The sequence below is a fragment of the Roseobacter sp. genome (genome assembly GCF_045106495.1).
Taxonomy (GTDB): Bacteria; Pseudomonadota; Alphaproteobacteria; order Rhodobacterales; family Rhodobacteraceae; genus Roseobacter.
Genome location: NZ_JBGCEQ010000057.1, coordinates 1 through 57462, shown reverse-complemented (window position 1 = coordinate 57462; position 57462 = coordinate 1). Strand labels below are relative to the sequence as shown.

Below are 57462 nucleotides of genomic sequence, written 5' to 3'. Positions count from 1 at the left end.
TATCCGGCAGCTGAGGTGTCGGAACCCGGTACAATCCGTCACATTGAAGGCAACCGCTTTTCCCTGGGCGAGCCCAATGGCGAAAAATCAGACCGCGCCGTGGCGCTATCCAAAGCGTTGATGGCGGCGGGTTTGAAAGCGCCCGTCAGGCCCCGTCTGCGCGAAGAGATCTGGGTCAAGCTTTGGGGCAACCTCTCGTTCAATCCAATTTCTGCTCTGACTCACGCAACACTGGATGTGCTCTGTACGGATGTCGAAACACGTGCGGTCGCCCGTGGCATGATGGTGGAGGCGCAGGAAATTGCCGAGAAACTCGGTGTCAAATTCCCCATCGATGTTGAGCGTCGGATTGATGGCGGAGCAGCAGTCGGCGCGCACCGCACGTCCATGTTACAGGATCTGGACGCCGGACGGCCCATGGAAATTGATGCGTTGGTGGGCTCTGTACAAGAGCTGGGCCGGATCACGAAAACGGCGACGCCAACGATCGATACCGTGCTGGCGCTTGTCAAATTGCGCGGACGTTCCGCCGGGCTTTATGGCGGCTGATATCTAATCCGGCAGTGAACAACGGTGCGACAGGTCGGCACAGGCGATCATGCGCACTGCCCGTGCCTCGCCCCGTCGGGTACAACCCGAGCGTCAGGATAGAAAATGCTTTTGAAAATCTCCAATTTGGCGAAACGCTATGATACCGGCACGGATCACGTGTCGGTCTTGCGTGACGTGTCTTTCGAGATGGCCAAAAGTGAGACGCTTGCCCTCGAAGGTGAATCCGGCAGCGGCAAAAGCACTCTGTTGCACCTGGTGGCGGGTCTCGATGGCGTCAGTAGCGGCAGCATAGTGGTGGCCAGTGCCGAGATCACACAGTTTTCGGATCGCCAGTCAGCGGAGTTGCGACGTAAGACGGTCGGTTTGATCTTTCAGCAATTCAACCTGATCCCGAGCCTGACCGTACAAAGTAACATCGCTTTTCATGCGCGTGTTGCCGAACAGTACGATGCCGAATGGGCGGAATATTTGGCCGAGAAAATTGGTCTGAGGGATCACTTGGCGAAATATCCCGAAGCCTTGTCGGGGGGGCAGCAACAACGTGTCGCTATCGCGCGGTCCCTTGCGGCACGTCCAAAGCTGCTCTTGGCGGATGAGCCGACGGGTAATCTGGATGAAACCACGGCAGATGCGGTGTTGGGTCTGATGTTGGAGAGTGCTGCTGAAACCGGTACCGCCTTGCTCATGGTCACGCATTCACCCCGACTGGCTGCCCGCATGCAACGTCGCCTGACACTATCGCAAGGGGCAGTAACCGAGGGCAGCACCGCCTCATGACGCGGCTTGTCATCACCACCTTGCTGTCCCACTGGCGCGCAAATCCCTGGCAGATGGTGACACTTATTGCCGGGCTGGCGCTGGCAACAGCGCTTTGGTCCGGGGTGCAAGCCATCAACGCCGAAGCCCGCGCGAGCTACGACACAGCAACAGATGTTGTCGCCAGTGCGGGCCTTCAACAGGTGCGGCGCGTTGATGGTGCCCCAATCACCACCGCAGAATATGTGGCTTTGCGCCGGCTTGGCTGGCAAGTGAGCCCTGTTACCGAGGGCGAGATCCGCGCAAATGGACGCATTCTGCGCTTGGTTGGTTTGGAACCGATGACGTTGCCGCAATCCGTTCAGGAACAAGGCGGTGCCTTCGGTGCAACCTTCACTCAGGAAACGCCTGCTTTTGACAGCAACACGGTCGTATTGCATCCCAACGACGCCGCGTTTTTCGAGGGCGTGTCCGTCACTCTGCGTATTGATGAAACGCAACAAGAGGGCAGCGCTTTTGCTGACATTTCAACGGTTCAAAACCTGTTGGCAAAGCCGGATCAGATTACACGACTGATTGTGGCGCCTCAGCAACCCCTTGGGCTGCCGCCCCTTCCGGATGCCTACCAAGTCTCGCAGAGCGCACCGCAGAACGATTTGGCGCGGTTGACGGAGAGCTTCCACCTTAATCTTACAGCCTTTGGGCTATTGTCCTTCGCCGTAGGCATTTTCATTGTCTATGGCGCGGTTGGACTGGCCTTCGAGCAGCGTCGCGCGGTCTTTCGCACGCTGCGCGCACTGGGGGTGCCTCTGCACCGTCTGATGGCATTGCTGGCGGTGGAATTGGGTGGTTTTGCCCTGATTGCCGGTGCGGTTGGCGTGGCACTGGGATACCTCATCGCAGCTGCACTTTTGCCAGATGTCGCAGCCACTCTGCGAGGGCTTTACGGCGCAGAGATTACCGGGCAGCTGCAATTGCGGCCGTCATGGTGGTTATCAGGGCTGGGCATGGCCTTTGGGGGAACAGCACTGGCCGCTGTGGCAGCTTTGGTCAAACTTGCCAGATTACCGCTGTTGTCTTTCAACCACCCACGCGCCATGAGCATGCATGCAGCAGGCGCAGCGCGCTTGCTGGCAATGGGATCGGTTGCGCTCTTTGCCATCGGCTTGGCGGCCAATCTGTGGGCAGAGGGGCTTTTTGCCGGTTTCACACTTCTGGCCTGCTTGCTGCTTGGAGCCGCCTTTTTGCTCCCCTTGCTGCTGAGCGCTGTTTTGCAAGTTGCAAGCCGCACACAGTCCGGCGTCTTGGTGGAATGGTTCTGGGCCGACAGTCGACAGCAACTGCCCGGGCTCTCCATGGCTTTGATGGCCCTGTTGCTCGCGATGGCCGCCAACATCGGGGTCTCGACCATGGTATCGAGCTTTCGATTGACCTTCACCGGCTATCTGGATCAACGGCTGGCCTCCGAGCTCTACATCAATGCCACAACTCCCGAACAGGCGGCAAAAATCACATCCTTTCTCGCGGCAAAACAGATTACCGTGTTGCCCATCATTTCGCAGGAAACGCGCATCGGCGGTCTGCCCGCAGAGATTTTTGGCATACGCGATCACGCAACCTATCGCGAAAACTGGCCCATACTGGAGGCCTTGCCAGAGGTTTGGGACCGGTTGGCCGCCCGCGAAGGCGTTTTGATCAACGAACAACTGGCGCGACGCAATGATCTGCGACCTGGACACGCCTTGCCGGAGGGCGATCTGATCCTCGGTATCTACAGCGACTATGGCAACTCTGCCGGGCAAGTCGTGCTTTCCGAGCATACCTTTGCCGAGCGCTATCCCGACAAAAAGGCGGTGCGCTTTGGGGTACGGACCGAAACGCCCGATCTATTGGCTGAACAGCTCCGCAAAAACTTTGATCTGCCGGATGACGCCTTGATCAATCAAGAAGACCTCAAGGCCTTTTCGCTTGCTGTCTTTGAACGTACTTTTTCCGTGACCACCGCACTCAACCTGTTGACGCTGTCTGTTGCGGGTCTGGCGATCCTGATCAGCCTGCTGACGCTTGCAAACCTGCGCTTGCCACAACTGGCACCGGTTTGGGCATTGGGTTTGACGCGGCGACATCTGGCGGCGTTGGAACTGGCGCGCGCCGTATGCCTTGCGAGTGTAACAGGGCTCATGGCCATCCCCTTAGGGTTGGCATTGGCATGGGTTCTGCTTGCAGTCGTGAATGTAGAAGCTTTTGGCTGGAGATTGCCCATGTTTCTTTTTCCCTTGGACTATCTGAAACTCGGCATTCTCACCTTGCTGGCCGCACTTCTGGCCGCCCTGTGGCCCGCCATCCAACTGGCGCGCACGCCTCCGGACAAACTGCTGCGGGTGTTTAGCAATGAACGGTAAGTCTTTGATAGCGATGGCATTGATCTGGCTGGCGTCGACGACGCTTGCTTTGCCTCAGAGCTTTGCCGGGTTGGGCGATGACGTAGAGGGTTTCGACCTACCGGTGCGCGGTAACGAACTTGTTTTCCCCTCTGACCATGGTCCGCATCCGACATATCGGATCGAATGGTGGTATCTGACCGCCAACTTGCAGGATGCAGCAGGCACCGATTATGGCCTGCAATGGACCTTGTTTCGCAGCGCTCTGGCACCGGAAGAGCGCCCAGGGTGGGAAAGCCCACAACTCTGGTTGGCGCATGCCGCGGTCACGACACCAACCGCGCATTACGTTGCAGAGCGGCGCGCTCGCGGCGGTATTGGTCAAGCCGGTGTGGTGGCCGACCCATTCACTGCCTGGATTGACGATTGGGAAATGACGGGCGCGGACATGCAGCAGATGTCGCTGCGCGCAACGGGGTCTGATTTTGCCTATAGCATGACCCTCGATGCGCAAGGGCCGCTAATTTTTCACGGCGACAAAGGCTATTCGCAAAAATCGGCCTCGGGCCGCGCAAGCTATTATTATTCACAGCCGTTTTTTAAAATCTCAGGCACTTTGACGCTGCCCGAGGGTCGGGTGGAGGTCAGCGGCCAGGCGTGGTTGGACCGGGAATGGGCGTCACAACCGTTGGGCGCGTCACAGGTGAGCTGGGATTGGTTTTCCATGGCATTTGACAACGGCGCACGTCTTATGGGATTCACACTGCGCGATATGGCAGGTGATGATTACACCGCCGCAACATGGGTTGAGCCCGATGGATCGACCATCGCCTTTCCGGATGGATCATTCTCCGCTGAACCGCTGGTTCAAAGCAGTGTTTCGGGGCGTTCGCTTCCGACAAGTTGGCAGGCTTACTTGCCAGAAAAGGGTGTGGATGTGACCATCGAAGCGCTGAACCCACAGGCTTGGATGGCGACGTCGATCCCCTACTGGGAAGGTCCGGTGCGCATTTCTGGCAGCCATAAGGGGCGCGGCTACCTGGAAATGACCGGATACTGAGATCCATCATGAGGTGCGACATGATGCGGGAAAGCCCTAGGATGCTCTTCTGCCCGTAGCGTCCGCTCTAATCTTGAAAGCACCAATCCAAGCAACCACGCTTGACCGACTTTAGATCCATGTAGAAACGTATTTTCATCGAAAGTGCGGCAACCGACTGGCCAAAGTGAATTTTTACAAAAGGCAACACTCCGATCTCATTTCTGACGGCGCGTGCGGCTCGGTCTGTTTCTAAGATTGGCGGTTATAATGTATATCGTTTGTCCAGCAAATTGGCTTCATGGAATCATGGGGCGGTCTGCATCACCTTGGGCAATTATTGCTATTCCATGGAACAAAGCTTCACTCATGCCGCCACGTTCAATGATGTGGGCACCACAAAAAATACGCGCATGGATCTAAAGTCAACGAACAACAGGTCGCCGTTTTTGCGATGGCATAGTGATTTTGACATGAACACATCGCGGCCTTCGTGCTGCCTTGGAAAACCCAAGGTACAATGCGCGAAAATCTGTGGCTCATAGCAGCCGAACTGGGTTTGGGCGTGGTGACCTGCGCAAAGAACAAGGCGGTTCAGTTCCCAGCCGGTTGCAAGCAACTCCAGTGTTCGAAAAGCTGTATACGCCTGCTGGTCGGCTGCGTCTACTTAGTCGATCTACACCATGTAAAACGGCATGATCGCCACGTGTCGCACTTGCGACACCACAGACAAATGGCAGCTTCAGTTGCGTTCTCTAGAAAGGCTTTCCTCATTTTTAAAGACGGATCCAGGTTCCGGCTCAACCGCTGCCGCACCTTGGACGCGCCCTGCACGCACAAATGTGGGGTGTCCAGCGCAGCCTACAAACAGATTCCGTTTTGATGGCTTTAAGATTTTGGCAAATCATCTGATTGGCAAAGTAGGGCGGGGATTGTCATATGCGATGGTAGGGTGGGATGGTGGTCGCCTGGACATGGTCGCATCTGCTTTGAGCAGTGCGCAATCCCCGTTCAACACCGCGTTGGCTTGTTGACGCTCGCGAAAAGTTTTTGGCGAAGCGACCAACTTTTTTCAAGCGTTACGCTTCAAACAAGCCGAAATGGAACTGAAATTGCGGGCCGCTCGTGTTTTTCTAAGCGACACCAAGTGGAAACCGGACCAACAGCATTCGATGCTTAGAGGTTTTGTACGCGATATTTTCGAGGAGATTTACAGCAGAACATGCGACCCAAAAAAACACTTTCAAAGCTGAAAAATTGTGCGGAGTTAAGTCTCGCTTCATAACTTCTTGCCATACCGTTGGGGAAGAATTCAAGCCCGGCGCATTTCCGTTTCAGGGCTCCTTGGAACAGGAATCACTCGTGACAGCGACCTTTTTGAATAACGCACAAGTTGGCGCAAAAACGTCAAAGAGAGTACTCATTGTGGACGATTCGCGCGTGATGCGCGCATGGCTACGCGCGGTTTTTTCGTCTGATGACCGGTTGGAAGTCGTGGGTGAAGCCTGTGATGCAATCGAGGCAAGGGACTTTCTGAAAGCCAATCCAGCCGACGTGTTGACGCTCGACATCGAAATGCCTGGCATGAGTGGGTTGGACTTTCTGACACGTCTCATGCGCGCCCGTCCAATGCCCGTTGTCATGATGTCCAGTCTGACCGCAGCTGGCAGCGATGCGGCCATTCAAGCGCTGTCACGTGGTGCAATCGATTGCATGGTCAAACCGTCCAAGGCTTATGGCGAAGAGCTGACAAACGACATTTGCGAAAGAGTCTATCACGCAGCTTGCACCCGTCCATCTCAGTTTAATACACGGATCCACGCGAGTTCATCTGATCCTACTGCCTCTGTGTCGCAAACGGCTCCTCCGGCAGCACCATTCAATAACGCCGAGCCCTGCCATTTGGGGCCGATCATTTTGTTGGGCGCATCAACAGGTGGGGTAACCGCATTGGAAACAGTGATACCATCGCTGGATCCAAACGGGCCGCCAGTCGTCATCGTTCAACACATGCCGGGCAATTTCCTCGTAAGTTTTTCGGAACGTTTGAACAGACAGTTCAAACAACGGGTGTTTCTTGCAACCGAAGGACGGGCTCTATGTCGGGGTGACGTTGTTCTGGCACCGGGAAACCAACAACACACCGAAGTCGAACGCCGCGGCGGTCATTGGTATTGCCGCTTTGTCCCAAATGATCCGCCAGCGCTGCATTGTCCGGCTGTCGATGTCATGTTTATGTCCGCTGTGGACAACGCCCGACTTGCCACGGTTGGGCTGTTGACAGGTCTCGGTCGCGACGGCGCAGATGGCCTTTTGCAACTATCGCAAGCAGGCGCTTCAACCTTTGGTCAAGATGAAGACACGTGCGTGGTTTACGGAATGCCGCGTGCGGCCAAGGCGATTGGCGCTGTTCAACAAGAACTGCCTTTGGACAAAATTGGACACGCGATGCGTGAAAGCGCGGCTCAAAACCGCCGGGCCACAAAATACAAAGACAGGGTTTAAGCTTATGAGACAGGCGCGCCATCATATCACCCAAGGCGAACAGGCAGTTGGATCTGATCCGGAATTCGTTATCAGCACCCTGTTGGGCTCCTGCGTTTCATGCTGCTTGTGGGATCCTGTATCTGGCGTCGGCGGGATGAACCATATGCTGTTGACCTCAAGTGCCGGAGACAGCGGTGTCAGCAATTTACCTGGCATCAACGCCATGGAGTTGCTCATCAACGAGATTCTCAAAAACGGCGGCAAAAGAGACAGGTTACGTGCAAAAGCATTCGGCGGCGCTCAAATGGTTGCAGGACTGAGCGAAATTGGCAAACAGAACAGCGCGTTTATTCTTCAGTTTCTCGAGCAAGAGGGGATCGTTTGCGAAGGTCATTCGTTGGGTGGAGAAACCGCGCGACACCTTATGTTCTGGCCAGCAACAGGGCGCGTCATGCAAAAGATCCGTGGCGATGCGCCTGTGGAAACAGTCTCTCAAGTAAAAGCACCGGTAGACACAGGAAACGACCTCGAACTTTTTTGAAGCTGGGCCGCGCTGCTGGCAGAGAAGCCCTTTTTTCGCAAGAGGCATGTTGGTAATAGACAAGTCGTGCATTGTGGCGCGGTCTGAGGACAGAGTTCAGTTTTAACCAAACCTCTTGGAGCATTCAATTGTCCTGTCGGCGCGGCGGTGCCGTCACCATTGGACGGTAAAAACTATCTAACCAACGACTTTCTCAAAGAACGTAATTGCGATGAGCGCACATCCTAATGCCTTACACTTCGCCGCTAGGACGTTGATCGGGTGGCTTGAAAAAAGTTTATTTCAGCTGGAACCCTAACACCGGATTGCGTGTCAAAAGACTGGAAGACTTCTTGGACGCGGTTCGCAATCGCTTGGCTGTCTGCAAAATTGCCTTGAAAGATTTCAACCGTTCTGGCGGCAGGGCCCACACTCGTCGCCATTTGGGCAACCTCGGATGGTGTCCCCGCTGGCTCTAGAAAAACGTCACTGACATCCGCTTGGATCTCCACAAATCCGGCGCTGGACAAAATTTGCACCACGCGGTCCACGTCTCTAAAGGCAAATGGACCAGGAGCATCAGGGTCTACGCTGGGTGGCGCGCCGAGGCGTTCCTTTGCCGCCTGCGCCGCGACCGTAAACCACGGATTTTTGGATATTTGCCCCCAACAGGCCATCGTCAAGTGTGCGCCGGGTTTCAAGGATTTGAAAATATTCGAGAATGCAGCAATTGGATCTGCAAAAAACATCACGCCGAAACGCGAAATCAAGTGATCAAATTCGCCCAGTCGAAACCCGTAATCTGCAGCATCGGCAACTTCAAAACGAACGTTTTCAAGACTGTGGGCCCTTTCCTTCGCACAAGCCAACATGGTGGGCGAAATGTCCACGCCAAAAACGGATCCAGTCGCACCGACGGTATTCGCCGCCTGGATCGTGCTAGCCCCCGTGCCACAGCCGATATCAAGCACATGATCCCCGTTTTTCAAATCACAACGCGTGAAAAGACTGTCCAGAACAGGTTGCATAAAGGCATCCAGCTGTACTTGTTGCTCGACCCATTTCTCGCCAGCAGCCTTGGTCCAAAACTCCGCTTGTTCTTCGTTTTCGCGCCTCATGCCCGTCGCCTTCCACGGCGTCTGCTGCCGGGTTTATCCGTCGCACTGCCGCCTGTGTTGAAAACCACATCGGGCAAGGTCACGATAGAATTCAGGATTGGGAAAGGTTCAACGGCGTTTGGGATCGCTGATGCATTGACGAAATGCTCTTGGAAGCGCGGTTCAATTGCGGTCTCGATCTTGTGGATGGCCCGCACAGTTGCCTCGATTTCTGCTCTTGCGCCAGTGTTCAACAGGGCGATCCGGGCACCTGTACCCGCAGCGTTTCCAGCAGACGTGACCTTGTCCAAGGGCGCGTCGGGAATCATCCCCAGCACCATTGCGTGTTTGGTGGAAATATGGGCGCCAAATGCCCCCGCTAAAACCACCCTGTCCACCTTGTCAACGCCGAATTTATCCATCAAAAGCCGCGCGCCAGAATACAGAGCTGCCTTAGCCATCTGAATTTCACGAATGTCCCGGTTGGTGATCGTGATCCGCGGACCTCCCGTTTCCGTGCCGTCGTATACAAAATATGAATAAGTGCGACCGTCCAGAAAGCACCGATCGGACCCGGTTTGCTCTGGCGATCCGATCAAACCTGGCGCGTCAACAATACCATTGATGCGCATCTCGGCGACCATTTCGATGATGCCCGAGCCGCAAATGCCCGTGATGCCCGTCGTTGCCACCACATCGTCGAAACCCGCTTCGTCGGACCACAGGTCAGATCCGATCACCTTGAAACGCGGGGATTTGGTGACAGGATCAATTTCCACGCGCTCAATCGCACCAGGGGCTGCGCGCTGGCCAGAACTGATTTGTGCGCCTTCAAAAGCCGGACCAGTAGGCGACGAACAGGCCAATACTTTTTCACTATTGCCCAATAGAATTTCGGCATTGGTACCGACGTCGACCACCAGGACCAGATCGTCTGACTTATCCGGCGCCTCGGACAGTGCAACAGCGGCGGCGTCCGCGCCGACATGCCCGGCGATACAAGGTAGCAGGTAAATCCGTGCAGAGGGGTGGATGTTCAGTTCCAGATCGTCTGCTCGCAACCGCAAGGCATTGTTCGTCGCCAGAGCGAATGGCGCCTGGCCGAGTTCAAAAGGATCAATACCCAACAGCAAGTGATGCATTACGGGATTACACACAAAAACCGCGTCCACGATCAACTCTTTGTCGATTTCCGCCTCGGTTGCAATCTGGGTGAAAAGCCCGCACATGCCTTCCCGCACGGCGTGGGTCATTTCCTCGGCACCCTTCGCATTCATCATTGAATAAGACACCCGGCTCATCAGGTCTTCGCCAAACCGGATTTGCGGGTTCATCACCCCAGAAGAGGCCAGCACCTCACCGGTTTGCAGATCACAGAGGTGCGCCGCAATGGTGGTCGAGCCGAGGTCGACAGCGAGCCCGTAAACCGTCCCTTCGTAGTAACCCGGCCAGATGTTCATGATACGCGGTCGGTTTTCCTGATCGCCCAGATGGATGGCAACCGTCACCTTCCAATTGCCCTTGCGCAGGATGGGTTGCATGATTTGAAGAATATGCAAGTCGGCTGTTGCATCTTGCACGTCCCATTGCTCCTGCAATGCTGCACGCAGGCGTTCGAGATCCCCGGAAGGATCATGCATGTCCGGCTCTTCAACCTCGACATAAAAAATCTTAGTCGATGGATCGAGCACAATTTCTCGCGCCTCCGCGCGTTTGCGTACAACCTGTTTGTGCACCTGGCTTTCCGGTGGCACGTCGATGACAACATCGCCCTGAACAGCAGCTTGACATCCCAAACGGCGGCCTTCCTTCAACCCCCGTTTGTCCTGATAGCGTTGCTCGACCTTGTTCCATTCCGACAGAGCATTGTCGTGCACAGTGACCCCATGTTTGGAAAACTCACCGTAACTCGGGGTGATTTGGCATTTTGAGCATATGCCGCGCCCACCGCAGACTGAATCCAAATCTACTCCCAACTGGCGCGCTGCTGTCAGGATCGGCGTGCCAACTGGGAAACGTCCACGTTTGCCTGAAGGGGTAAACACCACAAGAGGGTCATTGGTCATCGTTGAATGTCACCTAAAATATGTTTGGCCCAAGGTTAGTGGTGCTGCAAAATGAAACACGCCGATGAACGTCACATAATGTGCTTTGGGCGGCATTGCGCGTCTGAAATTAGCATAGTCTTTATGAGGTTCAGTTGAAATCGCGATTTATCTCGCGATTTCGGAGCTTTGATCGAGGACGTGAAAGACAATTCTCCGCACGTTCGACAGCAGTTGCGCAGCAAGAGTGGAGGTCGAGCCGGTAGAATCGTAATTCGGCGCGATCTCGACCAGTTCAATGCAAACGACCCGGTAGCTTTGGCAACGATTTGCAATAATTCCAAAACCTCGTTTTATTGAGACCCACTATAGTTTGGCTTACCCGTGCCGGGTTCGATCGAGGGGCGAAACGCGTTGATGCAAACGGTGATTTAGCCATCCATGCTCCGAAGCAGCGCGCGCCGCTAAGTGACACATTCAAACGAGGCAACCGAGGTTCCACGTCAGCATTGATACCCAACCCTTCTGCAAAACAGAGTCTCTTTTTGAACTTCGAATTGCCGGCAAATGGCAAATCGAGTCTACAGCTCTCAAATCAATGCGAACTCATGAGCCAATTTCTTACTTGCTAATTTCGCGAGCTTTGACCGCCAAGGTCAGATTTGCAATTTCAAACCAGCAAACAGCATCCGTTTTTGCCCTTTTCATTTTTGGCGCACCGTGAAATAGGAAACTGCCAAATGAGACACTCCCAAAGCGAGGTTGCTATGGAGATTCGTGAGGCTTTAACCTTTGACGATGTGCTATTGGTGCCGGGGGCGTCATCGGTATTACCGTCGACCGCTGATACCCGCACCCGGGTAACACGCGCCATCTCAATGAACATTCCACTGTTGAGTTCTGCGATGGATACCGTGACTGAAGGGCGCATGGCAATTGCAATGGCGCAAGCCGGTGGCATCGGCGTCATACATCGCAACCTGACTATTGAAGAACAGGCACGCGAAGTACGCAGAGTGAAACGTTTTGAGAGCGGAATCGTATATAATCCGATCACGTTGCGGGCCAACCAAACATTGTCCGATGCCAAAGCCTTGCAGGACAGGTATCGCGTCACTGGCTTTCCAGTGGTTGATGATCAGGACCGTGTCGTCGGTATCGTGACCAATCGAGACATGCGTTTTGCGAGCGATGATGCAACACCTGTTTCCGTAATGATGAGTTCCGAAAATCTGGCTATTTTGCACGAGCCGGCAGACCGCGAAGAAGCGATCAGCCTGATGAAAGCACGACGAATCGAAAAGCTGCTGATCACAGACAAAACAGGCAAGTTGACCGGCCTTTTGACGTTGAAAGACACAGAACAAGCCGTGTTGAACCCAACCGCTTGTAAGGACGCTCTGGGGCGTTTGCGCGTCGCCGCTGCGACAACTGTTGGCGATGCCGGTTTCGAGCGATCCGAAGCTTTGGTAGACGCCGGAGCGGACTTGATCGTGATCGACACGGCGCATGGGCACTCCGAAGGCGTGGCCGCAGCGGTGCGTCGTGCAAAAGCATTGTCGAATGAGGTGCAGATCGTGGCTGGCAATGTTGCAACCAGCGAAGCAACCAGGGCGTTGATTGATGCAGGCGCAGATGCGGTCAAAGTCGGCATCGGCCCAGGCTCCATTTGCACGACCCGGATGGTCGCCGGCGTGGGTGTTCCACAATTGACGGCCATTATGGATTGTGCATCGGCTGCAGGTGATACGCCTGTCATCGCAGACGGCGGGATCAAATTTTCCGGTGATTTCGCCAAGGCAATAGCTGCTGGCGCGTCCTGTGCCATGGTTGGCAGCATGATCGCTGGAACGGATGAAAGCCCGGGAGAGGTGATCCTTTATCAGGGGCGTAGTTTCAAGAGCTATCGCGGCATGGGTAGCCTCGGTGCAATGGCCAGCGGGTCCGCTGACAGGTACTTTCAGAAGGATGCCGCCAGCGACAAACTCGTGCCAGAAGGGATCGAAGGGCAGGTGGCTTATAAGGGCAGTGCGGGTGCTGTGTTGCACCAACTAGTCGGCGGGTTGCGCGCCGCCATGGGCTATACAGGTTGCGGGACGGTCGAGGAAATGCGAACGAAATGCAAGTTTGTCAAAATCACCGGTGCAGGTTTAAAGGAAAGTCACGTGCACGATGTTCAGATCACGCGCGAGAGCCCAAATTACCGAGTTGGTTGATAGTTTTTTCACCATTAAGTACGGGTGCTAAATGGACAAATTGTCGACGCAAATTTAATCAATCTGATTTTCTTGCCTGCAACGACGCCGATTTTTTCAGAGTGTTCGCCTTTGGACATCTTGCACCATGAAAGTCGAAAAGTTAAGCGCTTGCTTCTCTGTGAATTCTCTTATTCCAATGCGGAGACTGCTCAACCTCTTGAAGGCGCAAGAGACTACGAAAGAGCCGTTTCACTAAGGCGCAAATTACCCGGATGAATTTCCGGCAGGACGCCGACGGTCGATGTATGATGCAAGTATGGCGAGAGCCAAGGCACGTTCTACAATTTCAAATACGGCGGGAAAGAAATGCTAGATGCAAACAGGTTGAAAACGCTGGAAGATGAGAACGCCAAGCTAAAAAAGCTACTTTCGGTACAGATGCTGTATAATGCTATGCTGAAGGATGTGAAATAAAAAATCGGTGACGCCTGCGGCTAGGCACGCGCCGCCCTATGGTCGTGCCGGACACCATCAACGAGCGCTGGAGCTTGGACTTCGTTTCGGACACATTCACAGACGGGCGCAGGTTCCGCGTCCTGTCGGTCGTAGATGATTTTAGCAGAGAATGTTTGGCGCTTGTCTAAGACACATCGCTGTCCGGCACGAGGCTTTAACGAGAGTTAGGCCCGATCGTTCGAGTACGCGGAATGCCAGAGACAATTTTCAGCGACAATGGCACTGAGATGGCCAGTTGGGCGGTACTTAAGTGGCGCAAAAAAAGGAAAGTCGATTGGCACTACATCGCCCACGGAAAGCCAACACAGAAAGCCTTCATCGAAAGCTTTAACGGCGGCTTTCGAGACGAGTGCTTGAACGAGACCTTGTTCTCATCCCTCCATGAGGTGAAATCCGAGATCCCAAAATGGAAGGAGGACTGCAACCAAGACCGACCGCATTCGTCACTAGGAGATCTTACACCCAACGAGTTCGCGGCAAATTGAAGTTCCCAAAGTAGGCCGCACGAGGCCAGAAATCCGACAACGGATTCATTAAAAAAAACTGTTTAAAGCTTAGGTCTCGGGCACGCGGAAAGCAAACACCTCCGGAATCGCGCCATTGGAAAACCTCGGATCTCGATGGTAAATCATTCTGATCGTTAGTCAGCACGCCGACTTTCCCACTCCAGAAAAACTCCAGCCAAAAAGCGACCATTGAGAACAAACATGAAGAAAACTTAGAACAAGTCTATGTCGCCTGTGTTTTCTTGAAGTGTATCAACTCTTTCGGATTGAATATCGCACAAAACCAAACGAGTGCTTTTAAGCCTCAGTTTGCTGCTGGCTGCCTTTACGGTTTCCTCATCCAATGGCCTTGTTTTCGGGTCGCTTAATATGATCGCCATTAGAGCCAAATCTTCCATAGACTGCCTCAAAAAATCCAACACTTGAAGATTTTTTATTGTTTCTTCGTCACTAGCTTCCTTGGCTGCGATGGAATTCCCAACAGTTTCTTCGATATCGAAGACATGTCCGGCCAATTTGTCCAGGTAAAGAGCCGTACGTTTCAGTATTTCTTGGGCAAGTTCCGCCTCGGATTTTGCAGACATATTTACAATCGTCCGACCACGGCTTCGATACAATTGCGAAGATTGTCCTGTTCGAACGGCTTTTTTAAGTAGTTGTTCATCCCCAGTTTTTTTCCATGATCCACAATTTGCTGTTCAGCGCGGCCGGTTATTAGAATAAAACCCACACCCTTAGTTTTTGGCGATGCGCGCAATTGATGCAACAGTTGTAGTCCATCCATTTGTGGCATGTTATAGTCAGATATAACCAAATGGACCGGGCTAGTTGCCAACGCTTTTAGTGCGTCCACACCGTTCTCTGCAGTAGAAACGTTTCGGATTCCAAACGCATCCAATGCTTGGGTGATTAGACCTCGGCTCGTTGACATATCGTCTACGACCATTATGCGCAGTTGATCACGCAGGGACATATGTTTTTCCTTCAGTTTGGATAGGACGCACCCTATTTATTTGACCGGTTTGTATGTAGTCGGACCATGAGTTTCAAAGCCGGCTTTCTCGGGATCTGCAATTCGCTCCGAGTGCCCCAAAAAAAGATAACCGTTTGGAACCAAAATGTTTCGAAACCTCGGCCAAAGTTCGTTTTGCGTCTTTTGGTCAAAGTAAATTACGACATTTCTACAAAAAACGACGTCCATTTTGCCACGCATTGGCCAATCTGCCAGTAAGTTTAAGTGCTTAAAGGAGATTAGGTTCCTAACCGAGTCTTTGGCTTCCAGTATCGTTTCGTTGTTTACTGTTGTTTTCTCAAAGTACTTTTGAACCAGCGGGGTAGGAATACCCGCTGTCAAGCGTTCTGGGTAGCACGCTTTGGTTGCAAAATTCACGACTTGCATGTCAATGTCAGTCGCCAGAATCTTTACGTTCCGATTGCTTACATCCGGTTCGCTTTCCAACAACGTCAAAGCAATTGAAGTCGCTTCTTGGCCATTGGAACAACCTGCCGACCATATTCGCACTTGCTCGCCAGCTCTAATCTTAGTCAATAAATGACTTTTAAGATGATCTTCTAGTATGTCGAAGTGATGTTTTTCCCGAAAGAATTGGGACACGTTCGTGGTCAATGCAGAAATCATGTGACTTCGTTCGTCAACACCACTCTCAGAACATACAAATGCTGTATACTTTGCAAAGTCCGTCAAGTTTAGAGCTTTTAACCTATGCCTCAACCTAGATTGAATCATGGATGTCTTTTCCACGGCCAAGATCAATCCGCTTTCACGGTAAGCGAGCTTTGCTATGGCATCGAAGCTTTCAGGATCGATTCCTATATCTGAAGCCACTTCGTTCATTATGCAGCACTGCTTTGTACAGACAGCACTATCGAACTCAAGTCCAATACACGGATCATACGTTCGTCAATTAGAGTGAGGGAACTCACGACGTTTGGCGTAGCGCCAGCCTGCATTTCTGGCGGCGGCTGTAAATCATCAGCAGTCAAAGCTATGATATCGGAAACTGCGTCGACCAATAGTCCCGTCATTACGTCATCGTGATTTACGACGATGATGACGTTCCGGTCAGTCTGCTTTTGTGGGTTCAAACCCAATCGCTCGGAAAGATCCATCACCGGTAGAACAGTACCGCGAAGATTTATCACGCCTTTCATATATGTAGGAGCGTGGGGCAAAGGTGTAGTTCGTGTCCAGCCGCGGATTTCACGCACTGACATAATATCCAACGAATACTCCTGATCAGCAATTTGGAAAGTCAGTAGTTCAATTGTTTCCGGGGATTCTCTATCGTTCATGCCGATACTCCTGAAGGTGTTTGTGCGGAAGCGTTTCCGGAAGCTCCGATTGCATTTGTAATAATGTCAGAAGTGTCGAGGATCAGCGCAATTTGGCCATCGCCCAGAATTGTCGCAGCCGCGATACCCGGTGCTCTGTAGAAACTGTCATCTAGGCCCTTTATCACGACCTGTCTTTGGTCTTGAATGCTATCGATGATCAAAGCGGCATGGCTGTCGTCTTCGTGTGCAATTAACAAAACCACGGAACCTTCGTAGTCTTCGACCGCCTCGCGATAACCAAGCTCTTTGCCCAGGTCAAACAAAGGTACAAAACCACTTCTGACGCGAACGACATAGGCGCCTGGACGCACCATTTCGACATCACTGCTAGAAAGGGTTAGCGTTTCGATTACAACGTTCAATGGAAGAACCAGTGTTTCGTCGGCTACCTGAACAACCATCCCGTCCAGAACAGCGAGCGTCAACGGGAGCGAAATTGAAAACGTAGTCCCTTCGCCCGGAACGGAGGAAATCGTTATCCGACCGCCTAAAGCTTGAATAGAAGTTCGCACCACGTCCATTCCAACTCCGCGACCGGAAAGGTCCGAAACAACAGAAGCAGTAGAAAAACCGGGTAGGAAAAGAAGGTTGTCAATCTCGGTGTCAGAAAGGGAAGCTTCCGCTGGAACCAGTCCTTTTTCGATTGCAATCTGCAGAACTTTTGGCCGATTGATCCCACCACCATCATCCGACACTTCAATTGCGATGCGTCCTGAACGATGAGCAGCACTTAAGTTGACGCGTCCTTGTTCCGGCTTGCCGGCAGCTTTTCGTTCCTCAGGGCCCTCCAATCCATGATCAACAGCATTCCTAATCATATGTGTCAGCGGGTCTGCCAACCGTTCAATAACGGTTTTGTCAACTTCAGTACCTTCGCCTTCGGTATGCAGGCGAACGTCTTTGCCGACCGCAGCAGAAGACTCTCTTACAATGCGAGACATCCTTTGGAAAAGCGACTTGACTGGTTGCGCACGGATCATCATCACACTGTCCTGAATATCGCGCGTCAAGCGTTGAAATTCCTCAAGACCACTCATCGCGTCCGAATGAGATGACAAGCCTGAGCTTTCCAGGCTTTGCGATAGCATTGCCTGATTGATTACCAGCTCACCAACCAAATTCACCAGTCTTTCAATGCGGTCGAGATCCACACGCACCACCGACTTCGCGGCGGCTGCAGATGATGCTTGTTTTGTTGGTGCCGCGCTCTTTTCGGATGTTTCCGACGGTTGAGAGGCTTCCTTTGCTGGAGCTGCAACTACCTCCAGCGCCGGTTCCACGTTGTCAGGAACCTCCTCGGCCGGGGACTGTACTTCTACATCTTCAGAGCTTTCGACCTCGGAAATGTCAGGCGCCGTACTGGTTGTTTCCGGGCTTTCTACGTTCTCAACTTCTGAGGATATAGAAGTTGGACCGGTCGCTTTTTCGATATCAAGCGTGCAAAGGCCTTCAACGAATTCGAAAGCTGTAGCGATCTCTGCTTCTTCAACATCCGAATGCAATTCAATTACCCAAGAAAGGTAGGATTGCTCGGGAGACAAAGAGGCGAATTCTGGCAGTTTGTCCAACACGCATGTAATTGTGCATTCGCCCATTTCATCGAGCGAGCGAAGCATATGAAAGGGTTCATTTCCGGTTTCAAACAGTTCGTTGTCGGGTCGGAAAGTGATCGTGTAAACGGTTCCAGCTGCACCCGGCAAAGCGTCTAGATCTGGCAATGCCGGCAAGTCGGTGTCGCCGCCATCTCCGCCGAGATCCAAGTCCAACGACAGAGTTGCTGGTTGAAAATCTATATCTTCTTCTACCTCAGGCTCTTCTTCAATGCCTGCATCTCCCAACAAACCTCCTAACAGTTTTAGTAGTTTGGCAGTCATGTCTTCAGGCAAAGGTGCATCATCTCTGCTCACGCGGACAAGATCAGAAAGATGGTCAGCACACTGAAAGAAGATTTTGAGTGCATCAAGGTCAGGCGTCATTCGGCCCGAGCGCACTTCATCTAAAACAGTTTCAAATCGATGCGCAAATCGTACCAGAGCTTCGAGCCCGAAAGCACCCGCTCCGCCCTTGACGGAATGCACCGCTCGAAACACCACATTGATTGTTTCAGGGTCTTCGTCACCGTCGTCCAACGATTGCAAGCCATCTTGCAGCGCTTCCAGAAGTTCCTCGCATTCAATAAAGAATGACGCGCGGATCTCTGCCATTGGGTCATTGGTATCAGTCATGAGAACCTCTTATCCGGCAACCATTTGGAGCGCTTTAATGAGTTTGGACGGGTCAAACGGTTTGACGATCCAACCTGTAGCACCAGCGCTTCTGGCCCGCGCCTTCAGCTCCGGCGCGGCTTCTGTCGTCAGCACCAAAATGGGAGTGGCACGATGCTTGTCCTGGCTTCGGACAGCATCGATGAAACCGAATCCATCCATACGTGGCATGTTGATATCGGTGATGATCGCATCCGGCTCAATGCCCTCGAGAACCTCAATTCCGTGCACCCCGTCGTCCGCGGTGTGAACATTGAAACCCGCAGGCAGCAAAGCAAGTCGGATCATATCTCGCATCGTACGGCTATCGTCCACGGCCAGAATTTCCAGTGTCATACATGCCCCCTTGAAATGGCTTCAGGTGTCATGCCCATGACACGGAGTTGATCGATCACACGATCAGAGGCGTTTACGACGGAAACTGATCGCCCGGCTGCAACAGCAGCCGTTGCGGCGGCGATCATGACTTGAAGGCAGAGAGCGCCGAGATGGCTCACCTCTGACAAGTCCATGGTGAGATCGCCATCTTTGTGATCTTTTAAAGTTGTCATCAGCGCAGATGCAGCAGATAAATCGAGACGGGGCGCAAGCGTGATCGGATCACTCATCGCGCTGCTCTTCGGTTACAAGATCTTTGCAGGTGCATCGCTCTCTCCACATCGGCTGGGTCATTGAATAGACGAGTTTGTAGAGGCCAGTACGTTAAGACGAAGTTACTGGCGAAGAACTTTTTTACCGGGTTTCAATTCGACCGGAAAAACGATGGTGCGAAAGCATTTCAAAAACAAAAAAGCCCCGAAGCTATTGGCTCGGGGCAAGTCTGTAGAAAGAAATTTAGGGAAGGGGAGGTTACGCGCGTCTGCGGCGGCCACCTGTTCTGCCGGCGCGACCACGTCCTTCTTGCCCGGGTTTGGGCGCTTCCTTGTTAAATTCAATCCAGGCACCGCCATGAGGGTCATTATTCGTCAGAAAATTTGCGGCTCTGATGGCCTCCATTTCCTTGCCAGGACGGGGTTTGGTTGACCCAAGTCCGGTCAATTGGCAAAAAAGCTCCAGATCCAAATCTTCCGGAAATATGACGCCAGCAGCCGCCAATTCCAGTTTCTTTGCTTCAATCTTTGCAGCGGATACAGGTAAAGCCACCGGGTTCATAATCGCGGATGTCATCCCGGCACCCATCGCCATGGGTAGAAAGGCGTTGTTGATTCCATGACGATTGGGCAGCCCAAAAGAGATGTTCGAGGCCCCGCAAGTCGTATTCACGCCCAGCTCCTCGCGCAAGCGTCTCACCAACGTGAAAACCTGATGACCCGCTGTCGCCATAGCGCCAATTGGCATAACCAGAGGGTCGACTACAATATCATGCGCCGGGATTCCGAAATCCGCCGCGCGCTCAACAATCTTTTTGGCGACTGCAAAACGAACATCCGGGTCCTCAGAAATGCCAGTGTCATCGTTGGAGATCGCCACAACTGGCACGTTATACTTTTTTACAAGCGGCAAAACGATTTCGAGCCGCTCTTCCTCGCCGGTCACGGAGTTCAAAAGCGGGCGGCCCTCCGCAGCAGCCAGACCGGATTCCAACGCGCCCGGGACAGAGCTGTCGATGCACAAAGGTACATCCACAATTGCCTGAACGCGTTCGACCAATGCTTTCATCAGTGGAGGTTCAACAAAGTTGTTGTCCGCATAACGCGCGTCTTCCGCCATTTTGTTCGTGAAAACAGCGCCTGAATTGATATCTAGCACCGTTGCGCCAGCAGCAACCTGTGCAATAGCATCCGCTTCGACCGTCGAAAAATCGTCTGCTTCCAATTCCATCGCCAGTTTTTTGCGACCCGTTGGGTTAATCCGTTCGCCTATGACGCAAAAGGGTTGATCAAAACCGATAATGGCCGTTTTGGTTTTGGATTCGACGATGGTCTTTGTCATGAAATTGTCCTTGGATCAGGCGTTTGCTGGGGTGGCGGCTGGACCACCGTTTTCAAAAGCCCAGGTGGCATTGGTCTTGATCCCGCCCAGTGGGAAAAAATGCACGTTACTGATGTTGAAATCCGGATTTGCCGCCTTGTGAGCAGCAAGCTCTGCAACAACCTCGGTTGGCTCATATGGCAGCAAGAGCTTCGTCACATCCATGGCGCGCTTTTGCAGCACTTTGAGGGAAGGACCAACACCGCAGGCAATGGCAAATTTAATTAGGGTCTGAAGTTTGGCAGGCCCAGCAACACCAATGTGAATGGGTAAGGTAATGCCTTCTGCAGCAAGACCATCCGCCCATGTGATGATCGGTTTGGCATCAAAGGCAAATTGAGTTGCAAGCGCCATCTTGGTATCGGTACGGCTCTGAAACTGGTTTTTCCATTTCACGGCTGCGGTGACATTTGTCATGGAGCCATCCGCATCAATATCGCGATTGCCTTCTGGGTGACCGGCAAAATGCAAACGCTCAAATCCTGCTGCATCAAAAAGGCCGGATTCCATCAATTGCATTGAACTGTCGAAATCGCCATGGGGTTTAGCAACACCGCCAGCGAGCAAAAGCGCCTGTTTTACGTCGGCTTCGCCCTGATAGCGCGCGATCCAGTCCCCCAACGTGGCCTTGTCTTTGATGATACGTGCCGGAAAATGCGGCATGACGGGAAACCCATCCGCATTAAGCCGTTTCGCCGTTGCTACCATGTCCTCGATGGGCGTGCCTTCGATGTGTGCGACATAGACGCGCGTGCCTTCTGGCAAAAGATCGCGAAAATTTTCTACCTTTTCCGCCGTGCGAGGCATGACTTCGATAGAATAGTCCTGAAGAAAATGTTCGACCTCAGGGTTTGACGGCGGGGCAATGCGGGTTTGTCTCTTTTTGAAGTTCAACAAGGCCATCAGGCGATCCTTTCGGTGAAGAATGGTGTCAAAGAGTCCGGTCAGGGTCAGGCCCAGCCATCATTGTTAATAAGTGCTTTAATTCGATCGCGGTCATATTCGGCATCAAGTCGCGCAGCTTCGGCGTCCGCAACCGCATCCGGCTCGCCATCGACTGTAAATGGTTCTGCTTTACGCCATTCTGCCAGATACGCATCCGTATCCTCAGCGCCCACCTTCATGGCCGCTCGGTCAATCGCTTGCTCGAAACGCTCCGGTAAGGGGCGTTTTGAGCCACGACGACCTTTGCCCACAATCACCTGAGCAGGAATATCGCGCCAATAAACAATTGTGACATCAGGCATCGGCTGATTCCCCTTAATCTGTTCCGGACTGTCTAGCGGCACCTAACCCGAAAACGATGGCGTTTTTCGACAGAACATCTTCTGTCAGCGACCCCTTGTAGTTATCTCATCGAGCCAAAGATCACGAGAGCCGCACCTCACCATAATCTTCATAATGACTGTGAGCCCGCTTTTGGTGCAACCCGAACAGGAAAAACTGCTTAATCGATGAATTTGGTCAAAATACCAGCGCAGTATGAAAGCTGCCGCTTGCGCCAGCCCGGGGCAACGACTAAGCTTCAATCAACTCGAAATGAAAGGCGCGAAAGATGGCGCCACAGCGTCCCAAAGGTGCGGGCGCGCTCGCAAAAAAGTCGGCTCTGAGCCCCGCGCCAGTCCCGCCCCGTTCCACGGAGCTTTATGCCGCGCTGGACCTGGGCACAAATAGCTGTCGCATGTTGATTGCCAAACCTCAGGGTAATGGTTTTCATGTTGTGGATAGTTTCTCGAAGTCCGTCCAGCTGGGTGCGGGGCTTGAGAAGACGGGCCGCTTGTCCCGCGGGTCGATGACACGCACCATACAGGCCCTGCGGATTTGCCAGCAGAAGCTGCAACGCAACAAGGTGCGTCGTATGCGCTTGGTGGCAACCGAAGCCTGCCGCAGGGCTCTCAATGCGAATGACTTCATCAAAAGGGTACATCGCGAAACCGGCCTCAAGCTCGACATCATCAAACCACAGGAAGAAGCCCAACTGGCTGTGATTTCCTGTGCACCTCTTGTGGGACGATCCACAGAAAATCTGCTTGTTGTGGATATTGGCGGCGGCTCAACCGAATTGGTCTGGATCAACCTCAAGGATGTGCCCAACCATGACCGGCCACAAGCCATCATGCGTCTGCACAGTGGTTTCAAACAGGCAGTCTCTGATTTACCCGCAGCACAGGTTGTCGATTGGATTTCAGTGCCCTTGGGTGTTGCGACGCTGCGCGAGCAATTCAACGATGTGGAGGACGACGCCGCTTGTTTTGCACTGATGAGCTGGTTTTTTGAAGAAAACCTCGGCGGCTTTGCGCCCTACCACGACACCGAACCCCATGAGAAGTTTCAGATTGTCGGCACCTCGGGCACCGTCACAACGGTCGCGGCCAGCCATCTGGGACTTAAGCGATATGATCGCACCAAAGTCGACGGACTCCATATGACCACAAAGGAAATTGATCGTGTCATTCGGTCTTATCTTGCATTGGGCCCTGCGGGACGCCGCGCGGATCCGCGCATCGGTCAGGACCGGCAGGCATTGATCATGTCCGGGGCGGCGATCTTGCAAACCTTGATGCGGTGCTGGCCAACAGACCGCTTGTCAGTGGCCGATCGTGGTTTGCGCGAAGGGCTGCTATATGCGCAGATGAGTGCCGATGGCGTTTTGGAAGACGGAGATTTTTGATGGGCAAGACACCAACCGGCAAAAACACGTCCGGTCGCGGTCAACGCGAGCTGAAGGTCAAAGTCAAATCAGCCCGAGGTCGCAAGCTCAGTTCTACGCGCTGGCTGCAACGACAACTGAACGATCCTTACGTAAAACGCGCCAAGGCCGAAGGTTACCGCGGGCGCGCGGCCTTTAAGATCATGGAACTCGATGACAAATATCGGTTCCTGGTGCCTGGCGCACGGGTTGTGGATCTGGGCGCAGCGCCGGGCGGTTGGTGTCAGGTCGCGGTCAAACGGGTAAATGCTCTGGGGGAACGGTCGGGCAAGAACGTTGGTACCATCCTGGGCATCGATCTGCAGGAGATGGAACCAATTGCCGGATGCTCTTTGCACGTTCTGGACTTTCTGGAGGACGACGCTGATCAAAAAGTCAAAGATTTGCTAGGCGGCAAGGCCGATGTTGTGATGTCAGACATGGCCGCCAGCAGTTCAGGCCATAAACAAACCGATCACCTGCGGATTATTGCGCTTTGTGAGGCCGCCGCCTTTTTCGCCTTCGATGTATTGGATGACGGCGGTACATTTGTGGCCAAAGTTCTCGCCGGAGGCGCAGAAGGAGAGCTGCAAAAACTGCTGAAACAGCGGTTTTCCAAGGTTGCCAACATCAAACCACCCGCATCGCGATCTGACAGTTCAGAGAAATTTGTGGTCGCAACCGGATTTCGTTCAGACAACTGAAGCTCTCTGGCCCGTCACGAATTCACACCTGTTTGGCGTGTCGCGGAGATTTGTGGGCGAAAGTGAATACAACAACACGCCGATCTTAAACGATTGAATGAGCAACGTGGAGATTGAGCGCTTGTTTCCAACAGCGCGTGGACCTGAGGCAACATGCCATGTTTTTGGTTCAGTCTGCGCACATCCTCATGATACCTGTGAAATGATCGTTTGGCTGTCTGCCGCACCTTCCGATTTGTTGGATGCACGCCTAGTTTCCCTTAAAAGTAGAAGGCAACATTCAGATTTCGCTAATTTAATTTGCTGAGCTATGATCGGATAAACCAAAAGACGCGGCAGTTTGATTCCAGCGTCAAACATAAGGGTACGAACCATCGAAAAGACACTCTTTCAATTTATTTGGAAGTACTCGAAGCGCGAACAACTGTTTCTGCTGGTCTTCACCAGTACCCTGTTTCCATTTCTCTATCTGACGCTGGAGTTACCAAAACGGATCATCAATGACGCAATTGGCGCGCAATCGTCACGCGTCGACGTGCTCGGTTTTGAAATGACTCAAATCGGCTACCTGACCTTTCTCTGTGCCTTATTCCTGCTCTGTGTGCTGATGCACGGCGTGTTGAAGATGCGCATCAACACCATGAAAGGCATTCTGGCCGAGCGCCTTTTGCGCCGCCTGCGGTATGGCTTGATCTCGCGTATGCTCCGCTTTCCAAAATCCTATTTCAGGCGCACATCGCAGGGCGAAATGGTCGCCATGATCACCGGCGAAACCGAACCAATGGGCGGGATGATGGGCGACGCGCTCACCCAGCCTGTGCTGCAAGCGGGCCAAATGCTCACCATTCTGGTCTTTTTGTTTTTGCAAAGTGTTTGGTTTGGCCTGGCTGCCGTGGCCTTGATCCCTCTGCAAGCCTGGCTGATCCCAAAGTTGCAACGCCAGATCAACCTGATGAACAAGGATCGCATCAAGGAGGTCCGCCACCTTGCGGCGATGATCGGCGAGAGCGCAGCGGGCGCTGCCGAACTGCGCGTTCATGGGGGCTGGCGCTACCGACTTGCAATGATGAGCGACAGGCTTGGCATTCTCTTTCGTATTCGCCTGCGCATCTACGAAAAAAAGTTTTTCATGAAGTTCATCAACAACTTCATCACCCAACTTACACCTTTCTTCTTTTTCTCAGTCGGCGGTTATCTGGTCATTCAGGGTGCGGTTTCCTTGGGCGCGCTGGTCGCTGCCTTGGCCGCTTACAAGGACCTGAGTTCGCCTTGGAAAGAACTGCTGGCTTTCTACAATCAAGCCCAGGACATGAGCCTGCGTTGGGAAACGGTCACCGAGAAATTCGCGCCCTCGGGCGTGATTGACGAAACCCTGATGTCCGGAATGCCGGATAGCCTGCCCAAGTTGAACCGGACCATCACACTCGAGGCGGTCAGTGTAGAGGACGCCGATGGCAACGCAATTTTGGAGAACATAACAGCAGAGTTTGAACCAGGGTCTTCCGTGGCGTTACAGGCGCCGAGTGAAGAAGACAGGCGCGCATTGGCGGAAGTGCTAACGCGCGAAGTCATGCCCGTCACGGGTAGAGTGATGTTCGGGGAGCACGATCTGGCATCGCTGCATCAATCGGTTATTGCAGCGCGGGTCGGGTTGGCGAGTGCGCGCCCTGTTCTCTTCCGGGGCAGCCTTGGAGAGAATGTCATGATGCCTTTGATGCAGAAGCCGACCGGTGACATATCCGAAGTTGCGCTGAAAGCAGCCTCAGAAGCTGAAAGCGCCGGCAATAGCCATGATCCATTGGACGCACATTGGCTTGATCCCGGATTGGCAGGACTAGCCGACGATCATGAATTGCGGGCATGGTGGTTGTCGCTGCTGGACGCCATGGGGCAGGGCGGTGCGCTTTACCGGCGTGCGCTGGACCAGAAGATGACCCCCGAGACAAACACAGCCTTGCAGAATGGATTGATCGCAGCGCGGCCCAAGGTGTGGGCCGCTGTTAAGCAGGCAGGGCTGGACCGTCATGTGTTCCGATTTGATCCAGAGCGCTACAATCCTGCGCTGCCCGTGACCAGTAACCTCTTTTTCGCAACCCCGCGTCAGTCACTAGACCATCAAGAACTGGCTGCACAGCCCGAACTTTTTGAATTGTTGCGCAAGATGGGTCTGGAGGCGGAACTCTTGGAACTGTCACGGGACGTCATCGAGCTTTTGGGGCAGATCTTTGGCACAGACGGTACCGAACATCCGTTGTTCCGAAAGTTGGGGCTCAATCCGGATCTCTTCGAGCGCTCTGTTCAAGTGTTGCGCAGCCGCAGCCAAGGCAGCGCAACACCTTATACGGATGCCGAAAAAATTCTGTTGATGACCGTACCGGCGCAGATCTCTGCGGAACAAATCGGTCGGGCCTTTTCTGAAGACATGCAAAGCCGCATTCTTGATTTGCGATTGTCCCAGGGCATGCGCATTCAACAAGAACTGAGCGCCTTGTACGTGCCCTTGAGCCCAGCGCAGATTGCGCCTGATCTGACTGTTTTGGAGAATGCGCTGTTTGGAAAGATATCGGATGGAGCAGGCGCGCGCGCAGATGATTTGCGAAAAACCGTATCAGATGTTCTCGAAGCAGAAGGTCTCAAATTTTCGGTGCTGGATCTTATCTACGATCTGCCATTGTCTCTGGCTGGTGCGAACCTACCATCCATTTTTACAGAACCGTTGGCGTTGAGCCGCGCAGCCATCAAGCGCCCTGACGTTCTCATTCTGGATCAAATGCTCAACGGGCACGATCACGGTGTTTGGATGGAGGTATACCGCAAATTGCGGGACCTTTTGCCTGAGACGACCATCATTCATCTCGGCGACAGTTTCGATGACCCGGAGCACTTTGATACTTTTGTGGAGATCCGCCAAGGGCGGATGGTCAGCGCGGAAAAAACGGCGGACAGTTCTGACGACAGCGCCGCGAGCGCTGATCTGTTGCGAAAAGTGCGGGCTCTCGAAACAACGACACTGTTCTCAGGATTGAGTCGAAAGCAATTGAGACTGCTGGCATTTGGGTCAAAATGGTTCCACGCGCCCGCAGGAGAAATTATCTTCAATCAGAAAGATGCGCCCACGGATGGCGCATATATGATCCTGTCGGGCGCCGCCGAACTCTTTAAATCCAACAGTGAGGCGCAAGAAACGCATATCGCCATGGTGGGGCCGGGAACCTTGGTCGGGGAACTGGGATTGATCCGAAATGTCCCGCGTGCGCTGAGCATGCGCGCGGAAACGGACATAGAAGCCTTACGACTGGGTGCAGAAGAATTTCTCGCCGTGGTGGAACATGATGCTGCGACGTCTTTCAAGCTTTTGCAGGTCGTTGCAGGATACACCACTTGATCGTCGGCATACAGAGCGCCATCGCTGATTTGCCATCATAGTAAGTCTGGCAGATTGTGTTTACGAACATGGAGTAGTGGGCGTCCAAGGCGATAGCATACCGCCTTGGACATTGGCACTAGTGAGCGAATTTCTTGATCTCGCCAGACTGCAACCGCGAAGAATAAGAATGCAATTCTTCCCGCACAATCGACATCAAGAAGTACAACGCTGTGATATTGACCACGGCCATGGCAAAGATTGCTGCATCCGAGAAATCAATGACCGGACCAAGACTGGCCGCCGCACCGATCACGATAAAGATGCAGAAGATGATCTTGAACGTGAGCTCGGAAGTCTTGCCCTCGCCAAAAAGATACGTCCATGCTTTCAACCCATAGTACGACCACGAAATCATTGTGGAGAAGGCGAAAAGCACAACCGCAATTGCCAATACGTACGGGAACCAGCTGATGCCCGACGCAAAGGCCGCTGACGTCAAGGCCACACCGCTTGTATCGCCGACCGTTGCAATGGCGGAGCCGGCTTCATTCAGCACGTAGTTGCCTGTCTCCGCGTCAATGATCAGCTGTCCGGAGATTGTGATCACCAAGGCTGTCATCGTGCAGATCACAACCGTATCGATCAGAGGCTCAAGCAAGGAAACGAAGCCTTCGGTGATCGGTTCCTTGGTTTTCACCGCAGAGTGAGCAATCGCCGCAGATCCGACACCGGCTTCGTTCGAGAACGCAGCCCGTTTGAAGCCCTGGATCAGAGCACCAACGAAACCACCTGCGACGCCGAGACCAGTGAAGGCACCTGCGAAGATTTGGCCGAAGGCCCAGCCGATTTGATCATAATTCACGATCAGAATGACCAAAGCCGCGCCGACATAGAGAATGCCCATGAACGGCACGACCTTTTCGGTCACATTCGCGATGGATTTGATGCCGCCAACAATGACTGCAAACACAACTCCGGCGAAAATGATGCCTGTGATCCAGCCAGGGTAGTCTCCGACAATGCCAGAGATCTGAGCATGCGCCTGATTGGCCTGGAACATGTTACCACCGCCCAAAGCGCCAAGGATACAGAATACCGAAAACAGAATGGCAAGTGCGCCGCCACCCGGCAAGCCGCGTTCCTTGAACCCTTTGGAGATGTAGTACATCGGGCCACCGGATACCGTGCCGTCAGGGTATTCGTTGCGGTATTTCACCCCAAGCGTACATTCGGTGAACTTGGACGCCATGCCCAAGAGACCTGCCAAGATCATCCAGAAAGTGGCACCCGGTCCACCGATGCCCACGGCGACGGCGACACCGGCGATGTTTCCAAGGCCTACTGTCCCGGAAAGCGCGGTCGCAAGCGCCTGAAAGTGACTTACTTCTCCCGCGTCCTCGGGATCGGAATAGTCGCCTTTGACCAGAGAGATCGCGTGCCCAAAGTAGCGCAACTGAACGAATGAGAAGTAAATCGTGAAGACCGATGCTGCAACCACCAACCACAACACGATCCAGGGAAAACTGGTGCCCGGCAGCGGCGCGAAGATCAGACTGACGAATGGGCCCGTGAATTGGGCAAACGTCTGGTTCACCTTTTCATCGAGTGTCATCGCTTCCTGCGCGTAGGCGGGCAGGGCTGCCCCGGTCGCCACGGCAGCGAGTAGAGCTTTGTTAACTAGTTTCATATTGGTGTCCCTTTCATCCAATGACCGTGACAGGCACGCTTGCGCTCATGACAAGATTTGCAGTCGAGCTGCCAAACAATCGCTTCGCGAACCCGCCTTCAGAGGAGCGGCATACAATAATCTGATGCCCCCCTTCTTTTTCGCAAATGCTGTTGAGCGTGTCCGCAACGTCGCCGTGACGCACAATTCCGGATGCCGTCATACCAGCGCTTTTCAAAGCAGCTACGGCTGGATCGACAACACGCTCCATTGCTGTCGATATTTCTTCTTCGCGACGCTTGTGGCGTTGCGCATTTTCTTCTGCGGTTTGGAAGGAGTAGGGCGACCATTCGATCACATATGCGACCAAGAGCTCACATTCTCCAATCCTCTCTGCCAGATCTTTGGCATAGGTTAAGGCACGGTCTCCCGACCCTTGCCCATCCAGGCCAATCACCAGTTTTGTGGTCATTTTTTGTCCCTTTGATTTAGTTTTTGTTTTTGTCGTATGAAACAGCTTCAACGCAGGCGTGTTTTTCAGCAAACCCAAAGTCATATTCAGGTGCAGTACTTTACCAGACAGCGTTCCGGTATTTTAAGAGAAAACAGTAGTTAATGCGCCTTCGATTCCTGTTTTTGCAGGGAATTTTTCTTTTTATTTCAATTTTTCAATACAAATGACCATTTGAGTGAACTGCACAAAAAATGATCATTCCTCGCGAAAGTCATAGTTTTGTAGCAATCGGTGCCGAATTTCGAGCGCTTTGCGCGCCACTGGAACCTCAGTGCCTGTGCCACAAAAGGGAATCGGTTACCGAAATCCGAAAGGTTTGATCAATCAGTTGCCACCAATAATATGGCGAACCAACCCGCTACCAAAACAGCGAAAACCTCTACTTGAGCGGTTGGCTTGTCTTTCATGCACCTCGATGCCAATCGATTTTTCCGCACATGATTTTGGATTTGAATGAACCTGCAGCGAACATCAATGCCTACTTTAAACACGTCTGAACACAGTGATTTCGCCCCGCAAACGTGCTGGTTTTCTTGGGGCGCCATCTACTAAACCAACGTCTACTCGGGAGGTTTGAGACCATGCGCACCGAGTTTGGATACGATCAGGCACATCGGCCCGGAAGCGCAAATTTGTTGCGGCAAGGTTTGCGACGGCACTGCATTGATTTGAACGCCAATGCGCGTGCATCCTTAATTTGGAACACGCAGGTTGGGCAAAGACCCATCGTGTCGCCCCGTTAGACAATGGGTCTTTGTTGGCGTCATTACAAAGTTCAAGAGTTTCGTTGATTGAAGCATCGTCAGTGATGACAATTATTGGCGGGGTACACTGCAGCTTTGGTGGTGCAGATTGATGCGCATTTTTTGGAGCGGGAGAATTCCTTGATAGTGATGCCAAGAAAATCTACATTTTCTGGTGCTGTATGAAAACGGCCGCTGGCGCGTGCATCAATCGGAGTGGCTGCAATTGTATCCTGACAGGCAATGCATCCCCAGCCTTCCATTGTCATCATTTGCAGCAAGATCGTAAATTGCACCGTCAGAATGACCGACAAAAAGATCGTGAACGCTGCTTAAGTAGGCACAATTGTTTTATCTCCGACCCGGGCTTTTCATCGGTTAGCAGACTGCTGCGCGACGTTCCGGATGATCACGCTGTCATGGACTCGTTGCCACTTCTGGCACAATATGTGCCCCAAAACCCCACCAAGTTCTGGAGCACAAAACATGAACGCAAAGCTGAACGCAGTGCTGCAAGCTATTGATAGCGCCAATCAGGCGGATCCGACCACAGCGTCTGATGACACCGGTACCGCGCAGCCAGAAGCCTATCTATATGGTCTGCGTATGACCTCCGAGCTTGACAGGATCATCGGCAGTGAGGCCAGCGATGTATTGCGCATTGCTGCCCGCGGTCAACACATAGAACGTTGGTTGCTGAAACGTAGCGATTATCCGGAAGGGCGTATGGGGTATCTGAATTGGCGACGCGATCAAGGACGTGCGCATGGAGAACGTCTGGCAGGGCTTATGAAGCATGCGGGTTACACGCCTGATCCATGCGATCGTGTCGGTGTCTTGTTGCGCAAAGAAGGCATCAAGCGCGACTTAGAAGTACAGCAGCTGGAGGATGTGATCTGTTTCACCTTCCTTAAGTGGTATTTCGAACCTTTTGCGGCCAAGCATCCGGACGAAAAGGTGTTAAATATTGTAGGTAAAACCGCTCGCAAAATGTCGGCGAGCGCAAGGGCACGCGTGCTGGCAGAGTTTGACCTTCCAGAGGCAATGGCCAGCGCTTTTAGAACCGCAGCCTGAGCTTCCAGAAATTGATCGTTCACGGAGTAGCGGAACCGTCAACCAACCCATCAAACCCCGCGAGCCAAGGTAGTATTAAGCAACCCTGTTGCGGATGAGTTGAGATCGAACCGCACGGTGTCCTCGCCAAAACAGGTATTACCAATAGGGTTGAAGATGTGAAAAGTCGGACCTTACCATGCAGCAGAACCCCTTTTGGCTGGGTTAGCCTGGATCTGCGGGATTTGTCGAAGTCAAAGTATCATAGTGACCCGTTGCCAAAACATCCTTTCGGAAGGACGTCCCTCAGAGGAGTTCAATGAGACCGCCAAAATCCTAGAAGACATTGCAGAGAAAGGCTGCAACCGGGCGAGAGCATTACGATAGCATGTAAAGCGTCAGGCCCTTTTGTCACGAGTGGACCTTGTGAGGCAGGCGTTCATGCAAAAGTGAGTTGTCCTTGTCCATTCGCGCAGTACGCTTTCAATGAAACGGAGTGTGAGTGATGCCAAAGATTGATCGTCGTAAGTTTTTGGCGGGAGCAACGGCTCTTTTTGCCCAGCCAAGCATCGCACAGACGAACTCTTGGCAGGACGTGGCACAAGTCGCTCGTCAGCTCGATCAATGCCATGCCATTGTTATCTGGCAGGGCGGCCAAGAGGTTCTTGCTGACGTATTTCGCGGGCCCGCTATCGACCGTGCCGTACCTGTAAAGTCGGTATCCAAGACCATTGTCGCCGCGCTGACAGGTGCGGCCTTAGATCGCGGCGAGATCCCGTCACTCGACGCCACGCTCGCACAGGTGGCACCGCAACTTATCCCGCCCGCCGCTGATCCACGTGTCAACGGGATCACTATCGAAAACCTTTTGACGATGCAGGCGGGTTTGGAACGCACGTCAGGTGTAAACTATGGCGGCTGGGTAAGCAGCGGCAATTGGGTTGCGAACGCGCTGACAAGGCCGATGGTTTCTGAGCCAGGTACCGGCATGCAATACTCCACAGGTTCATTTCACGTTCTGGGGGCCGTTCTCTCGGAAACGTCCGGTGAAAGCTTGCTGTCACTGGCACGGGCGCGCCTTGGGCGCCCACTTGGTATCGACATCCCAGCATGGACGCGCGACCCACAGGGCCGCTATCTTGGTGGCAACGAAATGTCATTGAGCATGCGGGATATGGTGCGCTTTGGCGAAATGTATCGCCAAGACGGCCGTTGGAACGGAGCGCAGGTTCTCAGCAGCGACTGGGTGAGACGCTCTTTTGCGCCCCAGACACGGTCGCAATTCTCGGGGCTTGCCTATGGTTACGGCTGGTTTCTGGGGCGTACGAACCAAGACACCTATACCTTGGCACGTGGTTACGGAGGTCAGATCATTTGTCTTGTCCCGAGCCTTAGTTTGACGATTGCAATCACCTCGGACCCGACAAGACCCGCGCGCAGCGGCGGCTATTTCGGCGACCTGATGCGGTTGATCGAAAACGAAATAATCCCAACCGCCCGTACTCAGGCTAGACAACTTTGAAAACAGAGCAGAGGCCCGACATGTTACGCTTGCTGGCATTGTTTTGTATTTTGGTCCGTCATACTCTCAGCCGACGCTTGGGATGCTCTGCGTAAATTAGACAAAATTGCCATTCGGCGTAATGTTTTGGCGCCCGGCACAGGCGATTAAGCGAAATTGCAGTAACGGGACGGCGCCGCCCAAAGCATTCTGGATCAACACGGCATCAAAAGATGAAGGCATTGTCCTTGATCGACCTTTACAAGTGAGTGGTGGCGCTTCCGCAAAACCACCACTTTGTCAAACGCTGCGGTCAGCAAACTGATGCTTGTCCGCCCTAGGATCAAAATTCGGCTTTGACCGGCCAAGGCACGTGACCGAAAGAGACCTTGGTACTGCACTTCACAGATAGTGGCCTCAACGTTGTCGGATGCATCCTTGTCGACCCGCATGGGTCGCTCGCGCCGCCGACGTCCGCTTTGGGGGAAGCTAACTCGCGGTGACCAGATCCTCGTCCAAAGACCGGAATAGGCCGTTATCGCAGGGGGAAAGTCATTGTAGCGGTTCTCGTACTCCCGCTACAATGGTCTTTGAACAGATTGGAGTCCAGACATGGAACTTATTGCAAAGGCGACGGCAGTAGTGGGTGGCACAGTCGCGCTCCTGCGTCGCATGGGAGCGCCTGCACATCAGGCCATGGGAGCAAGCCCACAGATTCCAGATGCGAAAAAGCAGGGAATTATGACTTTGAAGATGCCCGTCGCCCAAGGATGGAAGGGCGATCACGTCCCCACCTGTGCTCCCGGACTTAAGGTCAACGCATTCGCATCCGGATTGGAGCATCCCCGTTGGATTGAGGTTCTGCCCAATGGGGATGTCTTGGTGGCGGAATCAAAAGAGCAGGCTGGACCTCCCAAGAAACTGATGGACCTCGCAGCTCAAGCAACAATGAGGAGGGCAAAAGCAATCGGCAAGAGCGCGAACCGAGTTTCATTGTGGCGAGACGCTGATGGAGATGGCGTTGCCGAGGTGCGGGAGGTATTTGTCGAGAACCAAAACCAGCCATTTGGTATGGCGCTGATCGGAAACAAGTTTTACCTAGGAAATACCGACGGAATAAGTGTCTTCGACTATAGCTCTGATGCAACGTCATTGTCTGGAACCGGGACAAAACTTGTCGACTTCAAGCCCCATGGGCATTGGACGCGAAGCCTCATCGTCTCGCCAGATGGCTCCAAAATCTACGCCGGAGTGGGATCGCTTACAAACATTGCGGATGAGGGCATGGAAGTGGAACAAGGGCGCGCGGCAATCTGGGAGCTAGATGTGACAACTGGAAGTGCTCGCGTCTTTGCGTCAGGCTTGCGCAATGCGGTAGGTATGGCTTGGGAACCAACAACCGGAGCACTTTGGACGGTCGTGAATGAACGCGACGGTTTGGGCGACGAGACGCCTCCAGACTACCTGACCTCAGTCCGAGATGGAGGTTTCTATGGCTGGCCTTATTCTTATTGGGGAAAAACAGTGGATGACAGGGTTCCGCAAGACGCCACGCTGGTCTCCAAGGCGATCACGCCAGAGTATGCATTGGGTGGGCACACGGCGTCACTTGGGCTGTGCTGGATGCCTGCAGGAACGTTGCCAAGTTTCGGCGATGGCATGGTCATTGGGCAGCATGGATCATGGAATCGCTCAAAACTGAGCGGCTATAAGTTGATTTTCGTCCCTTTCGAAAACGGTGCGCCCAACGGACCACCACGTGACATCCTCAGCGGTTTCCTATCCGAAGACGAAAAGATTGCCTACGGACGACCTGTCGGCGTAACAGTTGGGGCGGACAAAAAATCCCTATTAATGGCGGATGATGTCGGCGACGTTATCTGGCGTGTCACGGGCGCTTGAATGTGATTTGGCTGAGATCCTCTGTGGTGTTTGGCTCGAAGCAGCACAGCTAGCATGCCCAGTTTCGGCAGGCGGAGTGAACGTTCGATCAATAGACGCCGCACTATGGCATTTACAGACTAGATGCCCGTCGGTTTTGTGTCGAACCTGGCCATCGCACACTGCCCCAAAAGGGCGTTGTCACAATTGATCGGAACCATATCCAATCATTTCAAATGCGTCTAAGATCGCTGTGTTATGAGCACTTATGCCGAACAAAACTGTCGCCAATTGCCAAAAGCAGCAGTTCGGTCTTGTTTGACATTATCTTTGCCTATGAAAGCACGCTCTTGGTTGAGGTTTTTGACTGGTGAGGAATGATCAGCCGCAGATTTCTGCAGACTTCGCATTCGGCGGAAGCGCTACATTGAGTACTTTGATGGTTTCGTTTGCTTCATTCCCGGCAATTGTCTGATCTGAGAAAATGGTCCGGCAGTGAACCAGTAATCCGTTGCTAAGAATGGAACCCGCGGCCGAAGATATTAGGCAATCTCGATAGCGCCGATAATCAGGCCTGTGACTTCCTCAGGAGACGTTTGGCCAATTGGTTTGTCGGCCACTTTGGTGCCGCGTCGCAAGACCACGACCCGGTCGCAGACAGAAAACACATCGGGCATTCGGTGACTGATGAGTATGACTGCAAGCCCCGCGTCTTTCAAACGCCGGATTAGATCTAAAACTTCGGCAACTTGCCGAACACTGATGGCAGCGGTGGGTTCGTCCATGATAACGATATTTGGCTTGGATAGTCGGGTTCGAGCAATTGCCACAGCCTGTCTTTGTCCGCCCGACATTTGGCGGACAAGATCCTTTGGACGTGTCTCGGACTTGAGATCCGCAAATAGCTCGGCAGACTTTTCATTCATTGCTGCACGGTTGAGAAAGCGGAACGGACCAACTTTGCGCTCAATTTCACGGCCCAGAAAGACGTTCATGGACGCCGTAAGATTGTCGCACAATGCAAGGTCCTGATGGACCACTTCAATGCCGGCGTCACGGGCTTCTCGCGGGCGACCAAATGTCACCATTTTACCGTCCAGGCTTATTGTTCCCGTTGTTGGGGGGAAACTGCCCGCAATGATTTTAATGAGCGTGGATTTGCCCGCTCCGTTGTCGCCCATAAGCCCAAGAACCTGACCCCGTTCAAGGTCTAGGTCGACACCCGATAGAGCGTGAATGCCGCCAAAATTTTTGGTGATACCGGTCAACTGGAGGATACTCATAAAGCCATTCCCTACGCTCGGCTGCGCGATGCGGCAAACTGATCAAAAGCCACAGCTGCGATCAATATCAGACCAATGACGATTTGCTGCACAAACGAAGATACATTCATAAGGACAAGGCCATTTCGCAAAACTCCGATTAGAAGCGCGCCAACGACTGTGCCGAAAATGCTGCCGACGCCGCCAAAAAGCGACGTGCCGCCTATGACCACAGCAGCAATCACATCAAGTTCCAGCCCCATGCCCGCTACAGCTTCGGCCGAGTTCAGTCGCGCGGACAGAAGAAAAGAAGCCAGACCGCAGAAGAAGCCCACGATCACATAAACCAAAAAAGTTACTCGGCGGGTGTTGACGCCATTTAAATCTGAAGCTCCGGCGTTTCCGCCAACCGAATAAACGTGCAAACCGAAGCGCGTGTGTTTGAGGACAATATGCGCAATTATGCCAGCTGAAAAAAACAGGATCACTGGCACCGGTACGATACCGATCCGTCCCTGACCCCACCAAGTATACTGCGAACTGAAGCCACTGATCGGCCCCCCTTCTGAGAATAGCAAAGCAGCGCCACGAAATACGCTCAGCCCGCCAAGCGTAACGACAAATGGTGGAACCTTAAGCCTCGTGATCGCCACACCTTGAAGTGCACCGCCCACTATTCCCACCGTAACTGCCGCAAGAACGGCATAAATGACGGGATTTCCTGTTGCTGCCTCGGCGCCAATTGCAAAACGATTATCCAGACCGCCCTTGGAAACATAAGCTCCAACCAACCCCGCAAGTGCCACGAGAGAGCCCACCGAGAGATCGATGCCTGCCGTTAGAATGACGAAAGTCATGCCAATAGCGATGAGGCCGGAAATCGAGACCTGACGCAGAACGTTCAGAAGATTCAGGGGATGCAGAAAATTGGGTTGAAGAAGTGCGAAGATTAAGACAAGGCCAAGCAGAAAAATTGGAGCTGCGTATTTCGCCGCAAATCCAAACCAGTCAATTCCATTGTCCGGTTCTGGGTTATCTGAATTCATATGCCTGCCCCGAAAGTTCGTCAGCAAAAATGATCAGGGCTCGCCACCTTGTTCCGGTGGCCAAGCCCTTAGTCAACCAAGTGATTCAGTTCAGTTCCGAAAGACGTTCTGCCATGTCGATGTTGTCTTTGGTAATCGCAAACGGCTCAAGCAGAACAAGTGGTTCAGGTGTTGTCCCGTTGCGCAAATGATCAACCAGCGCCTGAAGAGCAAGACGGCTTTGGCCGCCCGGCGTCTGCTCAATCGTTGCGGTCAAGCCGCCGTCACGTACACTCGCCAAAGCCTCAGGGAGTGCATCAAATCCAATAATTACGATATCCAGACCCTGTTCCTGAGTGACCTGTAGTGCGCCAAGAGCCATGTCGTCGTTAGCTGCAACGATGACGTCCGGCGGCGAGTCCAGTCCGGCCAGGATCGACTCCGTGACGGATGCACCCTCTTCTCGAGCAAAGTTTGCGGTCTGTTCCGCAACAAAAACATATTTGTCTGACATCGAATCCAAGATATTATGCACCCCTTTGTTTCGATCGATGGCCGGGCTCGCTCCAGGTTGACCCTGAAGGTTCACGATGTTTGCTCCATCAGGAAACAATTTAATGATCAGATTTGCCTGTGCTTCGCCGCCGATCACATTGTCCGCGCCGACATGACCTAGAACACCGTCGACACCGTCGACGCGCCGATCAATGGTCATGACTGGAATCCCGGCATCTATCACCTGTTTTACGCCAGGAGCCAGTGCAATGGAATCAAGCGGGCTTATGACCACGCCACTGACCTGATTGATGATTGCGGCCTCCAGTTCAGCGGTCTGTTTTGGTGCAGAATTCTGACCATCCTGGTTGATGACTTGTATGCCGCCGAGGGCTTCCGCTTCCGCATTTAGTGAATTTTGCATATGAACAAAAAATGGGAATCCGAGGCTCGGCATCGAGGTGACGATCTTGAGGTCTTGCGCTTGAATTGGAGCCGTCGAAATTAACGTGGCGGCTACAGCCGAAACAATCCCGGATACAATTTTCGATTTTGTCATTCTTTCCTCCCAGAAACCAATGTCTATCAAATTGCAGTTCCCAAACTTCGGAAACTACAGCGAAGGTTAGGTGCTCCAACGTTTTGTGGCAACGCATTTGACGAATACCTGTGTCATGCGTCGATTGCTCAATCTGGAATTTAGACAACGGATGTCGCAAACGATTCCACACGTAACGCTCGTATTCACAGCTCAACACACAAATGTTTGCTTGGAGAAATTCGAGCATCTTCCAACATTGCGCTTGCAACGCATGTTGGTAATGCGAGCTGCGCCGCACAGTTTAGGAACCAAGTGAACGTCCAGAGTGGGCCGTCCTTTACGAGGGTCCTTTTGGTTAGATTTCTATTGCTTTGGCGATGACCAAGGCGCCCTCCAGTTCAACACCAAGATATCCAACAGTGCAGTCCATCTTGGTGTGCACAAGCGGAAACTGTGCAACCCGCACGTTCCCCGTCTGCTCTATTTTCTGTGAGACCTAGTTGCGCTGCCTCGAATGTGTGCCATACGCTATCGTTTCGCCGCAAGTGCATCGACTAAGCGCCGCGAGAGCTTGGCCTCTCCGTCTATCTCAATTTGCGGTGCAACCTTACTTGCCAGATAGCTGGAGATGCAGCATCGTCGACCAAAGGCTACGGGTTTAACCGAAAATTTGTTGAGGATATTATGACACTTAAAGTAATTGGAGCGGGTTTGGGACGGACGGGAACCTATTCGCTGCGGCTCGCGATTAACGAGCTAGGCTTAGGCCCGTGCTTTCATATGGAAGACGTGGCCACGAACATGCCGGTTCAACTGCCACTTTGGCGGGCGGCGGCGGCGGGGCAAGCTGATTGGGACGCCATCTATGACGGGTTTAACAGCGCGGTAGATTGGCCCACAGCGCGTTTCTTTCGCGAATTGAGCGCCGTTTATCCGGAGGCAAAATTCGTTCTAAGCATCCGCGACCCGAACACCTGGGCAGATAGTTTTGGTGAAACGATCTACAAAATGATCTCGGACAAAGAAAATGCCCCGCCACAATTTCACGACTGGCTTGATATGGCGACCGATATCATTACTCAAACTGGTATTCCTACGGGGGCAGACCGTGACGGTCTGGCCAAGGCGTTCTCTGCCCATGTCTCGTTGGTTCAGGAGGCGATCCCAGCTGAACGTCTGCTTGTGTTTCAGGCAAAAGAGGGTTGGGAACCGCTGTGTGCATTTTTGGGCGTGCCAGTACCGGAGATGGACTTTCCGCGCACAAACAATCGATCCGAGTTCTGGGATTTGATAGAAAATGTAAAATAAGTGGTGTAGTTGCAACGTGCCCATGTTTGCGGCATGTGAATATCTATGGAGACACCGCAGCCTTTTGAAACGCGCAAGCTTGCTGCGATCCTGATCGCAGACATTGTTGGCTTCAGCCGCTTGATAAGCGCGGATGAGACAGACACTCTTTCTCGGGTACGGGCGCTACAAAACGATGTGTTCGCCCCGACGATCACTGCCAATCAAGGGCGCGTCGTAAAGAAAACCGGCGATGGAGTCCTGGCCGAGTTCCGCAGCGTGGTTGAGGCAGCCCGTTGCGCGTTGGCACTTCAGGACAAGATAACTACTGACAATATTGACGTTTCCAAAGACAAGCAGATTGGCCTGCGCGTCGGATTGCATCTTGGCGATGTGGTCGAAGAGGCGGACGGTGATTTGATGGGCGATGGTGTGAACATCGCTGCCCGATTGGAAGGCCTTGCGCCCACAGGCGGAATTTGCCTGTCTGAAGATGCTTTTCGGCAGGTGCGTGGGCGATTGGACCTCGATGCCATCGATATGGGTGAGCAGGAGCTCAAGAACATCGCCGAACCGATGCGCGTTTTTTGTATCGGTGGGGATGTGACGTCCGCGTCTTCTTCTTTACATGGGCTGGAGCAGGCCTTTACCAAACCATCGATTGCGGTTCTCCCTTTCACAAACATGTCCGGGGATCCAGACCAAGAATATTTTGTGGACGGCATGGTCGAGGATATCATTACAGCGCTGTCCCGGTTCGACGAATTGGCGGTTATCGCGCGGAACTCAACCTTTGTTTACAAGGGTAAAGCTGTTGAGATCCGACAGGTTGGGCGAGACTTGGGCGTGCGCTACGTGCTCGAAGGGAGTGTGCGCAAGGCAGGACAAAGACTACGGATCACAGGGCAGCTTATTGATGCTGCAACCGGGGCACATCTTTGGGCGGAAAAATTCGATGGCCAACTCGAAGATGTGTTTGACCTGCAAGACCAGATTACGACAAACGTTGTGGGCGAATTGGAACCCAACATCCGCAAGTCTGAAATCGCAAGGGTACGACGTACACCTGCTGCAAACTTGGGAGCCTATGACCTCTTGCTTCGGGCGCTGCCCAAGCTCTACGCGGTACGTCCCGAGGAAAACCGAAAAGCGCTAGAAATGTTGGAACAAGCGCTGGAGCTCGACCCCGACTATGGCGCGGCTCTTGGACATGCCGGGTGGGCCTTGGTGCAAAGACTGACGCGCGGTTGGCCTGCCTACTGTAATGATGATCGCGCGCGCGCCGTGTCGTGGGCGTATCGTGCATTAGCTGCGGGTCCTGACGAATCCAGAGCTCAGGTTTTGGGCGGGTTCGTCTTGACCATGCTGCGCGAGGACTATGAAGCTGGCTTGAGTGCCGTCCGGCGTTCCCTTGCAATCAATCCTGGATCAAGTCACGTAATGGCTTTAGCGGGGTCCGCCCTTACGTTTGGCGGTGCGTTCGACGAGGGACGGATTATTTTGGAAAAGAGCATCGCGCTAAGTCGCAACGATCCTACCGTTTTTGCCGCGCTGTCAGTGGTCGCTGTCGCAAACCTCTTCACTGGAAATATGGAAGCCGCGATCGTCTTTGCCAACGAATCGCTTACAGTTAATCCAAACTGGGATTCGCCGCGGTGGGTTTTGATTACAGCCTATGTCGAAACCAATCGAATAGAAAAAGCGCGCTCAGTGGCTGCGACATTGCTAGAAGCCAACCCGGGCGCGCGCGCGTCGGTCTATGAACAAGCATTGCCGCTTCGAAATCCAGAACATCGCGCAAAGGTGGCCCGCAGTCTTATGGAGGCGGGTATTCCGACTTAGAGGCTGCTGTCCGGAATAGAAAATGACACTTGGCGGCTCGAAATGAGGCGACGCACACACGAGACTTTTAACCGGTTTGCAGCTTTGGCTTCGAAGGCTAGTCGCAACACTTTTGTTTTCTAAAGATGGAGTGTTGAGACATGAAGTATCGGACAAGGACGTTTTACTCTGAGAAGCAAACGTCGGAGATGTGGGATCCGTGGCAGTTGCGAACTTGCAAGCCTTTGGCCCGCACGCTTTCCGTCACATGTTGGCTCGCCATGCCGCCAAAACCTGTACGTCAGTCGCAGAATTGGTGGCTACGTCCCAAAATCTTGGCCACAAAGACGTTCTCACGACATTGCGCAGCTACGGCCAAATCAGCCGCGAACACCCGTAACTGCAATGGCTTCTGTGAGCGACAGGTCGCGGGTTTCAGGTCTCGTGCTGCGATTGGCGGGAAGGGCTAGCAAGACCTTCTTTAGTTCAGCCGCATCTTGGCGGGTGATCTCGGCCATGAGGCGATCTGGTCCGAAATATTCCAAGAGCAGCGCAAGGTATGATCTAGCTTTTTTCAGCATTTCTTCAGACCATCGCGGGCTGTGCTCTTGCATGAAATCCTCAAGAGCGGCGTTCAGAGTCACGGAGCGGCCCTCTGGTGGCGCAGGCGCTGTCTGGGCCAGCTCTGTGAAGGAATAGCCCTCAAGGCTCTCAGCGCGGCTTAGAAAAGCCTTGATCTGATCCCGGCGGGCCTTGCGCAGTTCCCGGCGCAGGTCAGGCTCATTTTCAGCCCAGTCATCGTCGGAGAAACCCGCAGAGGCGCGGAACCCCTCGATGGTCCCTGCATCAAGGTAAAAGTCAGACAGATCATCAAAGCCGCCTATGGCGTCCTTATGCTCGTCCAGTTCCTGTTTGAGAAGGTCAAGTTGCTGGTCTGGCCAGCCGGTGTCATTCAATCGCGAAACATATCCGTCCAGTGCTTTAGCAAAGTAGTTGCGAACCATGTCCCGCATTTGATCTTGTCTCAGCCTTGCCAACGTCTTGTTATCCCGAACCAATCGCCCACAAGATGCAAGATACCGGGCCAAATCGCCAGCCCGGTCAAGGCATTTTGTTCTGAGAGATATTCTGACAGTGCTACGTCTTGTGTTCTCAACGTGAGGAAGAGGGAACCGAAAATAGTAGACGCCGTGTCGTGACGGGGAAAGATAGGCTGACAGCTTCATGGGCGTGTGTTCCACTCTGTGTCGCACTTGTTGCCCGAAGTCTTAAGTCATTGATTTAGAAGTAAATGGCGGAGAGACAGGGATTCGAACCCTGGGAACCCGTGAAGGCTCAACGGTTTTCGAGACCGCCCCGTTCGACCACTCCGGCACCTCTCCGCGGGGGTCTAGTGCACAGGCCTCTATTCGTCTTTTGCTTCTGTGACAAGTGCGAATGGCCGCAGGTCGCCATACACGGGAAATTTCATTGCCCCTTGGCAGAATTACCCTAAACTTCCCCACAATCGTAGCAGACAGCAACACCGCAGGAGACCGACATGCCCGCCATGATCCGATATTGTGCCGTATTTCTCGTAACAGCGTTGATGGGAGCCGGGCTTTCACATGCCGCACGTGCTTCTGATCTGGATCGTCTGGAAGCCTTTATGGAAGTTACCGGGTTTGACGTAGCCCTGGACAGTATCCGTCTGTCAGCGGAAGCGGCGCCCAGCATGATCGGCCTTGAATCCGACGATTTTGGCTCCGAATGGACGCGACTTGTCGAGGATGTATTTGACTCCGAACAGATGCATTCAATGGCGATCGAGATTTTGTCGCAGACGCTCGAAGATGACATTCTCAATCACGCCGTCGATTTCTATGCGTCTGACCTTGGGCAAAGGCTTGTGGTGGCCGAAAACGCGTCACACATGACCGACGACGAACAACTCAAGACGGAAAGCGGCGAGGCCATTGTTGCCGGGTTGCTGGAAATCGGCTCGCCGCGCTTGGAAGAGCTCAAACGGATGAACAATGCCATTGGATCCGAAGATGCATCGATCCGTGCCATTCACGAAGTGCAAGTGCGGTTTTTGATGGCGGCGGCCTCAGCCGGTGTCATCGATTTGCAGATGGATGAAGCCGATCTGCGCGAGAACCTCAAGTCACAGGAAGGCGAGATGCGCCTGAACTTGCAACGCTCTGCCTTGTCGGGGTCGGCCTATACATATCAAGCCTTTTCGGATGCGGATATTTCAGCCTACGCCGATGCGCTTGAAGATCCCAAAATGCAACAGGTCTACGAGCTGATGAACGCGGTACAATTCGAGATCATGGCCAACCGCTACGAGGCCGTCGCGCAACGTATGCAGTCCCTGCGCCCTAGCCAGGACCTCTGAATGCGGGCGTATATTCTGGCTTGCGCGGTTTTTCTGAGTGCGTCACCGGCCTGGGCCGACGCCCGTGTGACCGTACTGATGGATGCATTGCGTGTGCCGGACCTGGTCGCCTCGATCCGTCAAGAAGGGCTGGCGGATGCGCGGCACTTGAATGAAGATATACTGTCAGGGCAGGGCGGTGCTTTTTGGCAGGGGCAAGTCGACGGGCTTTACAACACAAGCGCCATGCAGGACGTGCTATATGTCGCACTCCTGAACGGTTTGGAGGCGACCGACCTGGACGAAGCCTTGCTCTTTTTCGACAGCCATCAGGGGCAGCGCATCGTGGAACTTGAAGTTGCGGCGCGCAAAGCCATGATCGATGCCTCCGTGCAAGACATCGCCTCTGAGGCCTACAACAAGCTTGCAGCACATGACGATCCGCATGCCGTCCTTGTGGCGCAATTCATTGAAGCGAATGATTTGTTGGAATTGAACGTCGCCGTGACTTTGAGCACCAGTTATCAGTTTCAACGCGGTTTATCAGATGGCGGCCTGGTCAAGCGATCGGACAATAACATTCTGGCAGACGTATGGGCATCTGAGGCTGAAGTGCGCGCGGCGGCGCAGGACTGGCTTTTCGGATACTTCTTGCTCGCTTATCAGCCCCTCGAAATTTCCGATCTGGAAGCCCTGTTGGCATTTTTCCAAAGACCGGCAGGCAAGGCACTGAATGCGGCATTTTTTGCAGGATCAGAGCAGATGTTCACAGACATCGCCTATGGCCTCGGACGGGCAGTGGCGCTGAACGCGGTGGGCGACGACATCTAGCTCCAATGGTGCTTGACATAGTCACGCGTCTGGTGCATCAGGCGGCTTCGTCAAAGGTGCCCTATTTCGCGGTTCCTTTGTATTCAAGTAAATCACTCAGACCAGAGTGCGCAGTTCGAGGCGGCCAATTGGCCAAAACACCCATTTTTGGGGGCCACAGGACGCGGGTAAGCAAAGGAAATGCTATGTTTGCGGTCCTCAAGACCGGTGGCAAGCAGTACAAGGTTCAATCGGGCGATACGCTCCGCGTTGAAAAACTGGCTGCTGACGCAGGTGAAACAATCCAATTCAATGATATTTTGATGCTTGGTGGCGACAAGACAGTTGTCGGCGCACCCTTCGTCAAGGACGCAGGCGTGCAGGCCGAGGTCGTGGACCAGGTCAAAGGCGAAAAGGTTATCAATTTCGTTAAACGGCGCCGGAAACACTCGTCCAAGCGCACCAAGGGTCACCGCCAAAAGCTGACCTTGATCAAGGTAACCGATATTCTGGCATCTGGAGCGGAAAAATCTGGCGTCAAAGCGGCTATGGGTGCAGGTTCCGTCTCTGTAAAAGCAGTAGAAGCTGCAACGCCAAAGAAGGCCGCCCCGAAAAAAGCTGAAGCGAAGGCCGAGGCCCCGAAAGCGAAAGCCGAACCAAAAGCGGAAACCGCTGCGGATGATCTCAAAAAGCTGTCAGGTGTCGGCCCGGCGCTTGAAAAGAAACTGATCGAAGGCGGTGTAACCACCTTTGCACAAATCGCAGCATGGACCGACGCGGACGTTGCTGATATGGACGAGAAACTGTCGTTCAAAGGCCGGATCGAGCGTGAAGGCTGGATCGAACAGGCCAAAGAACTGGCGAAAGGCTAAGGAGAGACCGAATGGCACATAAAAAAGCAGGTGGTTCATCCCGTAACGGCCGCGATTCAGCGGGCCGCCGTCTCGGCGTGAAAAAATACGGTGGCGAAGCGGTCATCCCTGGCAACATCATTGTACGTCAACGCGGCACCAAATTCTGGCCAGCCGAAGGCGTGGGCATGGGTAAGGATCACACGATCTTTGCGACGGTGGATGGATCTGTGACCTTCCACAAGGGCCTTAAAAACCGCACGTTCATTTCGGTTCTGCCGGTGGCGGAGGCCGCTGAATAAGCCCTTCCTCAAGGACATGACACACTCAGGGGGATCGGCGAAACCGCCGGTCCCCTTTCTCATTTTTTGTCTTACCGACGTATTGGCCAAACCGATGTCAGAATGCATCCACACAGAACGCCTCGCCCTGCGCCCCTTCCGGGACGCTGATGCAACGCGTGTGGCCGAGTTTATCGGCAATTTGGCGGTGTCGCGCTGGCTGACGCGCGTGCCACATCCCTATGGGCCAGAAGACGCGCGCCGCTTTTTTGCCCGCCACGCGGGTGACGATCTGGTTCTTGCGGTGACCCAAGCGGATGATGTCATCGGGGGCTGCACGATCGAGGATGATCTTGGCTATTGGCTTGGGCAGCCCTTCTGGGGACGCGGCTATGCCTTTGAGGCCGCAAGTGCGCTGGTGGATCGGGCCTTTCGCAGAGGCAGGACCAATTTGCGGTCAGGCTATATGCTGGGCAATGCTGCGTCCGCGCGGGTCTTGTCAAAACTGGGCTTCCGACCGACCCGGATCGAGGTGGCCCAGTGCCTGGCGACCGGCACACCGGTCACTGTACAAAAAGTGACCCTGTCGTCTGAGACATGGCAGGGCACAGCATGAGCGTTGCCGTCACCAGTTTCGCGATCTTCGCGGCGTCACAGATCGGCACGCCGGGACCGGCCAATATGGCGCTGATGTCCACCGGTGCGCGCTTCGGGTTCAAGGCCGCACTGCCTTTTGTGGCAGGCGTGGCGTTAGGCAAACAATTAATCATTTGGCCAGTTGGCTTTGGCTTGATGGAACTGGCGGATAAGGCCCCGTGGATTTTTGAACTCCTGAAATATGCCAGCGCAGCTTACATCATTTGGTTGGCCTGGAAGGTTGCCAATATGCGATTAAGCAAATCGCAAGGCGCGGGTGCAGCCCCCGGGTTTCTGGCCGGTCTGATTGTGCACCCGCTGAACCCAAAGGCCTGGGCAATGATCATCGGCGGATTTACTGCCTTTGTGGGACCAGAAACTTCGGTTGTTACCGCAACAGCAACTATTGCTGCTGTATTGCTTGGTTGCCAGATTCTGCTGCATCCGCTCTGGACACTTGCAGGTGATACCATCGCGAGGACAGTAGCGGGAACGGCAATGGAACCTTATTTAATGTGGAGCTTGGCGACGCTGACTATTGCCTCGGTCCTTTTCGTGTTGTTCGGAGGAGGAGCATAACGATGGAAATGGGAAAGATTATTGTGCAACCGGTTGTAGAAACAGAACGGTTCGACCTGCGTCCCCTACACAAGTCGGACATGGGCTTGATCGAGCTTTACGCCAGTGATGAACGTGTGGCGCGCATGACCACATCCATTCCGCATCCCTTGCCGCCGGGAACGACCGAAGCGTTGGTAAACCGCGCCGTGGCAGATGAACGCTACGAAGACATTTGGGCCATGGATGGTACAAAGTCCGGCGCATCCGAAGTGATGGGATTGATCTCCTTGGAACGCATGGACCGAGAGCAGACAGAAGTCGGCTATTGGGTGGCACCTGCCTATTGGAACACCGGGCTCGCCTCAGAAGCGGTACAAGCGCTTGTCGACGCGAACCCGCTGAACAACAAAACCATGTTCGCCAGTGTCTTTCAGGACAATCCGGCCTCAGCGCGTGTTCTGACGCATTGTGGATTTCAGTATCTGGGGGATGCAGAAAGTTTCTGCGTCGCCCGTGATACAACTGTACCCACCTGGACCTATTTGCGAAAACTGTGATTGAGGGCAGCCCGTCCTCAGGCTAGGAAGCCTGCATGAAGTTTCTTGATCTGTGCAAAGTGTATATCCGATCCGGTGCGGGCGGCGGCGGCTGTGTCAGCTTCCGACGGGAAAAATACATCGAATATGGTGGTCCCGATGGTGGCGATGGCGGCACGGGCGGGTCTGTCTGGGCAGAAGTTGTTGATGGCCTCAATACGCTGATCGACTTTCGATATCAGCAACACTTCTTTGCCAAGAACGGCGTTCCAGGTATGGGCCGACAGCGCACTGGTGCAGATGGCGATGACATCGTGTTACGCGTGCCGGTGGGCACAGAAATTCTCGATGAGGATCAGGAAACAGTTGTCGCCGATCTGACCGAAGTGGGCCAACGGGTGCAATTGGCCCGCGGCGGCAATGGCGGTTTTGGCAACCTGCATTTCAAATCAGCAACCAATCAGGCACCACGCCGCGCCAATCCGGGCCAAGAGGGGGTTGAACGCACCTTGTGGCTGCGGCTCAAGCTGATTGCAGATGTGGGTCTGCTGGGGTTGCCGAATGCTGGCAAATCCACCTTTCTGGCGGCAACGTCAAACGCGCGCCCCAAGATCGCAGACTACCCGTTTACAACCCTTCATCCCAATCTTGGCGTGGTCGGCGTAGACAATACCGAATTTGTTGTCGCCGATATTCCAGGCCTTATTGAAGGTGCTTCCGAGGGTCGCGGTCTGGGAGATTTGTTTCTGGGGCATGTGGAGCGGTGCGCGGTCTTGCTGCATCTGGTGGACGGCACCTCGGAGACAATCGCCGAGGACTACCGCACCATTCTTACGGAGATAAATGCCTACGGCGCCGCACTTGCTGAAAAGCCGCGTATAACAGTGCTGAACAAAGTTGATGCGCTAGATGAAGATGAGCGGGTAATCGCTAGAAAAAAATTGGAAAAAGAAGCAAACGGCGCCGTCATGATGATGTCGGGCGTGGCGCGTGAAGGGGTGACCGAGGTGTTGCGCAAGCTGCGCGGACAGATCGACGATGACCGCCTGCGCCACCGGCCCGCGCTGGAGGAAGAACCTTGGCGTCCCTGATCGCTGCCCGGCGGATCGTCGTCAAAATTGGATCGGCCCTGCTTGTTGATCGAGAAACGGGTCATCTGAGGCATGACTGGTTGCGCTCTTTGGCCGAGGACATTGCATGGCTTACGTCAAAAGGCATCTCGGTGGTGCTGGTGTCTTCAGGATCTATCGCCTTAGGGCGCGGCGTGTTGAACCTACGCTTGGCCGAATTGCCGCTGGAGCAGTCTCAGGCTGCGGCCGCTGTTGGGCAAATCCGTCTGGCCCGCGCCTATGAAGAGGTTTTGGCACCGCATCAGATCACGACCGCTCAGGTTCTGGTAACCTTGGAAGACAGCACAGACCGCCGCCGATACCTCAACAGCCGCGCGACGCTTGAACAGTTGCTATCTCTGGGTGTTGTGCCGATTGTGAATGAAAACGACACCATCGCCACGGATGAAATCCGCTTTGGCGACAATGACCGGCTCGCAGCACAGATTGCGGTGACGGTGGGCGCGGATCAATTGATATTGCTTTCAGATGTCGACGGGTTTTATTCCGCAAATCCCTCAGAGGATTCCTCCGCGAAACGGTATGACGTGATCGATAAGATTACATCCGAGATTGAGGCAATGGCCGGGGATGCCGGGTCGGGTCTTTCGAAAGGTGGGATGAAAACGAAATTGATGGCCGCCAAAACAGCAACCGCGGCGGGATGTGCCATGGCTATTACAGAAGGATCACCCCATAGTCCTTTGAAACTACTAGAAGAAGGTGCATCGGCAACTTGGTTCACGGCCGACACAGATCCGCAAGCCGCTCGAAAGCGCTGGATCGCCGCAATGAAGCCGCGTGGCGTGGTCACGCTTGATGCGGGTGCGGTTAAAGCGCTGAAGTCAGGCAAAAGCCTGTTGCCTGCCGGGGTAGCAAAGGTCACTGGTGGTTTTCAGAGGGGTGATCCTGTCGCAATTGCGGACGCATCAGGCCATGTTATGGGCCATGGGCTAAGCCGTTATACCGCAAATGAAGCGCATACGATCAAAGGGAGACAATCGCAAGAGATAGAGGCCCTACTGGGATATCCCGGACGTGCGGCTTTAATTCACCGAGATGATATGGCATTGTCTTAACGGTCAAAAACACTCTTCTGGGCGTAAGACATGAGATGAACTACAGGATATAAAGCCATGAAAGATAGCGAAAATATACCAAGTCTCATGGATGACATTGGCGCGCGTGCGAAATCTGCATCAGCGCAATTGGGTTTTGCGACTGCCGAACGCAAACACGCCGCTTTGATCTCTGCAGCGGAACATGTGTGGCGGGATCGTGAGACAATTCTTGAGGCCAATCGGAAAGACCTTGAATATGGCCGCGAAAAAGGGCTGTCGGATGCCATGATGGACCGACTGGCCTTGGATGAAGACAGGCTTCGCGGCGTGGTTGATGGCCTGCGCGCGGTCGCCGAGCAAGCGGATCCTGTAGGCGCAGTTATGGCGGAGTGGACGCAGCCAACCGGCCTTCACATTCAACGGGTGCGCACGCCTTTGGGTGTCGTCGGCGTCATTTACGAAAGCCGCCCCAATGTGACCGCAGATGCCGGCGCCTTGTGCCTGAAGGCCGGGAACGCCGTGATCTTGCGTGGCGGGTCAGAGAGTTTCCATTCCTCCTCGGCGCTGCACGCGTGTTTAGTGCGCGGCTTGCGCGATGCCAAATTACCAGAAGACGCCATTCAGTTGGTACCGACGCGCGATAGGGCAGCGGTATCCGAAATGCTGAAGATGACCGACACGATCGACGTCATCGTACCGCGGGGGGGCAAAGGTCTTGTGGGGCTGGTCCAGCGAGAGGCACGCGTGCCCGTCTTCGCGCATCTTGAAGGCATCGTGCACATCTACATTGATGCGGAAGCCGATCCGGAAAAGGTCCTCAAAGTGGTCATGAATGCTAAAACGCGGCGCACTGGCATTTGCGGATCAGCGGAGTGTTTGCTGATACACAAGGACATTGCCCAAACAATCGGGCGCGATATTGTCACAGCCTTGATCGCGGCAGGTGTCGAAGTGCGCGGCGACGATACGCTTTCAGCATTCGATGGCGTTTTGCCTGCCACAGAGGAAGATTGGGGCTGCGAGTATCTAGACATGATCATCGCTGCGCGTGTGGTTCCCGATCTGGATGCCGCGATGGATCACATCCGCGGTTATGGTTCTAATCATACCGATTGTATTCTGACCGAAAACGCAGCAACGGCGCGGCGTTTCATGACAGAGTTGGACTCAGCGATTTTAATGCACAACGCATCGACGCAGTTTGCAGACGGTAGCGAATTTGGCATGGGCGCGGAAATTGGCATTGCAACCGGCAAAATGCACGCACGTGGTCCAGTTGGAGCAACCCAGTTGACCAGTTTCAAGTATCTCGTGACAGGGAACGGTACCGTACGTAGCTAAAACCGGAGTATGATGTTGGTTTCTCCCATTTCCGTTGTAACGTCGCGACCTTCATCTGCGGCGACAATCGGCAAGAGTGCGAACTGAACATGAGCGGGTCTGAGATCGTCCGGTGCCGTCTTTGAGGCCAGTGTCGACCAAAGCGATTCATCGAGATTAAGTTTGTCCGCGCGCCCTTGCAGCTGCCATTTTTCACCGTCGTTGCTGACTTCGATCCTACCGCCGTAGGGCATCGCAGATTCCATGCACTGCAACGCTAAAAAGGCCATACGCACCTGGACGCGTGGCTGAGGATCGAGTGGCCCCCAGGCGACATTCAAACGGCTACCTTCCATAAGATCGTCCAGAATGGAGATCACTTCGGCCCGACCCATCATTTGCTCGCCCGCGGCACCAAATGAAATTCGGAAGAACCGGATGCGCGCGCTGGCATTGCCCACGCTCTCCTGTATCAGATCAATTTCCGGGCCCGGCGTGTCTCCGGACATTCCCAAGAGTTCTAGCCCATTGTTGATCGCTCCGATCGGCGATATGAGGTCGTGACAGATGCGGCTGCCAATCAATGCGGCAAGGTTAATATTGCTCTGGCCCAACTACTGTCTCCTGTTGAAGATGGATGTCATGGAAGATTTGAACGCAATCCTGTCGCCCGGTATGTTTGTGCTGCACCCAAATCAACCCGATTGGGGGAGAGGACAAGTGCAAAGCAATGTAAACGCGCGCGTTACCGTGAATTTTCGTGACCAAGGAAAGGTCGTCATTGATAGTACCCGCGTTGCATTGGTCCCAATATTTGATGGATGAAGAACCTTACGAGAAGATTAACGCACACGTAATAATTGTAAACCTGAATTTTCTGCCCGCTGAAAGGTATCGCAGAAAAATGAGACCGGCGCGTGTTTACGCGTGAAACACACAGGCAAAGTAACCATGAATGCAAGGACCCAGACTCAATTTTCAGTGCGGCTTGCCGAGACACAGGCGGAGCGAGAAGCCGCACAAAATTTACGGTATCGCGTTTTCGTTGAAGAGCTGGGCGGCGCTGGGGTCATGGTTGATCACGTAGCGCAATTGGAAACGGACCGCTTTGACCCGTATTTTGATCATATGTTGTTGATTGATAACAACCGCAGCGAAGTTGTTGGCGTTTATCGATTGATGCGACGTGATCAGGCAAGAGCCGCTGGACAATTCTATTCGGAGGACGAGTATGATTTATCGGTTTTGCTGACCTCGGGCCGTTCCATTCTTGAATTGGGACGGTCCTGTGTGGATTCAAATTACCGCGGCGGCATTGCGATGTTTCATCTCTGGAATGGTTTGGCGCAATACGTCGCAGAACACGACATTGAAGTCCTCTTCGGCGTGGCGAGTTTTCACGGCACAAACGTCACAAAATTTTCCCATGCTTTGTCCTTGTTGCATCACCGGCACCTTGCACCAAAGGATTTGCGTGTCCGCGCGCGTGGTGATGCCTTTCAAAACATGAACATCATGGACGAGTCGCAATTTGATGCGCGCGCGGCAATGGTTTCGGTTCCAGCGCTGATCAAAGCCTACTTGCGGTTGGGTGGTTTTGTCGGAGAGGGCGCTTACATCGACCATGCTTTCAACACAGTGGATGTCTGTTTGGTTCTGGACACTGCCCGAATGAACGACAGACTAGTGAAATTTTACCAGAGCGCTTCAGCATGAGTGCCACCTGGCGCGATAACGCACCATCGCCAGAACATCCGCCCATAGGCCCCTTGGGCTGGATGCTTGCCTTTGTGCGTGGTCTGGCTCTTGCGGTCTTGATCTTTGGCGGGTTGTTTATCTTGCTGATATTGCGAATGGTGGAGCGACCGGCATTCGGAATGGTGCGCCCGATCACGCCGTCGATCACCGTCTTTGTCTGCCGAAACGCTTTGCGGATCATGAGTCTTCGGGTGAACATCAGTGGCGCTCCGATGAGCGGGCAGGGGGCGTTTGTCGCCAATCATTCCAGCTGGCTCGACATCATTGTTTTGAACGCCTGCAGCCGCGTTTACTTTGTGTCCAAATCCGACGTTGCCAGTTGGCCCGGAATCGGATGGCTCGCGCGTGCCACAGGAACTGTCTTTGTAGAACGCAGACGCACTAAAGTAGCCGAGCAGTCGCTGGCGTTTCAAACCCGTTTGAAGGCGGGTCATCGCCTTTTGTTTTTCCCTGAAGGCACAAGCAGTGATGGCCAGCGCGTGCTGCCCTTTAAGTCATCTCTTTTTGCAGCATTTCTGACGCCTGAGCTAGGCGACATGTTGGAGTTGCAGCCGGTAAGCGTCAGATATCATGCGCCACCTGGCGCAGATCCCCGATTTTACGGATGGTGGGGCGATATGGAATTCGGCCCGCACATGCTGCGCATTTTGGCCACACCAAGCCACGGCAGCGTTTCAGTGAATTACGCCGCGCCAATCATCGCGGCGGACCACAACAACCGTAAAACTCTTGCCGCGCTCTGTGAAGCGCAAGTCAGGTCTGGCTACGAGCGCTGATAGGGGCAGGGACCCCGCGCCCGTTGTCAGCATGCCTAGTGAAAAAACGCACTGTCCGGCACTTGCTCCAAACCGTCGCTGTCCGGACCCCATTCCATCATCAAGCAGGCTGTGCCTTTGCGTTGGAAATAGGTTGCTTCAAGAGCGTAATAACCGGCTTTGGGAATCTCCACCTCTTGCTCGCCAACATACCCACAAGGATGGACGCCATCATATAGCCCAACCTGTTGTCCTCCGATACTGATGTCGAGCCCATCGTTGGCCAGAAACTCAAGCATATAGGTACCAGCCGCATCGAATTTAATGTATCCCGAAATTGCCGCTGCGATCTTTTCGGAATGATCTGAGGTCAGGACATTTTCACCCTCTTTGGTGTCGTCATAAGACAGCCCCGCGAGTGCCGCACCGGGTTTGGCCTTTTTCAATGCACCGCGCGCATCCGCAAGCGAACGGCCATGATTGCGAGACGCATAGCTCACAGCAAGCCCCGATGTCAGACTGCTTGTGCTGGGTTGCGGATCTGCCGGGCTCAGCGTCGGCGTTTCTGCCATGCCAAGGCCAGGTATCAGCAGCGCGCCCGCCAAAAAGGCAGCTTTTAGGTTCATTGTCATGGTCACTCCCAGTGTTCAGACTTATTGATGTTGCTCTCTTTGGAACATTTTCACCCATTTTAAAGCGCGATTTCATTTTGAGACAAGCTCTGTTGCGGGAAATGCGATCACATCTTGCGTAAATCAGCTATTTACGCTCTTGCAGTAGTCCAACGGCTGGCCTATACGGCGCGCACTGAAACCCGCAGGCGGGGTTTGGGCTTGATCAGGGAGACATCCTGTCAGGTCCTCCGGTTGGCAGAAAACTGTCATGCCCCCGCCGAGGATAAAACCGGAAAGGTATAAAGACATGGCTCTTCCAGAGTTCTCCATGCGCCAATTGCTTGAAGCAGGCGTACACTTCGGCCACCAGACGCAGCGCTGGAACCCGCGTATGGGTCCATTTATCTACGGCGCGCGCAACGGCATCCACATCATGGATCTCACTCAGACTGTTCCTTTGCTGGATCAGGCGCTAAACGTCATCCGAGAAACCGTCGCCAAGGGCGGTAGCATTTTGTTTGTGGGCACCAAGCGCCAGGCTCAACAGCCGATCGCCGACGCTGCAGAAAAATGCGCACAGTACTACATGAACCACCGCTGGCTCGGCGGGACTCTGACCAATTGGCAGACTGTTTCCAAATCGATCAACCGCCTCAAGCAGATTGACGAGCAATCCGAGCGCGGTTTCGAAGGCCTCACCAAGAAAGAGCGCCTGGGCATGGAACGGGATCAAGGCAAGTTGCAAGCATCCTTGGGCGGTATTCGCGAAATGGGCGGTCGCCCAGATCTGATTTTCGTAATCGACGTGAAAAAAGAAGCGCTGGCAGTGGCGGAAGCCAACAAACTGGGTATTCCGGTCGTAGCTGTGGTCGATACCAACTGCCCGCCAGATGGTATCGATTACATCATTCCAGGCAACGATGACGCGGCACGCGCCATTACGCTTTACTGCGATCTGGCCGCACGCGCGGCGCTTGACGGCATGTCGGCGCAACTTGGTGCGGCAGGCGTTGACCTGGGCGCGATGGAAGAAGCCCCTGTTGAAGAGGCTCTCTCAGAGCCCGCTGCAGAGGAAGTGGCAGAAGCTCCGGTGGCTGAAGCACCAGCTGAAGAGGCGCAAGCCTGAGTTCAGCCATCAGGCTGACATGCGGGGCAGGGACTACCTGCCCCGATAAGTTCTGATTTATCGCGGGCCCGTTGGTCCGACCGTACTTGTGGCGGACGTATTGTCCGACAAATCCCAAAGGAGATCCTCGGATGGCAATTACAGCATCTATGGTGAAAGAGCTGCGCGACAGCACCGGCGCAGGCATGATGGACGCCAAGAAAGCGCTCACCGAAAGCGAAGGCAACATGGAAGCGGCCGTGGATTGGCTGCGGACCAAAGGTCTGGCAAAAGCCGCCAAGAAATCGGGCCGAACGGCCGCTGAAGGTCTGGTCGCAGTTAAGGTCAATGACGGCCACGGTGTTGCAGTTGAGGTGAATTCGGAAACCGACTTCGTCGGGAAAAACGCAGATTTCCAGAAAATGGTTGCTGGCATTGCTGATGTAGCCCTCTCTGCGGACGATATTGATGCGCTCAAAGCGGCCGATATGAACGGTAAAACCGTTGAGCAGACCGTCACTGACGCAGTTGCCGTGATCGGCGAAAACATGTCCGTGCGCCGTATGTCAACTGTCGATGGCGATCTGGTTGTTTCCTATGTCCACAATGCCGCAGCACCTGGCATGGGTAAGATAGGCGTTCTGGTGGGAATGACCGGCGGCGACGAAGCTTTCGGTAAACAAGTTGCGATGCACATTGCTGCGGTGAACCCTGCGTCCTTGTCAGAGGCTGATTTGGATCCAGCCGTTGTAGAGAAAGAGAAGCAGGTTCAAATGGAGATCGCCCGCGAAAGCGGCAAGCCCGAACAGGTCATCGAAAAGATGATTATTGGCAGGATGAAGAAGTACATGTCTGAAGTGACGTTGCTGAACCAGTCCTTCGTCGTGAACCCCGACTTGTCAGTCGGCGCGGCAGCCCAGGAAGCCGGTGCAACGATCACAAGTTTCGTGCGCCTTGAAGTGGGCGAGGGCATTGAAGTTGTCAAAGAGGACTTTGCTGCCGAAGTGGCGAAAGCCGCCAAAGGTTAAGGCGTCGACTTCATAAACTTGGGGAAGGGCGCTACGATGCGCCCTTTTTTTTCATAAATGCTGGTTGGAAGCCGGTTGTAGTTTTGCAGTCTAGAACTGTCTTACATGCAGGCAAAAATGTAACTAATCAACGCATTGCGATCAATGCTTAATCTTCCACATGAGATTTGATTGCTTCGAGAGCCATGATATACCCTTGGGGGCCAAACCCGCAAATGATCCCGATTGCCACCTTTGCGATGTAAGATACATGCCGATAATCTTCACGTGCATGCACATTGCTGAGGTGCAATTCAATCGTAGGAATACCGACGGAAGAGATCGCATCCATGAGAGCGATCGAAGTATGGGTGTAGGCCCCGGCGTTCAGAATGATACCGTCACGGACATTGCGCGCCGCGTGGATATGGTCGATCAGAGCGCCTTCGTGATTTGATTGAGCAAAAGTGACAGGACAACCCGATTTCGCCGACCAATTTGCGCAGTTTTGCTCGATGTCAGAAAGGCTAGTCGCGCCATAAACCTCTGGCTGACGTGTGCCCAACAAGTTTAGGTTCGGTCCGTTCAGTATGAGAATTGAAGTCATTGATCGCTCACTTTAATTTGTGCTGTATCCATAGACCTACGATGCGCAATATGTCCAGCGTTGCGCAGTTTGCAGTTTGGCGAAAGCAGGCAACCTCGCCCCCAAAAACCAGCAAACCAAGTCTTCCGAACCAGGAAGTTCGTAAGGAATTGAACTTTGGTGACAGTTGGTGGTCGCCACGTCTCAGAGCATGCCTGTCGCTGCTTTGAGAAAGAGCATGCTGTGACAACTCAGGCATCAGATTCAAAAAAAGAATGGAACAAGGTCTGAAAACTGATCAAACTGCTTCGCCAGTTACATCGAAGGCATCTTCGATCCATGCAGTAGTAAGGCGTATTGTAGAGGCTGTCGCAAAGCAGCTTGATGTTTTAATCCACCGCCAAGCGGATGTCGCGTTTTCGCGGCAAACTACATCGTGTACGATATTTGGTGTCCTCGTGAAGACCTTTTGCCGGTGTGAAAAAGAGCCACGGAACGGGCTTTGAGCACCGATCTCGGCTTGCAGCAGGTAGCGCCAGTTCGCGTATTCCGCTCCACGGTAAATGGTACTTGCAGCAATGCGATATCATCGACAGGGGCCTTTGCAAGTCTCTGGCGATCTATTCGGCGTCTGATTGTGAAACAATTGCGTGTGAACAGCAGCTATTCAAGCGTGTACTGCGAGACAACATATTGTTTTCCAAAATGAACCGCAGGAGCAAGTAGTGCATGCATTTGGCTTCTCAAGGGTCGTTGCGACAGTTTCCGCTATCTCAGTTTCATCAGTTCTTCCCTGAATGCTTCTGTCGGTGTGCGCCAGCCAAGGCACTTCCTGGGTGTGCTATTCAAGCGGTCACAAATCGACTTCATATCTCGA

Annotated in this window: 52 protein-coding genes, 1 tRNA gene and 3 pseudogenes (1 of these 56 only partly in view); 32 read left to right on the top strand and 24 right to left on the bottom strand. The window is 53.6% G+C overall.

Annotated features, from left to right (window positions below; genetic code table 11):
- From AB8B75_RS21470 to AB8B75_RS21445, 6 genes are all read left to right on the top strand, one after another.
- On the top strand, positions 1-549 hold the 3' portion of the coding sequence (locus AB8B75_RS21470) for a 2-dehydropantoate 2-reductase (RefSeq protein ID WP_405365165.1). It extends 435 nt beyond the left edge of the window; only the last 549 of its 984 coding nucleotides appear in the window; its start codon lies beyond the left edge, outside the window; its stop codon occupies positions 547-549.
- Between the two features lie 105 nt (positions 550-654).
- Positions 655-1329 carry an ABC transporter ATP-binding protein gene (locus tag AB8B75_RS21465; RefSeq protein ID WP_405365163.1) on the top strand — a complete coding sequence of 225 codons (675 nt, stop codon included), beginning with the start codon at positions 655-657 and terminating at the stop codon, positions 1327-1329.
- Positions 1326-3710, top strand: coding sequence for an FtsX-like permease family protein (locus tag AB8B75_RS21460; protein WP_405365161.1), 2385 nt, complete (start codon positions 1326-1328; stop codon positions 3708-3710). Before AB8B75_RS21465 ends, AB8B75_RS21460 begins: the two co-directional genes overlap by 4 nt.
- Positions 3700-4749: a lipocalin-like domain-containing protein gene (locus AB8B75_RS21455; RefSeq protein WP_405365159.1), complete on the top strand. Its 1050-nt coding sequence runs from the start codon at positions 3700-3702 to the stop codon at positions 4747-4749. Before AB8B75_RS21460 ends, AB8B75_RS21455 begins: the two co-directional genes overlap by 11 nt.
- Before the next feature lie 1404 nt (positions 4750-6153).
- The gene (cheB, locus tag AB8B75_RS21450) at positions 6154-7233 is read left to right on the top strand and encodes a chemotaxis-specific protein-glutamate methyltransferase CheB (protein ID WP_405365157.1); all 1080 of its coding nucleotides are present in this window, start codon (positions 6154-6156) and stop codon (positions 7231-7233) included.
- A gap of 4 nt (positions 7234-7237) precedes the next feature.
- Entirely contained in the window at positions 7238-7756 is a 519-nt protein-coding gene (locus tag AB8B75_RS21445; RefSeq protein WP_405365155.1) for a chemotaxis protein CheD, read from the top strand.
- Between the two features lie 245 nt (positions 7757-8001).
- Here the strand turns inward: AB8B75_RS21445 and AB8B75_RS21440 are convergent, their stop codons facing one another.
- The 3 genes from AB8B75_RS21440 to AB8B75_RS21430 all read right to left on the bottom strand — a co-directional run bounded on the left by AB8B75_RS21440 (position 8002) and on the right by AB8B75_RS21430 (position 11213).
- Positions 8002-8853: a class I SAM-dependent methyltransferase gene (locus AB8B75_RS21440; protein ID WP_405365153.1), complete on the bottom strand. Its 852-nt coding sequence runs from the start codon at positions 8851-8853 to the stop codon at positions 8002-8004.
- A complete protein-coding gene (locus AB8B75_RS21435) occupies positions 8850-10898 on the bottom strand; it encodes an ASKHA domain-containing protein (protein ID WP_405365151.1) in 2049 nt (682 codons plus the stop codon). The genes AB8B75_RS21440 and AB8B75_RS21435 overlap by 4 nt, the downstream gene beginning before the upstream one ends.
- Before the next feature lie 147 nt (positions 10899-11045).
- Positions 11046-11213: an arginase family protein gene (locus tag AB8B75_RS21430; RefSeq protein WP_405365190.1), complete on the bottom strand. Its 168-nt coding sequence runs from the start codon at positions 11211-11213 to the stop codon at positions 11046-11048.
- A gap of 431 nt (positions 11214-11644) precedes the next feature.
- On the opposite strand from AB8B75_RS21430, the gene guaB reads away from it, so the two are divergent.
- From guaB to AB8B75_RS21415, 3 genes and pseudogenes are all read left to right on the top strand, one after another.
- Positions 11645-13093 carry an IMP dehydrogenase gene (gene guaB, locus AB8B75_RS21425; RefSeq protein WP_405365188.1) on the top strand — a complete coding sequence of 483 codons (1449 nt, stop codon included), beginning with the start codon at positions 11645-11647 and terminating at the stop codon, positions 13091-13093.
- Positions 13094-13387: 294 nt separating this feature from the next.
- Positions 13388-13538: pseudogene (locus AB8B75_RS21420) on the top strand (IS3 family transposase); the annotation flags it as partial.
- Positions 13539-13569: 31 nt separating this feature from the next.
- Positions 13570-14076: pseudogene (locus AB8B75_RS21415) on the top strand (integrase core domain-containing protein); the annotation flags it as partial.
- A 233-nt stretch (positions 14077-14309) separates the two neighbouring features.
- On the opposite strand, the gene AB8B75_RS21410 reads toward AB8B75_RS21415, so the two are convergent.
- The 10 genes from AB8B75_RS21410 to AB8B75_RS21365 form a co-directional block, all read right to left on the bottom strand.
- On the bottom strand, positions 14310-14681 hold the full coding sequence (locus AB8B75_RS21410) for a hypothetical protein (protein ID WP_405365149.1): 372 nt from the start codon (positions 14679-14681) through the stop codon (positions 14310-14312).
- Positions 14682-14683: 2 nt separating this feature from the next.
- The gene (locus AB8B75_RS21405; RefSeq protein ID WP_405365147.1) at positions 14684-15070 is read right to left on the bottom strand and encodes a response regulator; all 387 of its coding nucleotides are present in this window, start codon (positions 15068-15070) and stop codon (positions 14684-14686) included.
- Positions 15071-15106: 36 nt separating this feature from the next.
- Positions 15107-15952 (bottom strand): CheR family methyltransferase, encoded by an 846-nt coding sequence (locus AB8B75_RS21400; protein ID WP_405365145.1) that lies wholly within the window; start codon positions 15950-15952, stop codon positions 15107-15109.
- Entirely contained in the window at positions 15952-16410 is a 459-nt protein-coding gene (locus AB8B75_RS21395) for a chemotaxis protein CheW (RefSeq protein WP_405365144.1), read from the bottom strand. Before AB8B75_RS21395 ends, AB8B75_RS21400 begins: the two co-directional genes overlap by 1 nt.
- Positions 16407-18677 (bottom strand): chemotaxis protein CheA, encoded by a 2271-nt coding sequence (locus AB8B75_RS21390; protein ID WP_405365142.1) that lies wholly within the window; start codon positions 18675-18677, stop codon positions 16407-16409. The genes AB8B75_RS21395 and AB8B75_RS21390 overlap by 4 nt, the downstream gene beginning before the upstream one ends.
- Positions 18678-18686: 9 nt before the next feature.
- Positions 18687-19052: a response regulator gene (locus AB8B75_RS21385; protein ID WP_405365140.1), complete on the bottom strand. Its 366-nt coding sequence runs from the start codon at positions 19050-19052 to the stop codon at positions 18687-18689.
- Positions 19049-19324 carry an STAS domain-containing protein gene (locus AB8B75_RS21380; RefSeq protein WP_405365138.1) on the bottom strand — a complete coding sequence of 92 codons (276 nt, stop codon included), beginning with the start codon at positions 19322-19324 and terminating at the stop codon, positions 19049-19051. Before AB8B75_RS21380 ends, AB8B75_RS21385 begins: the two co-directional genes overlap by 4 nt.
- Positions 19325-19565: 241 nt before the next feature.
- Positions 19566-20648, bottom strand: a complete 1083-nt coding sequence (locus tag AB8B75_RS21375) for a methyltetrahydrofolate cobalamin methyltransferase (protein ID WP_405365136.1) — start codon at positions 20646-20648, stop codon at positions 19566-19568.
- 15 nt (positions 20649-20663) lie between these two features.
- Positions 20664-21590 (bottom strand): methylenetetrahydrofolate reductase, encoded by a 927-nt coding sequence (locus AB8B75_RS21370; protein WP_405365134.1) that lies wholly within the window; start codon positions 21588-21590, stop codon positions 20664-20666.
- A gap of 47 nt (positions 21591-21637) precedes the next feature.
- Positions 21638-21934 carry a virulence factor gene (locus AB8B75_RS21365; protein WP_405365132.1) on the bottom strand — a complete coding sequence of 99 codons (297 nt, stop codon included), beginning with the start codon at positions 21932-21934 and terminating at the stop codon, positions 21638-21640.
- 308 nt (positions 21935-22242) lie between these two features.
- Between AB8B75_RS21365 and AB8B75_RS21360 the strand changes: the two genes are divergently transcribed.
- The 3 genes from AB8B75_RS21360 (at position 22243) to AB8B75_RS21350 (ending at position 27465) form a co-directional block, all read left to right on the top strand.
- A complete protein-coding gene (locus tag AB8B75_RS21360) occupies positions 22243-23358 on the top strand; it encodes a Ppx/GppA phosphatase family protein (protein ID WP_405365130.1) in 1116 nt (371 codons plus the stop codon).
- Entirely contained in the window at positions 23358-24080 is a 723-nt protein-coding gene (locus AB8B75_RS21355; protein ID WP_405365128.1) for an RlmE family RNA methyltransferase, read from the top strand. Before AB8B75_RS21360 ends, AB8B75_RS21355 begins: the two co-directional genes overlap by 1 nt.
- Positions 24081-24420: 340 nt before the next feature.
- On the top strand, positions 24421-27465 hold the full coding sequence (locus AB8B75_RS21350) for a cyclic nucleotide-binding domain-containing protein (protein WP_405365126.1): 3045 nt from the start codon (positions 24421-24423) through the stop codon (positions 27463-27465).
- A 118-nt stretch (positions 27466-27583) separates the two neighbouring features.
- Here AB8B75_RS21350 and AB8B75_RS21345 read toward each other — a convergent pair whose 3' ends face one another.
- Complete coding sequence (locus AB8B75_RS21345; RefSeq protein ID WP_405365124.1) at positions 27584-29134, bottom strand: alanine/glycine:cation symporter family protein; 1551 nt, start codon at positions 29132-29134, stop codon at positions 27584-27586.
- A 13-nt stretch (positions 29135-29147) separates the two neighbouring features.
- Positions 29148-29585, bottom strand: a complete 438-nt coding sequence (locus tag AB8B75_RS21340; protein WP_405365123.1) for a universal stress protein — start codon at positions 29583-29585, stop codon at positions 29148-29150.
- A 1271-nt stretch (positions 29586-30856) separates the two neighbouring features.
- Between AB8B75_RS21340 and AB8B75_RS21335 the strand changes: the two genes are divergently transcribed.
- The 3 genes from AB8B75_RS21335 (at position 30857) to AB8B75_RS21325 (ending at position 34826) form a co-directional block, all read left to right on the top strand.
- Complete coding sequence (locus AB8B75_RS21335) at positions 30857-31444, top strand: DUF4202 domain-containing protein (protein ID WP_405365121.1); 588 nt, start codon at positions 30857-30859, stop codon at positions 31442-31444.
- Between the two features lie 484 nt (positions 31445-31928).
- Complete coding sequence (locus AB8B75_RS21330; RefSeq protein WP_405365119.1) at positions 31929-32945, top strand: serine hydrolase domain-containing protein; 1017 nt, start codon at positions 31929-31931, stop codon at positions 32943-32945.
- A gap of 591 nt (positions 32946-33536) precedes the next feature.
- A complete protein-coding gene (locus AB8B75_RS21325; protein WP_405365117.1) occupies positions 33537-34826 on the top strand; it encodes a PQQ-dependent sugar dehydrogenase in 1290 nt (429 codons plus the stop codon).
- A 521-nt stretch (positions 34827-35347) separates the two neighbouring features.
- Here AB8B75_RS21325 and AB8B75_RS21320 read toward each other — a convergent pair.
- The 3 genes from AB8B75_RS21320 to AB8B75_RS21310 all read right to left on the bottom strand — a co-directional run bounded on the left by AB8B75_RS21320 (position 35348) and on the right by AB8B75_RS21310 (position 38146).
- Complete coding sequence (locus tag AB8B75_RS21320) at positions 35348-36088, bottom strand: ATP-binding cassette domain-containing protein (protein WP_405365115.1); 741 nt, start codon at positions 36086-36088, stop codon at positions 35348-35350.
- Positions 36089-36099: 11 nt separating this feature from the next.
- Entirely contained in the window at positions 36100-37113 is a 1014-nt protein-coding gene (locus AB8B75_RS21315) for an ABC transporter permease (RefSeq protein WP_405365113.1), read from the bottom strand.
- A gap of 85 nt (positions 37114-37198) precedes the next feature.
- Positions 37199-38146, bottom strand: a complete 948-nt coding sequence (locus tag AB8B75_RS21310; protein WP_405365111.1) for a substrate-binding domain-containing protein — start codon at positions 38144-38146, stop codon at positions 37199-37201.
- Positions 38147-38812: 666 nt separating this feature from the next.
- On the opposite strand from AB8B75_RS21310, the gene AB8B75_RS21305 reads away from it, so the two are divergent.
- Both AB8B75_RS21305 and AB8B75_RS21300 read left to right on the top strand, forming a co-directional pair.
- Positions 38813-39436: a sulfotransferase family protein gene (locus AB8B75_RS21305; RefSeq protein WP_405365109.1), complete on the top strand. Its 624-nt coding sequence runs from the start codon at positions 38813-38815 to the stop codon at positions 39434-39436.
- 45 nt (positions 39437-39481) lie between these two features.
- Positions 39482-41257: an adenylate/guanylate cyclase domain-containing protein gene (locus tag AB8B75_RS21300; RefSeq protein ID WP_405365107.1), complete on the top strand. Its 1776-nt coding sequence runs from the start codon at positions 39482-39484 to the stop codon at positions 41255-41257.
- Positions 41258-41616: 359 nt separating this feature from the next.
- Here AB8B75_RS21300 and AB8B75_RS21295 read toward each other — a convergent pair whose 3' ends face one another.
- Both AB8B75_RS21295 and AB8B75_RS21290 read right to left on the bottom strand, forming a co-directional pair.
- Positions 41617-42249 (bottom strand): hypothetical protein, encoded by a 633-nt coding sequence (locus AB8B75_RS21295; RefSeq protein ID WP_405365106.1) that lies wholly within the window; start codon positions 42247-42249, stop codon positions 41617-41619.
- Between the two features lie 279 nt (positions 42250-42528).
- Positions 42529-42618 (bottom strand) — tRNA-Ser (locus AB8B75_RS21290).
- A gap of 158 nt (positions 42619-42776) precedes the next feature.
- Between AB8B75_RS21290 and AB8B75_RS21285 the strand changes: the two genes are divergently transcribed.
- The 10 genes from AB8B75_RS21285 (at position 42777) to AB8B75_RS21240 (ending at position 50781) form a co-directional block, all read left to right on the top strand.
- Entirely contained in the window at positions 42777-43616 is an 840-nt protein-coding gene (locus AB8B75_RS21285) for a DUF2059 domain-containing protein (protein ID WP_405365104.1), read from the top strand.
- Positions 43617-44426 carry a hypothetical protein gene (locus AB8B75_RS21280; protein WP_405365102.1) on the top strand — a complete coding sequence of 270 codons (810 nt, stop codon included), beginning with the start codon at positions 43617-43619 and terminating at the stop codon, positions 44424-44426.
- Between the two features lie 185 nt (positions 44427-44611).
- Positions 44612-45277, top strand: a complete 666-nt coding sequence (locus AB8B75_RS21275; protein ID WP_405365100.1) for a 50S ribosomal protein L21 — start codon at positions 44612-44614, stop codon at positions 45275-45277.
- Between the two features lie 11 nt (positions 45278-45288).
- Positions 45289-45558 (top strand): 50S ribosomal protein L27, encoded by a 270-nt coding sequence (gene rpmA, locus AB8B75_RS21270; RefSeq protein ID WP_025046312.1) that lies wholly within the window; start codon positions 45289-45291, stop codon positions 45556-45558.
- 94 nt (positions 45559-45652) lie between these two features.
- The gene (locus tag AB8B75_RS21265) at positions 45653-46153 is read left to right on the top strand and encodes a GNAT family N-acetyltransferase (protein ID WP_405365098.1); all 501 of its coding nucleotides are present in this window, start codon (positions 45653-45655) and stop codon (positions 46151-46153) included.
- Positions 46150-46752, top strand: coding sequence for a LysE family translocator (locus AB8B75_RS21260; RefSeq protein ID WP_405365096.1), 603 nt, complete (start codon positions 46150-46152; stop codon positions 46750-46752). Before AB8B75_RS21265 ends, AB8B75_RS21260 begins: the two co-directional genes overlap by 4 nt.
- Positions 46753-46754: 2 nt before the next feature.
- The gene (locus AB8B75_RS21255) at positions 46755-47291 is read left to right on the top strand and encodes a GNAT family N-acetyltransferase (RefSeq protein ID WP_405365094.1); all 537 of its coding nucleotides are present in this window, start codon (positions 46755-46757) and stop codon (positions 47289-47291) included.
- 35 nt (positions 47292-47326) lie between these two features.
- A complete protein-coding gene (gene obgE, locus AB8B75_RS21250) occupies positions 47327-48361 on the top strand; it encodes a GTPase ObgE (RefSeq protein ID WP_405365092.1) in 1035 nt (344 codons plus the stop codon).
- Positions 48349-49458, top strand: a complete 1110-nt coding sequence (gene proB / locus AB8B75_RS21245; RefSeq protein ID WP_405365090.1) for a glutamate 5-kinase — start codon at positions 48349-48351, stop codon at positions 49456-49458. Before obgE ends, proB begins: the two co-directional genes overlap by 13 nt.
- A 57-nt stretch (positions 49459-49515) precedes the next feature.
- Positions 49516-50781 carry a glutamate-5-semialdehyde dehydrogenase gene (locus tag AB8B75_RS21240; RefSeq protein WP_405365088.1) on the top strand — a complete coding sequence of 422 codons (1266 nt, stop codon included), beginning with the start codon at positions 49516-49518 and terminating at the stop codon, positions 50779-50781.
- Here AB8B75_RS21240 and AB8B75_RS21235 read toward each other — a convergent pair.
- The gene (locus tag AB8B75_RS21235) at positions 50778-51374 is read right to left on the bottom strand and encodes a histidine phosphotransferase family protein (RefSeq protein ID WP_405365086.1); all 597 of its coding nucleotides are present in this window, start codon (positions 51372-51374) and stop codon (positions 50778-50780) included. The genes AB8B75_RS21240 and AB8B75_RS21235 overlap by 4 nt on opposite strands.
- A gap of 28 nt (positions 51375-51402) precedes the next feature.
- Here AB8B75_RS21235 and AB8B75_RS21230 point away from each other — a divergent pair, with 28 nt between their 5' ends.
- The 3 genes from AB8B75_RS21230 to AB8B75_RS21220 all read left to right on the top strand — a co-directional run bounded on the left by AB8B75_RS21230 (position 51403) and on the right by AB8B75_RS21220 (position 53294).
- On the top strand, positions 51403-51585 hold the full coding sequence (locus tag AB8B75_RS21230; RefSeq protein WP_405365084.1) for a DUF3553 domain-containing protein: 183 nt from the start codon (positions 51403-51405) through the stop codon (positions 51583-51585).
- A 126-nt stretch (positions 51586-51711) separates the two neighbouring features.
- Entirely contained in the window at positions 51712-52476 is a 765-nt protein-coding gene (locus AB8B75_RS21225; RefSeq protein ID WP_405365082.1) for a GNAT family N-acetyltransferase, read from the top strand.
- Positions 52473-53294: a lysophospholipid acyltransferase family protein gene (locus AB8B75_RS21220; protein ID WP_405365080.1), complete on the top strand. Its 822-nt coding sequence runs from the start codon at positions 52473-52475 to the stop codon at positions 53292-53294. Before AB8B75_RS21225 ends, AB8B75_RS21220 begins: the two co-directional genes overlap by 4 nt.
- Before the next feature lie 35 nt (positions 53295-53329).
- Here the strand turns inward: AB8B75_RS21220 and AB8B75_RS21215 are convergent, their stop codons facing one another.
- The gene (locus AB8B75_RS21215; protein ID WP_405365078.1) at positions 53330-53905 is read right to left on the bottom strand and encodes a PA14 domain-containing protein; all 576 of its coding nucleotides are present in this window, start codon (positions 53903-53905) and stop codon (positions 53330-53332) included.
- A 289-nt stretch (positions 53906-54194) separates the two neighbouring features.
- Between AB8B75_RS21215 and rpsB the strand changes: the two genes are divergently transcribed.
- On the top strand, positions 54195-55013 hold the full coding sequence (gene rpsB, locus AB8B75_RS21210; protein ID WP_405365076.1) for a 30S ribosomal protein S2: 819 nt from the start codon (positions 54195-54197) through the stop codon (positions 55011-55013).
- Positions 55014-55144: 131 nt separating this feature from the next.
- The gene (gene tsf, locus AB8B75_RS21205; protein WP_405365074.1) at positions 55145-56020 is read left to right on the top strand and encodes a translation elongation factor Ts; all 876 of its coding nucleotides are present in this window, start codon (positions 55145-55147) and stop codon (positions 56018-56020) included.
- A gap of 148 nt (positions 56021-56168) precedes the next feature.
- Here tsf and aroQ read toward each other — a convergent pair whose 3' ends face one another.
- Positions 56169-56606 carry a type II 3-dehydroquinate dehydratase gene (gene aroQ / locus AB8B75_RS21200; protein ID WP_405365072.1) on the bottom strand — a complete coding sequence of 146 codons (438 nt, stop codon included), beginning with the start codon at positions 56604-56606 and terminating at the stop codon, positions 56169-56171.
- Positions 56607-57353: 747 nt separating this feature from the next.
- Positions 57354-57462: pseudogene (locus AB8B75_RS21195) on the bottom strand (IS30 family transposase); the annotation flags it as partial.

Excerpts from the sequence above, each read along its gene's own strand:
- AB8B75_RS21465 (WP_405365163.1), top strand. The coding sequence starts at position 655 with ATGCTTTTGAAAATCTCCAATTTGGCGAAACGCTATGATACCGGCACG.
- AB8B75_RS21460 (WP_405365161.1), top strand. The coding sequence starts at position 1,326 with ATGACGCGGCTTGTCATCACCACCTTGCTGTCCCACTGGCGCGCAAAT.
- AB8B75_RS21455 (WP_405365159.1), top strand. The coding sequence starts at position 3,700 with ATGAACGGTAAGTCTTTGATAGCGATGGCATTGATCTGGCTGGCGTCG.
- AB8B75_RS21445 (WP_405365155.1), top strand. The coding sequence starts at position 7,238 with ATGAGACAGGCGCGCCATCATATCACCCAAGGCGAACAGGCAGTTGGA.
- AB8B75_RS21440 (WP_405365153.1), bottom strand. The coding sequence starts at position 8,853 with ATGAGGCGCGAAAACGAAGAACAAGCGGAGTTTTGGACCAAGGCTGCT.
- AB8B75_RS21435 (WP_405365151.1), bottom strand. The coding sequence starts at position 10,898 with ATGACCAATGACCCTCTTGTGGTGTTTACCCCTTCAGGCAAACGTGGA.
- guaB (WP_405365188.1), top strand. The coding sequence starts at position 11,645 with ATGGAGATTCGTGAGGCTTTAACCTTTGACGATGTGCTATTGGTGCCG.
- AB8B75_RS21410 (WP_405365149.1), bottom strand. The coding sequence starts at position 14,681 with ATGTCTGCAAAATCCGAGGCGGAACTTGCCCAAGAAATACTGAAACGT.
- AB8B75_RS21405 (WP_405365147.1), bottom strand. The coding sequence starts at position 15,070 with ATGTCCCTGCGTGATCAACTGCGCATAATGGTCGTAGACGATATGTCA.
- AB8B75_RS21400 (WP_405365145.1), bottom strand. The coding sequence starts at position 15,952 with ATGAACGAAGTGGCTTCAGATATAGGAATCGATCCTGAAAGCTTCGAT.
- AB8B75_RS21395 (WP_405365144.1), bottom strand. The coding sequence starts at position 16,410 with ATGAACGATAGAGAATCCCCGGAAACAATTGAACTACTGACTTTCCAA.
- AB8B75_RS21390 (WP_405365142.1), bottom strand. The coding sequence starts at position 18,677 with ATGACTGATACCAATGACCCAATGGCAGAGATCCGCGCGTCATTCTTT.
- AB8B75_RS21385 (WP_405365140.1), bottom strand. The coding sequence starts at position 19,052 with ATGACACTGGAAATTCTGGCCGTGGACGATAGCCGTACGATGCGAGAT.
- AB8B75_RS21380 (WP_405365138.1), bottom strand. The coding sequence starts at position 19,324 with ATGAGTGATCCGATCACGCTTGCGCCCCGTCTCGATTTATCTGCTGCA.
- AB8B75_RS21375 (WP_405365136.1), bottom strand. The coding sequence starts at position 20,648 with ATGACAAAGACCATCGTCGAATCCAAAACCAAAACGGCCATTATCGGT.
- AB8B75_RS21370 (WP_405365134.1), bottom strand. The coding sequence starts at position 21,590 with ATGGCCTTGTTGAACTTCAAAAAGAGACAAACCCGCATTGCCCCGCCG.
- AB8B75_RS21365 (WP_405365132.1), bottom strand. The coding sequence starts at position 21,934 with ATGCCTGATGTCACAATTGTTTATTGGCGCGATATTCCTGCTCAGGTG.
- AB8B75_RS21360 (WP_405365130.1), top strand. The coding sequence starts at position 22,243 with ATGGCGCCACAGCGTCCCAAAGGTGCGGGCGCGCTCGCAAAAAAGTCG.
- AB8B75_RS21355 (WP_405365128.1), top strand. The coding sequence starts at position 23,358 with ATGGGCAAGACACCAACCGGCAAAAACACGTCCGGTCGCGGTCAACGC.
- AB8B75_RS21345 (WP_405365124.1), bottom strand. The coding sequence starts at position 29,134 with ATGAAACTAGTTAACAAAGCTCTACTCGCTGCCGTGGCGACCGGGGCA.
- AB8B75_RS21340 (WP_405365123.1), bottom strand. The coding sequence starts at position 29,585 with ATGACCACAAAACTGGTGATTGGCCTGGATGGGCAAGGGTCGGGAGAC.
- AB8B75_RS21335 (WP_405365121.1), top strand. The coding sequence starts at position 30,857 with ATGAACGCAAAGCTGAACGCAGTGCTGCAAGCTATTGATAGCGCCAAT.
- AB8B75_RS21330 (WP_405365119.1), top strand. The coding sequence starts at position 31,929 with ATGCCAAAGATTGATCGTCGTAAGTTTTTGGCGGGAGCAACGGCTCTT.
- AB8B75_RS21325 (WP_405365117.1), top strand. The coding sequence starts at position 33,537 with ATGGAACTTATTGCAAAGGCGACGGCAGTAGTGGGTGGCACAGTCGCG.
- AB8B75_RS21320 (WP_405365115.1), bottom strand. The coding sequence starts at position 36,088 with ATGAGTATCCTCCAGTTGACCGGTATCACCAAAAATTTTGGCGGCATT.
- AB8B75_RS21315 (WP_405365113.1), bottom strand. The coding sequence starts at position 37,113 with ATGAATTCAGATAACCCAGAACCGGACAATGGAATTGACTGGTTTGGA.
- AB8B75_RS21310 (WP_405365111.1), bottom strand. The coding sequence starts at position 38,146 with ATGACAAAATCGAAAATTGTATCCGGGATTGTTTCGGCTGTAGCCGCC.
- AB8B75_RS21305 (WP_405365109.1), top strand. The coding sequence starts at position 38,813 with ATGACACTTAAAGTAATTGGAGCGGGTTTGGGACGGACGGGAACCTAT.
- AB8B75_RS21300 (WP_405365107.1), top strand. The coding sequence starts at position 39,482 with ATGGAGACACCGCAGCCTTTTGAAACGCGCAAGCTTGCTGCGATCCTG.
- AB8B75_RS21295 (WP_405365106.1), bottom strand. The coding sequence starts at position 42,249 with ATGCGGGACATGGTTCGCAACTACTTTGCTAAAGCACTGGACGGATAT.
- AB8B75_RS21285 (WP_405365104.1), top strand. The coding sequence starts at position 42,777 with ATGCCCGCCATGATCCGATATTGTGCCGTATTTCTCGTAACAGCGTTG.
- AB8B75_RS21280 (WP_405365102.1), top strand. The coding sequence starts at position 43,617 with ATGCGGGCGTATATTCTGGCTTGCGCGGTTTTTCTGAGTGCGTCACCG.
- AB8B75_RS21275 (WP_405365100.1), top strand. The coding sequence starts at position 44,612 with ATGTTTGCGGTCCTCAAGACCGGTGGCAAGCAGTACAAGGTTCAATCG.
- rpmA (WP_025046312.1), top strand. The coding sequence starts at position 45,289 with ATGGCACATAAAAAAGCAGGTGGTTCATCCCGTAACGGCCGCGATTCA.
- AB8B75_RS21265 (WP_405365098.1), top strand. The coding sequence starts at position 45,653 with ATGTCAGAATGCATCCACACAGAACGCCTCGCCCTGCGCCCCTTCCGG.
- AB8B75_RS21260 (WP_405365096.1), top strand. The coding sequence starts at position 46,150 with ATGAGCGTTGCCGTCACCAGTTTCGCGATCTTCGCGGCGTCACAGATC.
- AB8B75_RS21255 (WP_405365094.1), top strand. The coding sequence starts at position 46,755 with ATGGAAATGGGAAAGATTATTGTGCAACCGGTTGTAGAAACAGAACGG.
- obgE (WP_405365092.1), top strand. The coding sequence starts at position 47,327 with ATGAAGTTTCTTGATCTGTGCAAAGTGTATATCCGATCCGGTGCGGGC.
- AB8B75_RS21240 (WP_405365088.1), top strand. The coding sequence starts at position 49,516 with ATGAAAGATAGCGAAAATATACCAAGTCTCATGGATGACATTGGCGCG.
- AB8B75_RS21230 (WP_405365084.1), top strand. The coding sequence starts at position 51,403 with ATGGAAGATTTGAACGCAATCCTGTCGCCCGGTATGTTTGTGCTGCAC.
- AB8B75_RS21225 (WP_405365082.1), top strand. The coding sequence starts at position 51,712 with ATGAATGCAAGGACCCAGACTCAATTTTCAGTGCGGCTTGCCGAGACA.
- AB8B75_RS21220 (WP_405365080.1), top strand. The coding sequence starts at position 52,473 with ATGAGTGCCACCTGGCGCGATAACGCACCATCGCCAGAACATCCGCCC.
- AB8B75_RS21215 (WP_405365078.1), bottom strand. The coding sequence starts at position 53,905 with ATGACAATGAACCTAAAAGCTGCCTTTTTGGCGGGCGCGCTGCTGATA.
- rpsB (WP_405365076.1), top strand. The coding sequence starts at position 54,195 with ATGGCTCTTCCAGAGTTCTCCATGCGCCAATTGCTTGAAGCAGGCGTA.
- tsf (WP_405365074.1), top strand. The coding sequence starts at position 55,145 with ATGGCAATTACAGCATCTATGGTGAAAGAGCTGCGCGACAGCACCGGC.
- aroQ (WP_405365072.1), bottom strand. The coding sequence starts at position 56,606 with ATGACTTCAATTCTCATACTGAACGGACCGAACCTAAACTTGTTGGGC.